Origin of the sequence: Nocardia sp. NPDC050630 (genome assembly GCF_044457245.1) — a bacterium.
Taxonomy (GTDB): Bacteria; Actinomycetota; Actinomycetes; order Mycobacteriales; family Mycobacteriaceae; genus Nocardia.
Genome location: NZ_JBITGN010000014.1, coordinates 1 through 55925 on the forward strand (window position 1 = coordinate 1; position 55925 = coordinate 55925).

Annotated in this window: 57 protein-coding genes, 1 tRNA gene and 1 pseudogene (1 of these 59 running past the window's edge); 39 read left to right on the plus strand and 20 right to left on the minus strand. The window is 64.8% G+C overall.

Features of this window, described 5'->3' with window-relative positions; all coding sequences use genetic code 11:
• Positions 1-296: 296 nt before the first annotated feature.
• Positions 297-806, minus strand: coding sequence for a nuclear transport factor 2 family protein (locus ACIBG0_RS29090; protein WP_397036644.1), 510 nt, complete (start codon positions 804-806; stop codon positions 297-299).
• 99 nt (positions 807-905) lie between these two features.
• Here ACIBG0_RS29090 and ACIBG0_RS29095 point away from each other — a divergent pair, with 99 nt between their 5' ends.
• The 5 genes from ACIBG0_RS29095 (at position 906) to hisI (ending at position 4691) form a co-directional block, all read left to right on the plus strand.
• On the plus strand, positions 906-1358 hold the full coding sequence (locus tag ACIBG0_RS29095; RefSeq protein ID WP_397036647.1) for a MarR family winged helix-turn-helix transcriptional regulator: 453 nt from the start codon (positions 906-908) through the stop codon (positions 1356-1358).
• 62 nt (positions 1359-1420) lie between these two features.
• On the plus strand, positions 1421-2152 hold the full coding sequence (gene priA, locus ACIBG0_RS29100; RefSeq protein WP_397036649.1) for a bifunctional 1-(5-phosphoribosyl)-5-((5-phosphoribosylamino)methylideneamino)imidazole-4-carboxamide isomerase/phosphoribosylanthranilate isomerase PriA: 732 nt from the start codon (positions 1421-1423) through the stop codon (positions 2150-2152).
• A gap of 7 nt (positions 2153-2159) precedes the next feature.
• The gene (locus ACIBG0_RS29105; RefSeq protein WP_397036651.1) at positions 2160-2975 is read left to right on the plus strand and encodes an inositol monophosphatase family protein; all 816 of its coding nucleotides are present in this window, start codon (positions 2160-2162) and stop codon (positions 2973-2975) included.
• Between the two features lie 77 nt (positions 2976-3052).
• On the plus strand, positions 3053-3826 hold the full coding sequence (gene hisF, locus ACIBG0_RS29110; protein ID WP_397036652.1) for an imidazole glycerol phosphate synthase subunit HisF: 774 nt from the start codon (positions 3053-3055) through the stop codon (positions 3824-3826).
• A gap of 520 nt (positions 3827-4346) precedes the next feature.
• On the plus strand, positions 4347-4691 hold the full coding sequence (hisI, locus tag ACIBG0_RS29115; RefSeq protein ID WP_062993581.1) for a phosphoribosyl-AMP cyclohydrolase: 345 nt from the start codon (positions 4347-4349) through the stop codon (positions 4689-4691).
• Between the two features lie 19 nt (positions 4692-4710).
• Here hisI and ACIBG0_RS29120 read toward each other — a convergent pair whose 3' ends face one another.
• From ACIBG0_RS29120 to ACIBG0_RS29135, 4 genes are all read right to left on the minus strand, one after another.
• Entirely contained in the window at positions 4711-5220 is a 510-nt protein-coding gene (locus tag ACIBG0_RS29120) for a MarR family winged helix-turn-helix transcriptional regulator (protein WP_397036654.1), read from the minus strand.
• A 179-nt stretch (positions 5221-5399) separates the two neighbouring features.
• Complete coding sequence (locus tag ACIBG0_RS29125) at positions 5400-5963, minus strand: permease (RefSeq protein ID WP_397036656.1); 564 nt, start codon at positions 5961-5963, stop codon at positions 5400-5402.
• 86 nt (positions 5964-6049) lie between these two features.
• A complete protein-coding gene (locus ACIBG0_RS29130) occupies positions 6050-6514 on the minus strand; it encodes a peroxiredoxin (RefSeq protein ID WP_397036658.1) in 465 nt (154 codons plus the stop codon).
• A gap of 91 nt (positions 6515-6605) precedes the next feature.
• Positions 6606-6914 carry a hypothetical protein gene (locus tag ACIBG0_RS29135; RefSeq protein WP_397036660.1) on the minus strand — a complete coding sequence of 103 codons (309 nt, stop codon included), beginning with the start codon at positions 6912-6914 and terminating at the stop codon, positions 6606-6608.
• 161 nt (positions 6915-7075) lie between these two features.
• Here ACIBG0_RS29135 and ACIBG0_RS29140 point away from each other — a divergent pair, with 161 nt between their 5' ends.
• The 11 genes from ACIBG0_RS29140 to ACIBG0_RS29190 all read left to right on the plus strand — a co-directional run bounded on the left by ACIBG0_RS29140 (position 7076) and on the right by ACIBG0_RS29190 (position 18580).
• A complete protein-coding gene (locus tag ACIBG0_RS29140; protein WP_397036662.1) occupies positions 7076-8626 on the plus strand; it encodes an anthranilate synthase component I in 1551 nt (516 codons plus the stop codon).
• Positions 8623-9366 carry a TIGR02234 family membrane protein gene (locus ACIBG0_RS29145; protein WP_397036664.1) on the plus strand — a complete coding sequence of 248 codons (744 nt, stop codon included), beginning with the start codon at positions 8623-8625 and terminating at the stop codon, positions 9364-9366. The genes ACIBG0_RS29140 and ACIBG0_RS29145 overlap by 4 nt, the downstream gene beginning before the upstream one ends.
• A 129-nt stretch (positions 9367-9495) precedes the next feature.
• The gene (trpC, locus tag ACIBG0_RS29150) at positions 9496-10314 is read left to right on the plus strand and encodes an indole-3-glycerol phosphate synthase TrpC (RefSeq protein ID WP_397036666.1); all 819 of its coding nucleotides are present in this window, start codon (positions 9496-9498) and stop codon (positions 10312-10314) included.
• An 85-nt stretch (positions 10315-10399) separates the two neighbouring features.
• Complete coding sequence (gene trpB, locus ACIBG0_RS29155; protein ID WP_397036668.1) at positions 10400-11665, plus strand: tryptophan synthase subunit beta; 1266 nt, start codon at positions 10400-10402, stop codon at positions 11663-11665.
• Positions 11666-11735: 70 nt separating this feature from the next.
• A complete protein-coding gene (gene trpA, locus ACIBG0_RS29160) occupies positions 11736-12536 on the plus strand; it encodes a tryptophan synthase subunit alpha (RefSeq protein ID WP_397036670.1) in 801 nt (266 codons plus the stop codon).
• Positions 12537-12604: 68 nt separating this feature from the next.
• Positions 12605-13843 (plus strand): prolipoprotein diacylglyceryl transferase, encoded by a 1239-nt coding sequence (gene lgt, locus ACIBG0_RS29165; protein ID WP_397036672.1) that lies wholly within the window; start codon positions 12605-12607, stop codon positions 13841-13843.
• A 151-nt stretch (positions 13844-13994) separates the two neighbouring features.
• The gene (locus tag ACIBG0_RS29170) at positions 13995-14507 is read left to right on the plus strand and encodes a TM2 domain-containing protein (protein ID WP_397036674.1); all 513 of its coding nucleotides are present in this window, start codon (positions 13995-13997) and stop codon (positions 14505-14507) included.
• 207 nt (positions 14508-14714) lie between these two features.
• Positions 14715-15470, plus strand: coding sequence for an amino acid ABC transporter substrate-binding protein (locus ACIBG0_RS29175; RefSeq protein ID WP_397036676.1), 756 nt, complete (start codon positions 14715-14717; stop codon positions 15468-15470).
• Positions 15471-15476: 6 nt separating this feature from the next.
• Positions 15477-16145, plus strand: coding sequence for an amino acid ABC transporter permease (locus ACIBG0_RS29180; protein WP_397036678.1), 669 nt, complete (start codon positions 15477-15479; stop codon positions 16143-16145).
• Positions 16146-16250: 105 nt separating this feature from the next.
• Positions 16251-17669: a pyruvate kinase gene (gene pyk, locus ACIBG0_RS29185; protein WP_397036680.1), complete on the plus strand. Its 1419-nt coding sequence runs from the start codon at positions 16251-16253 to the stop codon at positions 17667-17669.
• Between the two features lie 2 nt (positions 17670-17671).
• A complete protein-coding gene (locus ACIBG0_RS29190; protein ID WP_397036682.1) occupies positions 17672-18580 on the plus strand; it encodes an acyl-CoA thioesterase in 909 nt (302 codons plus the stop codon).
• A 139-nt stretch (positions 18581-18719) separates the two neighbouring features.
• On the opposite strand, the gene ACIBG0_RS29195 is transcribed toward ACIBG0_RS29190, so the two are convergent.
• The 4 genes from ACIBG0_RS29195 to ACIBG0_RS29210 all read right to left on the minus strand — a co-directional run bounded on the left by ACIBG0_RS29195 (position 18720) and on the right by ACIBG0_RS29210 (position 20930).
• Positions 18720-19145 carry a hypothetical protein gene (locus tag ACIBG0_RS29195; RefSeq protein ID WP_397036684.1) on the minus strand — a complete coding sequence of 142 codons (426 nt, stop codon included), beginning with the start codon at positions 19143-19145 and terminating at the stop codon, positions 18720-18722.
• A gap of 98 nt (positions 19146-19243) precedes the next feature.
• A complete protein-coding gene (locus tag ACIBG0_RS29200; protein ID WP_397036685.1) occupies positions 19244-19864 on the minus strand; it encodes a low molecular weight phosphatase family protein in 621 nt (206 codons plus the stop codon).
• 244 nt (positions 19865-20108) lie between these two features.
• Complete coding sequence (locus ACIBG0_RS29205) at positions 20109-20621, minus strand: monooxygenase family protein (RefSeq protein WP_397036686.1); 513 nt, start codon at positions 20619-20621, stop codon at positions 20109-20111.
• A gap of 225 nt (positions 20622-20846) precedes the next feature.
• Positions 20847-20930, minus strand: a tRNA-Leu gene (locus ACIBG0_RS29210).
• Positions 20931-21154: 224 nt separating this feature from the next.
• On the opposite strand from ACIBG0_RS29210, the gene ACIBG0_RS29215 reads away from it, so the two are divergent.
• The 8 genes and pseudogenes from ACIBG0_RS29215 to ACIBG0_RS29250 all read left to right on the plus strand — a co-directional run bounded on the left by ACIBG0_RS29215 (position 21155) and on the right by ACIBG0_RS29250 (position 30448).
• Positions 21155-21772, plus strand: coding sequence for an ANTAR domain-containing response regulator (locus tag ACIBG0_RS29215; protein WP_040688928.1), 618 nt, complete (start codon positions 21155-21157; stop codon positions 21770-21772).
• Between the two features lie 232 nt (positions 21773-22004).
• On the plus strand, positions 22005-23216 hold the full coding sequence (locus tag ACIBG0_RS29220; protein ID WP_397036687.1) for a branched-chain amino acid ABC transporter substrate-binding protein: 1212 nt from the start codon (positions 22005-22007) through the stop codon (positions 23214-23216).
• Between the two features lie 98 nt (positions 23217-23314).
• Positions 23315-24349: a branched-chain amino acid ABC transporter permease gene (locus ACIBG0_RS29225; RefSeq protein WP_397036689.1), complete on the plus strand. Its 1035-nt coding sequence runs from the start codon at positions 23315-23317 to the stop codon at positions 24347-24349.
• Positions 24346-25782: a branched-chain amino acid ABC transporter permease gene (locus ACIBG0_RS29230; RefSeq protein WP_397036690.1), complete on the plus strand. Its 1437-nt coding sequence runs from the start codon at positions 24346-24348 to the stop codon at positions 25780-25782. The genes ACIBG0_RS29225 and ACIBG0_RS29230 overlap by 4 nt, the downstream gene beginning before the upstream one ends.
• Positions 25779-26735: pseudogene (locus ACIBG0_RS29235) on the plus strand (ABC transporter ATP-binding protein); the annotation flags it as partial. The gene ACIBG0_RS29230 and the pseudogene ACIBG0_RS29235, both read left to right, overlap by 4 nt.
• A gap of 141 nt (positions 26736-26876) precedes the next feature.
• Positions 26877-27572, plus strand: coding sequence for an ABC transporter ATP-binding protein (locus tag ACIBG0_RS29240; protein ID WP_397036935.1), 696 nt, complete (start codon positions 26877-26879; stop codon positions 27570-27572).
• 105 nt (positions 27573-27677) lie between these two features.
• Positions 27678-29354: a DUF885 domain-containing protein gene (locus ACIBG0_RS29245; protein ID WP_397036692.1), complete on the plus strand. Its 1677-nt coding sequence runs from the start codon at positions 27678-27680 to the stop codon at positions 29352-29354.
• Positions 29355-29437: 83 nt separating this feature from the next.
• Positions 29438-30448, plus strand: a complete 1011-nt coding sequence (locus ACIBG0_RS29250; RefSeq protein ID WP_397036694.1) for a neutral zinc metallopeptidase — start codon at positions 29438-29440, stop codon at positions 30446-30448.
• Between the two features lie 13 nt (positions 30449-30461).
• Here ACIBG0_RS29250 and ACIBG0_RS29255 read toward each other — a convergent pair whose 3' ends face one another.
• Positions 30462-30878, minus strand: coding sequence for a nuclear transport factor 2 family protein (locus ACIBG0_RS29255; protein ID WP_397036696.1), 417 nt, complete (start codon positions 30876-30878; stop codon positions 30462-30464).
• 121 nt (positions 30879-30999) lie between these two features.
• On the opposite strand from ACIBG0_RS29255, the gene polA reads away from it, so the two are divergent.
• Positions 31000-33744, plus strand: coding sequence for a DNA polymerase I (polA, locus tag ACIBG0_RS29260; protein ID WP_397036697.1), 2745 nt, complete (start codon positions 31000-31002; stop codon positions 33742-33744).
• Between the two features lie 241 nt (positions 33745-33985).
• Here the strand turns inward: polA and ACIBG0_RS29265 are convergent, their stop codons facing one another.
• Positions 33986-34099, minus strand: coding sequence for a hypothetical protein (locus ACIBG0_RS29265; protein WP_397036699.1), 114 nt, complete (start codon positions 34097-34099; stop codon positions 33986-33988).
• Complete coding sequence (locus ACIBG0_RS29270; RefSeq protein ID WP_397036701.1) at positions 34092-34316, minus strand: hypothetical protein; 225 nt, start codon at positions 34314-34316, stop codon at positions 34092-34094. The genes ACIBG0_RS29265 and ACIBG0_RS29270 overlap by 8 nt, the downstream gene beginning before the upstream one ends.
• A 370-nt stretch (positions 34317-34686) precedes the next feature.
• Here ACIBG0_RS29270 and ACIBG0_RS29275 point away from each other — a divergent pair, with 370 nt between their 5' ends.
• On the plus strand, positions 34687-35121 hold the full coding sequence (locus ACIBG0_RS29275; protein WP_397036702.1) for a 2-keto-3-deoxygluconate kinase: 435 nt from the start codon (positions 34687-34689) through the stop codon (positions 35119-35121).
• A gap of 63 nt (positions 35122-35184) precedes the next feature.
• Here ACIBG0_RS29275 and trxA read toward each other — a convergent pair whose 3' ends face one another.
• Both trxA and ACIBG0_RS29285 read right to left on the minus strand, forming a co-directional pair.
• On the minus strand, positions 35185-35553 hold the full coding sequence (gene trxA / locus ACIBG0_RS29280; RefSeq protein WP_397036704.1) for a thioredoxin: 369 nt from the start codon (positions 35551-35553) through the stop codon (positions 35185-35187).
• Positions 35554-35622: 69 nt separating this feature from the next.
• Entirely contained in the window at positions 35623-36144 is a 522-nt protein-coding gene (locus ACIBG0_RS29285; protein ID WP_397036705.1) for a 2'-5' RNA ligase family protein, read from the minus strand.
• A 104-nt stretch (positions 36145-36248) separates the two neighbouring features.
• On the opposite strand from ACIBG0_RS29285, the gene ACIBG0_RS29290 reads away from it, so the two are divergent.
• The 4 genes from ACIBG0_RS29290 to ACIBG0_RS29305 all read left to right on the plus strand — a co-directional run bounded on the left by ACIBG0_RS29290 (position 36249) and on the right by ACIBG0_RS29305 (position 40187).
• The gene (locus ACIBG0_RS29290; RefSeq protein WP_397036937.1) at positions 36249-37307 is read left to right on the plus strand and encodes an isocitrate/isopropylmalate dehydrogenase family protein; all 1059 of its coding nucleotides are present in this window, start codon (positions 36249-36251) and stop codon (positions 37305-37307) included.
• A gap of 259 nt (positions 37308-37566) precedes the next feature.
• Complete coding sequence (locus tag ACIBG0_RS29295) at positions 37567-38430, plus strand: ABC transporter substrate-binding protein (protein WP_397036939.1); 864 nt, start codon at positions 37567-37569, stop codon at positions 38428-38430.
• Between the two features lie 3 nt (positions 38431-38433).
• The gene (locus tag ACIBG0_RS29300; protein ID WP_397036706.1) at positions 38434-39396 is read left to right on the plus strand and encodes an amino acid ABC transporter permease; all 963 of its coding nucleotides are present in this window, start codon (positions 38434-38436) and stop codon (positions 39394-39396) included.
• Between the two features lie 38 nt (positions 39397-39434).
• Positions 39435-40187 (plus strand): amino acid ABC transporter ATP-binding protein, encoded by a 753-nt coding sequence (locus ACIBG0_RS29305; protein WP_397036941.1) that lies wholly within the window; start codon positions 39435-39437, stop codon positions 40185-40187.
• 2 nt (positions 40188-40189) lie between these two features.
• Here ACIBG0_RS29305 and ACIBG0_RS29310 read toward each other — a convergent pair whose 3' ends face one another.
• Positions 40190-41083: a LysR family transcriptional regulator gene (locus ACIBG0_RS29310; protein WP_397036708.1), complete on the minus strand. Its 894-nt coding sequence runs from the start codon at positions 41081-41083 to the stop codon at positions 40190-40192.
• A gap of 71 nt (positions 41084-41154) precedes the next feature.
• On the opposite strand from ACIBG0_RS29310, the gene ACIBG0_RS29315 reads away from it, so the two are divergent.
• From ACIBG0_RS29315 to ACIBG0_RS29325, 3 genes are all read left to right on the plus strand, one after another.
• The gene (locus ACIBG0_RS29315) at positions 41155-42519 is read left to right on the plus strand and encodes an FAD-binding oxidoreductase (RefSeq protein ID WP_397036710.1); all 1365 of its coding nucleotides are present in this window, start codon (positions 41155-41157) and stop codon (positions 42517-42519) included.
• 83 nt (positions 42520-42602) lie between these two features.
• Positions 42603-43487: an SPFH domain-containing protein gene (locus ACIBG0_RS29320; RefSeq protein WP_397036712.1), complete on the plus strand. Its 885-nt coding sequence runs from the start codon at positions 42603-42605 to the stop codon at positions 43485-43487.
• A 7-nt stretch (positions 43488-43494) separates the two neighbouring features.
• On the plus strand, positions 43495-43665 hold the full coding sequence (locus ACIBG0_RS29325; protein WP_397036714.1) for a toxin-antitoxin system HicB family antitoxin: 171 nt from the start codon (positions 43495-43497) through the stop codon (positions 43663-43665).
• A 76-nt stretch (positions 43666-43741) separates the two neighbouring features.
• Here ACIBG0_RS29325 and ACIBG0_RS29330 read toward each other — a convergent pair whose 3' ends face one another.
• Entirely contained in the window at positions 43742-44638 is an 897-nt protein-coding gene (locus ACIBG0_RS29330) for an SDR family NAD(P)-dependent oxidoreductase (RefSeq protein ID WP_397036716.1), read from the minus strand.
• A 43-nt stretch (positions 44639-44681) separates the two neighbouring features.
• Here ACIBG0_RS29330 and ACIBG0_RS29335 point away from each other — a divergent pair, with 43 nt between their 5' ends.
• Entirely contained in the window at positions 44682-45269 is a 588-nt protein-coding gene (locus ACIBG0_RS29335; protein ID WP_397036717.1) for a TetR/AcrR family transcriptional regulator, read from the plus strand.
• Positions 45270-45479: 210 nt separating this feature from the next.
• On the opposite strand, the gene ACIBG0_RS29340 is transcribed toward ACIBG0_RS29335, so the two are convergent.
• Positions 45480-46334 (minus strand): class I SAM-dependent methyltransferase, encoded by an 855-nt coding sequence (locus tag ACIBG0_RS29340; RefSeq protein ID WP_397036718.1) that lies wholly within the window; start codon positions 46332-46334, stop codon positions 45480-45482.
• Positions 46335-46624: 290 nt separating this feature from the next.
• On the opposite strand from ACIBG0_RS29340, the gene rpsA reads away from it, so the two are divergent.
• The 3 genes from rpsA to ACIBG0_RS29355 all read left to right on the plus strand — a co-directional run bounded on the left by rpsA (position 46625) and on the right by ACIBG0_RS29355 (position 51331).
• Positions 46625-48094, plus strand: a complete 1470-nt coding sequence (rpsA, locus tag ACIBG0_RS29345; RefSeq protein ID WP_397036720.1) for a 30S ribosomal protein S1 — start codon at positions 46625-46627, stop codon at positions 48092-48094.
• A 97-nt stretch (positions 48095-48191) separates the two neighbouring features.
• A complete protein-coding gene (locus ACIBG0_RS29350; RefSeq protein WP_397036722.1) occupies positions 48192-49625 on the plus strand; it encodes an SPFH domain-containing protein in 1434 nt (477 codons plus the stop codon).
• A 161-nt stretch (positions 49626-49786) separates the two neighbouring features.
• On the plus strand, positions 49787-51331 hold the full coding sequence (locus tag ACIBG0_RS29355) for a phospholipase C (protein ID WP_397036724.1): 1545 nt from the start codon (positions 49787-49789) through the stop codon (positions 51329-51331).
• An 87-nt stretch (positions 51332-51418) separates the two neighbouring features.
• On the opposite strand, the gene ACIBG0_RS29360 is transcribed toward ACIBG0_RS29355, so the two are convergent.
• A complete protein-coding gene (locus tag ACIBG0_RS29360; RefSeq protein ID WP_397036961.1) occupies positions 51419-51631 on the minus strand; it encodes a hypothetical protein in 213 nt (70 codons plus the stop codon).
• 295 nt (positions 51632-51926) lie between these two features.
• Here ACIBG0_RS29360 and coaE point away from each other — a divergent pair, with 295 nt between their 5' ends.
• A complete protein-coding gene (coaE, locus tag ACIBG0_RS29365) occupies positions 51927-53138 on the plus strand; it encodes a dephospho-CoA kinase (protein WP_397036725.1) in 1212 nt (403 codons plus the stop codon).
• 1 nt (position 53139) lies between these two features.
• Here coaE and ACIBG0_RS29370 read toward each other — a convergent pair whose 3' ends face one another.
• Together ACIBG0_RS29370 and ACIBG0_RS29375 are read right to left on the minus strand one after the other, a co-directional pair.
• Complete coding sequence (locus ACIBG0_RS29370) at positions 53140-53664, minus strand: DUF402 domain-containing protein (RefSeq protein WP_397036727.1); 525 nt, start codon at positions 53662-53664, stop codon at positions 53140-53142.
• Positions 53665-53739: 75 nt separating this feature from the next.
• Complete coding sequence (locus ACIBG0_RS29375) at positions 53740-54384, minus strand: DUF402 domain-containing protein (RefSeq protein ID WP_397036728.1); 645 nt, start codon at positions 54382-54384, stop codon at positions 53740-53742.
• Positions 54385-54736: 352 nt separating this feature from the next.
• Between ACIBG0_RS29375 and uvrB the strand changes: the two genes are divergently transcribed.
• A protein-coding gene (uvrB, locus tag ACIBG0_RS29380) for an excinuclease ABC subunit UvrB (RefSeq protein WP_397036730.1) crosses the window boundary here: on the plus strand, positions 54737-55925 show its 5' portion. Its footprint extends 995 nt past the window's final position; 1189 of the gene's 2184 nt are visible here — the first part of the coding sequence; its start codon is at positions 54737-54739; its stop codon lies off the right edge, out of view.

The window sequence follows — 55925 nt, forward strand, 5'->3', positions numbered from 1 at the left end:
CTGCACTCGACAGGGTGTGGGAGAGTAGGACACCGCCGGAACATCCTTGCGGAAGGCCCCCAACAGTGTTGGGGGCCTTTCTGCGTTCCACCACCCCCCGGCCACGCGGGATCGGTGAATTCCACTCAACCCACAACAGAGCGACCGAATCCCCAATAAGCGACCGAATTCCAAATAGGCGAATGGATTCGGATTGCGGCGACGCGTGCGACCTCGGTATTCGCGGTCGCCGCCACGCTGAATTGTTATCGCATACGGGTTCTTGTCATGGTCGACATACAAATCGCGCAACCGGCTCAGGGCCTGGTTCCCGTGGACCACAGCGGCGTCGTCTCCACCCGTGACAATCGCCAACCCTCCTCTGTGCGAACCGCATCGAAGCGGTAGATCTCGCCGAGGGTGTACTGCGGCTCCGACACGGCCGTCGTCGCGGGGGCGAAAGTGGCAATAAGATTCGCCCGCACCTCGGCCGTATCGCGGTGCAGATCGATCATCACATTGGTGATGAAGTGCTGAATACGCCTGTCACCGGAGTGATTTCGGCTCGCCTGCGCGATCAGGGCGTCACGACCTTCGGCCCGACCGCCGGGTGTCTGCGCGGTCGCCTCAGCCGTGTAGATCGTGCGGAAGTCCTCGAAGCGCCCTTCGTCCAGGGCACGGCCCAATTTATTGAGCAGCCCGGTGATCTCGTTGCGGTCCACCAGTGCGCGGAGCTGGTGCGTGTCGTCCTTGGTGGCGGTGGTGCAGGCGGCGAGGAGCGCCAGCGGTAGTGCGGTGAATGGCAGAAATCGGCGGATCTTGCTCATTGATCGAACCTTTCGGACTAAACATTGGTCACTCCAACGTTGGAGTACCCAACGTTATCAGTTTGTGGGTGCAACCAACAAGTTTGCTACATTGCTCTCATGGAGATCGCGCACGAGGGCACCTCGGGCAGGCTGCGCGCCCTGCCCACTCGACTGGTCAACCAGGTGGCCATTCTCGCCAACCGAGCGACCGAGCGCGCCTTCGAAGCAACCGGATCGCGCCGCTACCACTACGCCCTGCTGACCACGCTCGGCGAATTCGGCCCCGCAAGTCAGGCCGAACTAGGCCGTCGCACCCACATTGATCGCAGCGATATCGTGGCCGCACTGAACGATCTGGCCGAACGCGGCTTGATCGAACGTGCCCCGGATCCGAGCGACCGCCGCCGCAATATCGTCACCATCACCAAGGCGGGCAGCCGCCACCTGGACGAACTGGACCAGCGAATCGAAGGCGCCCAGGACGAACTACTCGCTGCCCTCTCCGCCGCCGAGCGTCGCGAACTGGTGCGGCTGCTCACCCGGGTGCTAGATGATCATGTGCAAGGGTGATGGCGCCCCTATTTCCGCAGGCCGGGGATAGGGCGCGGGGAGCGAGCAACTAAACTGCATCCGTGAGTCTTGTGCTGCTACCTGCTGTCGATGTCGCCAATGGAGAGGCCGTGCGCCTGGTTCAGGGGGAGGCGGGCAGCGAAACCAATTACGGCTCCCCGCGCGATGCGGCACTGGCCTGGCAGGAAGCCGGTGCGGAGTGGGTGCATCTGGTCGATCTGGACGCGGCGTTCGGCCGTGGCTCGAATCGTGAACTGCTGGCAAAGGTCGTCGGTGAGCTCGATGTCAAGGTGGAACTCTCCGGCGGCATCCGTGACGACGAATCCCTGGAGGCCGCGCTGGGTACCGGCTGTGCCCGGGTGAATCTCGGCACGGCCGCACTGGAGGATCCGCAGTGGTGTGCTCGCGCCATCGCCAAGTACGGCGAGCGCATCGCCATCGGCCTCGATGTGCGGGTCATCGACGGCGAACACCGGCTGCGCGGTCGCGGCTGGGTCAGCGACGGCGGCGATCTGTGGGAGGTGCTCGAGCGGCTGGAGCGCGACGGTTGCTCGCGCTACGTGGTCACCGATGTGACCAAGGACGGCACCCTCACCGGCCCCAACCTGGATCTGCTGCGCGATGTCTGCGCCGCTACCGACGCGCCGGTCATCGCCTCCGGCGGCGTGTCCACCATCGAAGATTTGGTCGCCATCGCCGAGCTGGTGCCCGAGGGGGTCGAGGGTTCGATCGTCGGTAAGGCGCTGTACGCGGGCCGCTTCACGCTGCCCGAAGCGTTGGCCGCGGTTCGCTGACGATTCGATGACCGCCAACCGCCTCGACACCGAACTACCGGCCCTGCTCGACGTCGCCGGCGAAATCCTCGATGCGGCGAGCCCGCGTTTCGTCGAGGGGGTCGGCGCGCCGAGCGCGGTGGCCAAGGGCCGCAACGACTTCGCTACCGAACTCGATCTGGAGTTGGAGCGCACTATCTCCGCACAGCTCGAGCAGCGCACCGGAATCGAGGTGCACGGTGAGGAATTCGGTGGTCCGCAGCTCACGTCGGGGACCGCGTGGGTGCTCGATCCGATCGACGGCACCTTCAATTACTCATCGGGACATCCCCTTTCGGGCATGCTGCTCGCGCTGGTGCACGACGGCGAGCCGCTGCTCGGACTGACCTGGTTGCCGTTACTCGGCCAGCGTTATTCGGCGGCTGTCGACGGTCCAGTGCTGCTCAACGGCCAACCGTTACCGCGCCTGCCGCACGGGAAACTCGGTGAAGCGATGATCGGCTTCGGCGCCTTCAATGTGGACTCCGCCGGACGCATTCCCGGCCGGTTCCGTTTCGACCTGCTCGGTCCGCTGAGCAGGCTGTCCTCACGGGTGCGCATGCACGGCTCCACCGGCATCGACCTCGCGTTCACCGCATCGGGTGTGCTCGGCGGCGCGATCGTCTTCGGGCACCATCCGTGGGACAACGCCGCGGGTGTCGCGCTGGTGCGCGCGGCGGGCGGGATTGTCACCGATCTGGCGGGAGACCCGTGGACCATCACCTCGGGTTCGGTGCTGGCCGCCGCGCCGGGGGTGCACGAAGAGCTACTCGAAATGATTTGCACGGTTGCCGACGATGCGTGAGCCTGCGCACGAAGGACACAGGGGATGGCAGCCGGCGGGGTGGGTGAATACAGCATGATTCGACGAAGGGTGAGCCGATGACGTTGGCGGTACGCGTTATTCCGTGTCTGGATGTCGACGCGGGCCGGGTGGTCAAGGGCGTCAACTTCGAAAACCTGCGCGATGCGGGCGATCCGGTCGAGCTCGCCGCCGCCTACGACCTGCAGGGCGCCGACGAGCTGACCTTCCTCGACGTCACCGCCTCCACCGGCGACCGCGGCACCATGATCGACGTGGTGACCCGCACGGCCGAGCAGATCTTCATCCCGCTCACCGTCGGTGGCGGCGTGCGCACAGTCGCAGATGTCGATCGGCTGCTGCGTGCTGGCGCGGACAAGGTGTCGGTGAATACCGCCGCCATCGCGCGCCCCGAGGTCTTGCGGGAAATGTCGGAACGCTTCGGTTCGCAGTGCATCGTGCTGTCGGTGGACGCCCGCACCGTTCCCGACGGCCAGCCCGACACTTCGTCCGGCTGGGAGGTCACCACACACGGCGGTAAGCGCGGCACCGGTATCGACGCCATCGAATGGGCCATGCGCGGAGCCGAACTCGGCGTCGGCGAGATCCTGCTCAACTCGATGGATGCCGACGGCACCAAGGCAGGCTTCGATTTGCCCATGATCAAGGCCGTCCGCGAGGCGGTCTCGATACCGGTGATCGCCAGCGGCGGTGCCGGTGCCGTCGAACACTTCGCACCCGCCGTCCAGGCCGGCGCGGACGCGGTCCTGGCCGCCAGCGTCTTCCACTTCGGCGATCTCACCATCCCCCAGGTAAAAGCCGCCATGCGCGCCGAGCAAATCATCGTCCGCTAGCGCCTCCTCCAGATTGAGATCAAATCATTTCCGGCTGAGCATGATTGCACGGCAGGCGTCGAATTAGCGCCACCGATGTCGTTGTCGCACAAACAGATCTGGCTTCCGGGGCCGACCGTCGGCGCACCTGGCAGGTCCTCGGTGAGCTGAATCGCACTCGCGCAGCTTGACATTCTTCGGATTCGTCTGCCGCCACGCCGCGGCGGTGATTGCTATCTGCCCGAGAGTTACCCAGGCTTAGCGACCATGTCCGCCACGTGTCCCGCATGCTCCTGGCCATCGCCGATACTGGTGTCGACACATGGTTCGGTTCGCTATCTGCGTTGCGTTTGTGGCAAATGGCTGGTTGCCCACCGGGGTGGGGTGAACTTGGTCACCGGCAGAGCCGCGTGCACCAAAAAGCCTGTGGCCGAACATCTCGAACTGATTCCGCTGCCGGAGGAGTAGGAACTATCGCGTCGGGTTGCGTTTCGGCACTACACGATGTGTTCCGGTGGGTAGCTGCCTGTATAACGGTGATATGACTCTCGACCCCGCCATCGCGGCCCGGCTCAAGCGCAATGACGCCGGACTCGTCGCCGCGGTCGCGCAGGAGCGCGGCACCGGCGATGTGCTGATGGTTGCCTGGATGGACGACGAGGCACTGGCTCGCACGCTGGAAACCCGCAAGGCGACCTACTATTCGCGTTCGCGCCAGCAGTACTGGGTCAAGGGCGAAACCTCCGGCCACACCCAGTACGTGCACGAGGTCCGGCTCGATTGTGACGGCGATACGATCCTGCTCGTCGTCGACCAGGAGGGCGCGGCCTGCCACACCGGCACACACACGTGCTTCGACTCGGACCTGCTACTCGCCGACAGCTGAGCCCTACCTCGCGCGGCCGTTATGGATTCGGCTGCTCGCCGCTCTCCTCGACCTGCGTCGACCGGCCATTGGACTGACTCAGTGTGTCGCCGAGCTGCCTGACGAGCAGTTCGCTGAGGTCGGCGAGTTGCGCGGTCTGTTCGGCATCGAGACCATCGAAAACCAACTGCCGCACCGCATCCAGATATCCGGGTGCCGCCTCGACAACCTTCGAGTAGCCGTCGTCGGTGAGTACCGCCTGCACGCCGCGGCGGCCGGTGGTTGCTGACCGTTGCGCCCAGCCCATGCGCTCCAACTTCGACACCACATGGGACAGTCGCGATAGCGATGCATTTGCCTTGTGGGCAAGCTCACTCATCTGCAGTCGGTGGCCGGGCTCCTCGGATAACAGCGTGAGCACCCAGTATTCGAAATGGGTAACCCCGGATTCGCGCTGCAGCTGAGTATCCAAAGCGCCTGGTAGACGCGTCATCAGCGCGACGATGGCGCGCCAAGCTCGTTGTTCGTCCGGGTCGAGCCACTTCGTCACTGGGATGCCTTCTTTCGAGCCAAGTGACGTCTTATTGTTAGCGAACCTAGCGATTAACGAAAAGCGCTGTTCACGGTCACTCGCGTGATTGAGTTTGCCACGACTTCGCTCGACCGTCATGGACTTGGTTCGCGACGTGAGGTCACTCACAGAGCCGCAGGGCGGGTCGATGACGTCTGCTAGGTAACCGTTGGTGTTTGCCGAGTGGCAGCGGGTGCCGCCTGCCTGCCCGGATGCCTGCGCTGCCACCGCCGCCAGCCGAACAGGCCTGTCACGGCGAGCAAGGCCACGACCGCAACGATGGCGCCGACCAGCGAAGCGCCACGGAATGCGGGCGCGTCGACGTCGAGAATCCGCTGACCGGCGTGTGCGGCGCTGCTCTCGCCCAGCACGATCGACAATGTCATCAGATTCGGAATCGCGATGATCAGCGCGAGCACCGCGGCGGCACCCGCGACGAACTTTCCGGCTCGTCGCCTCCAGATCAGCGCGGCGAACAGCAACAGGAACAACGGAATCGCGGTGCCGAGCAAGCCATACATCAGACCCCACCCGATGCCCTTGCTGAAACTGCTATCCACCATCCCGGCGATGCGCTGCGCCCACCAGCGCGGAATGAACGCCGCCAGAATGAGGTAGGTGATGATCAACGCGGCGATAACCGCCACTGTGCCGATGATCCGCATGCGCCACGGAGCCAGCGTGGATTTCTGACCGTCCGGCCGAACCTCGCTCGAAGTCATGCATCCAGCGTATGCCGGGCAACGAGAGATCGATGGCCATGGAACTGGCGTTTTTCGCGGTCATTACCGCATGTTCGGGAGCAGGGCTACTGCAGAGCGCGCTCGCGTAGGAACTTCAGCGCCTCGTCGGCGTGCGCATCGGCCCGGAACTCGCCGGTGATCACCGTTGCGACCTTGCGATCCCGGTCGATCACGAAGGTCTGGCGCTTGACCGGGGCGAGCTTGCCGAGCAGTCCGCGCTTCACCCCGAATGTCGAGGCGACCTTGCCGTCGACATCCGACAGCAGCGGGTAACCGAGGTTCTGCTTGGATGCGAATCCGGCCTGGGTGTCGACGCTATCGGTGCTGATGCCGACACACGATGCGCCCAGCGCCGCGAATTCGGCGGACAGATCACGGAAATGGCACGCCTCCGCCGTGCAGATCGGGGTATTCGCGGCGGGGTAGAAGAACAGCACCAGCGGGCCGTTCGCGAGCAGCGCATCGAGCGAACGCGGGGTGCCGGATTGATCGGGAAGCTCGAACTCGGGAGCGAGCTGACCTGTCTGCATAGTGGGGACAGTACCGGGCGCGAGGTCGGTTTGCCGCCCCCGCGCTCGGTCCCGTCAGACCGGATACCGGAATGACGGGTTCGTATCGCGACTAAGCGCCGATGAGTGCGGCGATTTCTGGATTTTTGATTTCCATGACGTCGAGAATTCCGTGTGCGCGCAGCAGCGGCCTGAGTTCCCTGATCCGGTCGCTGTGAGTGGCGTACTCATCCGGAAAGTGATGTTTGTCCAGGGCTTCCAACGCCTTCACATAGGTGACGAAGGAAGCTAGGGCGTTCACATGGTTGGAACTCGGTGATCCGCCCATCGAATGCAGGCCGACCATCCGCGGGGGTTGACCGGGAAGGCCCGAGCCGGCAGCGTGCCGCCCCTCTGGCGCACCTGGTTGCGAGGGGTACATCAGTTGTCTCCTCTCGAAATGGGTACCGCGTGTGAGATCGAACGGGGCGAAGTGTAGTGACGGCTGTCACCAGCCCCTGCGGCACATCGGAACCGGACAGTCGGTTCAGGAGGATGGGATGCGCCGACAAGGCTGTCGGTGCCACCTGGGATGATGGACACATGCCTGGCGCGTCCATTCCCACCACCACGACCCGCGAACAGTTCCACGAACTGGCCGCGGAGCATCGGGTGGTCCCGGTGACCCGAAAGGTGCTGGCGGACTCCGAAACTCCGCTGTCGGCCTACCGCAAGCTGGCCGCGGATCGGGCCGGTACCTTCCTGTTCGAGTCGGCGGAGAACGGGCGGTCCTGGTCTCGCTGGTCGTTCATCGGTGCGGGCAGCCCCTCCGCGCTGACCGTCGTGGACGGCGAAGCGGCCTGGCTCGGGCACACGCCAGCGGACGCGCCATGCGGCGGCGATCCGCTGGTGGCGCTGCGTGAAACCCTGCAACTGCTGCAGACCGAGCGGCTGCCCGGTCTGCCCCCGCTGACCGGCGGCATGGTCGGCTACCTCGGTTACGACGCCGTGCGCCGCATCGAGCGACTGCCCACCTTCGCCGTCGATGATCTGCGGCTGCCCGAGATGGTGCTGATGCTCGCTACCGATCTCGCGGCCTTCGACCATCACGAGGGCGCCATTACGCTCATCGCCAATGCGGTCAACTGGAACGGCACCGCTGAACGGGTCGATGAGGCCTATGACGATGCGGTGGCCCGGCTGGATCGGATGACCGCCGCGCTGGCCGCGCCCTCGGAGTCCACGGTTTCGGTCTTCGATCAGCCCGAGCCGGAGTACCTCCGCCGCCGCACCACCGAAGAGTTCGGTGCGGGCGTACGTCGCCTGGTCAAGGAGATCGAGGCGGGCGAGGCGTTCCAGGTGGTGCTCTCGCAGCGCTTCGAAATGGATTACGACGGTGCGCCTTTGGATCTGTACCGGATGCTGCGCGCGGCCAACCCGAGCCCATACATGTACCTGATCCACATCCCGGACGGTGACGGCGCCACGGCGTTCTCCATCGTCGGCTCCAGCCCGGAATCGCTGGTGACCGTAAAAGACGGCGTGGCGACGACACATCCGATCGCGGGCACCCGGTGGCGCGGCGCCACCGAGGAGGACGATCTGCTGCTCGAGAAGGGGCTGCTGGCCGACGAGAAGGAGAACGCCGAGCATCTGATGCTCGTCGACCTCGGCCGCAACGATCTGGGCCGGGTCTGCCAGCCGGGCACGGTGCGGGTCACCGAGTATCGGCATATCGAGCGCTACAGCCACGTCATGCATCTGGTCTCGACAGTCTCGGGCCGTCTCGCGCCCGGCAAGATCGCATTGGACGCGGTCAATGCCTGCTTCCCAGCGGGCACGTTGTCCGGTGCGCCGAAGGTGCGCGCGATGGAGCTCATCGAGGAGCTCGAGCCCACCCGTCGTGGCGTCTACGGTGGTGTCGTCGGCTATCTCGACTTCGCGGGCGATGCGGACACCGCGATCGCCATCCGCACCGCACTGCTGAAGGACGGGACCGCCTACGTGCAGGCCGGTGCGGGCATCGTCGCGGATTCGGATCCGGACTACGAGGACGTCGAATCCCGCAACAAGGCCATGGCGGTGCTACGGGCGGTGGCGGCCGCGAAAACTGTTCGGGCCTATAGCGCACCTGCGGACGGCAGCGCGGAATGACCGATTCCGAACCCGCCGATACCGATCCGACCGCCCCACAGACCTCGAAGCGCCGATATCCGGTCGGCGCGATCGTCCTGCTCGCCATCGCCGCGGCGGCGCTGTGGGGCTCCTCCCGGATGACATGGGTAACTGTCTCGTCCACCGATGGCCTCACCGAACCACGCACCGACAAACTCAACGGCGGTGTCTGGTTCGGTGCGCTCACGCCGCTGGCCCTGGTACTGCTGGCCGCCATTGCCGCGGTGCTGGCAACACGCGGCTGGCTGCGGCGCATGTTCGGCGTCCTGATCGGTCTGGTCGCCGCAGTGACGGCGGTTCCGGCCTTCGCGCTACTGACCAGATCCGCCGCGACCGCCGCCCGTGCCGCCACCCTGGCGGAGCTGCCCGGCCGCGCGACCGTCACCGAGGTGGTCACTTCCCAGTTCCCGGCCGTACTTTCGCTGCTGGGAGCGCTGGCGGCCTTCGCGGCCGGCGTCCTGCTGGCCCGTATGCCCGAGGACGCGGGCCGCCTGTCGGGCAAGTACGACAATCCGGTCTTTCGCAGGGCAGCCGCCACCGAGGAGGTGACGCGTCAGCGCGCCGCCGACGCGGCCGACGATAACGGTCAGCTTTCCGAGCGGGTGCTCTGGGATGCGTTGGACGCGGGTACCGACCCGACCGAACCGGGTGGATCCGCTTCGGCCACCGACGATTCCGCCAATCATGATCAGCGGAAACAAGGGCATCGAGGTGTCTGAGCAGGTGACTACAAACCCCGGCGCAGTTGCGCCACAAGCAGCCATTTATTCTTTGTCAGCATCGGTGAGACAGCGCCTGGGGGGATTCTCAGGCAGCAAGTCCGTCTCCCCAGAAAGGATTCGAGCCAGATGACGGTACTCGACTCGATTCTCGACGGGGTCCGCGCGGATGTGGCCGCACGGGAAGCCCTGCTGGACTTCCAGGCGATCAAGGCGGCCGCGGCCGCGGCACCCGCGCCGCTGGACGCCCGCGCCGCGCTCCTCGAAGACGGCATCGGCGTCATCGCCGAGGTCAAGCGGGCCAGCCCATCCAAGGGGGAGCTCGCGGATATCCCGGACCCGGCGAGTCTGGCAAAGGCCTACGAGGACGGCGGAGCGCGCGTCATCAGCGTGCTCACCGAAGGCCGCCGCTTCCACGGGTCGCTCGATGACCTGGACGCGGTTCGCGCGACCGTGAACATCCCGATTCTGCGCAAGGATTTCGTGGTCGGGCCGTACCAGATCCACGAGGCCCGCGCGCACGGCGCCGACGTCATCCTGCTCATCGTGGCCGCCCTGGAACAGGACGTACTCAGCTCGCTGATCGACCGCACCGAGTCGCTTGGCATGACCGCCCTGGTCGAGGTGCACACCGAGGAAGAGGCCGACCGCGCCCTCGAGGCTGGCGCCTCCGTGATCGGCGTGAACGCACGCAACCTCAAGACCCTCGACGTCGACCGCGACGTCTTCGCGCGTATCGCGCCCGGTCTGCCCACCGAGGTCATCCGCATCGCCGAATCCGGTATCCGCGGCACCGCCGATCTGCTGGCCTATGCGGGTGCGGGTGCCGATGCCGTGCTCGTCGGCGAGGGGCTGGTTACCAGTGGCGATCCGCGCGCGGCGGTCTCCGAGCTGGTGACCGCGGGCACCCACCCGTCGTGCCCGAAGCCAGCGCGGCGGGGCCGGTGACGACGGTGAGCGAGCGAAACGAGGCAACCATCGACACCGCGGCCTGTGCGGGCACGACCGAGCCGAGCGCCAGCGAGGCGGAGTCGTGACGGCACTGCCGAAGGCCTCCGACGGTATTCACGAGCGCAGCGAGCACGAGCCGGATCTGGGCGGCCACTTCGGCGTTTACGGCGGCAGGCATGTGCCGGAGGCGCTGATGGCGGTGATCGAGGAGGTCACCGCCGAATACGAGAAATGTCGCCTCGATCCCGCCTTCCTCGACGAACTGGACCGGCTGCAGCGCGACTACACCGGCCGCCCGTCGCCGATCTTCGAATGCCAGCGCCTCGCCGAGCATGCCGGTGGCGCGCGCATCATCCTCAAGCGCGAGGATCTGAACCACACCGGTTCGCACAAGATCAATAATGTGCTCGGCCAGGCATTGCTCGCCAAGCGCATGGGCAAGTCCCGAGTGATCGCCGAGACCGGCGCGGGTCAGCACGGCGTCGCCACCGCGACCGCGTGCGCACTGCTCGGCCTCGAATGCGTCGTCTACATGGGTGCGGTCGACACCGCTCGCCAAGCGCTGAATGTGGCCCGGATGCGGCTGCTCGGCGCCGAGGTGATCTCGGTGCGTACCGGTTCGCAGACCCTGAAGGATGCGATCAACGAGGCGCTGCGCGACTGGGTCACCAATGCCGAGGCCACCTACTACTGCTTCGGCACCGCCGCGGGCCCGCATCCGTTCCCGATGATGGTGCGCGATCTCCAGCGCATCGTCGGCATGGAGGCTCGCGCCCAGGTACGGGCGCTCACCGGTCGGCTGCCCGATGCGGTCACCGCCTGCGTCGGCGGCGGCTCCAACGCCATCGGCATCTTCCATCCCTTCCTCGACGATCCAGGCGTGCGGCTGATCGGTTACGAGGCGGCCGGTGACGGTGTCGAGACCGGAAGGCACGCCGCGACTTTCACCGGTGGCACACCGGGCGCGTTCCAGGGCGCTTATTCGTATCTGCTGCAGGACGAGGACGGCCAGACCATCGAATCGCATTCGATCTCGGCCGGTTTGGACTATCCAGGTGTCGGTCCCGAGCACGCCTACCTCAAGGACATCGGTCGCGCCGAATATCACCCGATCACCGATACCGAGGCGATGGACGCGCTGCTGCTGCTCAGCCGCGCCGAGGGCATCATCCCGGCGATCGAATCCGCCCATGCGGTGGCCGGTGCGCTGAAGCTCGGCAAGGAACTGGGCAAGGGCGCGATCATCCTGGTGAACCTGTCCGGGCGCGGCGACAAGGATATGGACACGGCGGCGCGATGGTTCGGGCTGTTCGATGACCACGCCGCCGATAAGGAGAGCCAGCAGTGAGCGAGCGAACCAAAGACACAGCCGAGCATCGCTCGGTCATGACGGAGCCGAGCGCCAGCGAGGCGCAGTCGTGAGTCAGCAGTCCCGCCTTGCGAACACCTTCGCAGCCTGTCGCGCGGAGAGCCGCGCCGCGCTGATCGGCTACCTGCCGGCGGGCTACCCGGATCTGGCCGGTTCGATCGAGGTGTGCCGCACCATGGTCGAATCCGGTTGCGACATAATCGAAGTCGGTGTCGCTTACTCCGATCCGGTGATGGACGGACCGACCATTCAGGCTGCCGCCGATCAGGCGCTGCGCGGCGGTGTCCGGGTGCGCGATGTGTTCTCGGTGGTCGAGGCGATCACCGCGGCGGGTGGTAAGGCCGTCGTGATGAGTTACTGGAATCCGGTGCTGCAGTACGGCGTCGACCGTTTCGCGCGCGATCTGGCCGCCGCTGGCGGATCCGGCATCATCACCCCCAACCTCATCCCGGAAGAGGCCGACAGCTGGTTCGTCGCCTCGGCCGCACACGATCTGGACCGCATCTTCCTGGTCGCGCCGTCGTCCACCGAGGAACGTCTGGTCAAGACGCTGGAGGCCAGCCGCGGCTTCGTCTACGCGGCCTCGACTATGGGTGTCACCGGCGCCCGTGACGTGGTCTCCTCCGCGGCTCCGGCGCTGTGCGCGCGCATCCGCGCCCACTCCGATATTCCGATCGGGGTCGGCCTCGGTGTGCGCAACGGTGCGCAGGCGGCTGAAATCGCGTCCTACGCAGACGGAGTCATCGTCGGCTCGGCACTGGTGACTGCCGCGGCAGAGGGACTCGATGCGGTGCGCACTCTCACGGCCGAATTGGCCGAGGGTGTTCGGTCCGCGACCGTCGTCTCCTAGCCGCCCGCGAGCGGGGCACGCCGACCGCGAATCTCGCGATGTAGCGGTGCTCCGCTACGGTTGGGGCCGTGACCTTACGAGTCCTCGCAGACAGCGTCCTGAGCAACGGTGCCGTCACCGCTGATGTGCTGGCCTACATTCCCAGCCCGTCCCAGGGCGTATGGCATCTCGGTCCATTCCCGCTACGGGCCTACGCCCTGTGCATCATCATCGGCATCGTCGTCGCCATCTGGTGGGGTGAGCGGCGCTGGCAGGAGCGCGGCGGGCAGAAGGGCGCGATTCTCGATGTCGCGATGTTCGCGGTGCCCTTCGGTCTGGTCGGTGGGCGGCTCTATCACGTTGCCACCGACTGGCAGAAGTACTTCGGCGCCGACGGCCACCCCATCGATGCGCTGAAGATCTACCAGGGCGGGCTCGGCATCTGGGGCGCGGTCTTTCTCGGCGGCGTCGGCGCCTGGATCGGCTGCCGGGTCTACCGAATTCCATTGCCCGCGTTGGGCGATGCGATCGCGCCGCCGATTCTGCTGGCCCAAGCCATCGGACGGCTCGGGAATTATTTCAACCAGGAGCTCTACGGCCGCAAAACCGAGCTGCCGTGGGGTCTCGAGATCTACCTGCGCTTCGACGATCAGGGCAAGCTCGACATGATGAACGGCGTCTCCACCGGCGTCGTCGACAAGGTCGTGCAGCCGACGTTTCTGTACGAGATGGTCTGGAACCTGCTGATCGTGGTGCTGCTGGTGCAGATCGATAAGCGCTACCGCATCGGGCACGGCCGCCTGTTCGCGCTCTATGTCGCCGGGTACTGCCTGGGCCGCTTCTTCGTCGAACTGCTGCGCGACGACGAGGCCACCAAGATCGCGGGCATCCGCATCAACTCGTTCACCTCGGCACTGGTATTCCTCGCCGCCGTCGCCTATTTCGTATTCGCGACCAAGGGCAGGGAGACCGCCGATCAACTGCAGCCGTCGACGGTCGCGCGACCGTGGCCGTGGCAGCTGGGGGCGCTGCGTGCGGCGGGCGCCGAATCCGAGGCCGCGTCGAAGGCAGCCGCGCTCGCGGAAGCAACGCCGTCGAAGCACAGCGCCGGGAAGAAGGAAGCTGCGTCCGCCGGAGTCGACGGTGCCGAACCCGATAACAAGGACGACGGGTCGGAGAAGATCGAGGACGAGGCCGCCGAGCATCCGAATCTGACAAAAACCGAGAACTCCGGCAACGAACCGGATACCGCCGGCGATAACCCAACGGAGTCCGAAACCTCGGACGCCGAGCCGGGCAAGGTCGAAACTTCGAAAAAAGACGGCTGATCCCATGGCGACGTGGGCAACTCGTCGGTGTACCGAGTAGACACGCGAAGGCGTGTCCGCGACGATACCCTCGGGCGTCCAATCGCCCGGCAAAATACGCGGGGAGACGGGTGAGTACCCGTCGAAATGCACGAATGATGGAGGACATTTAGTGACCGACCCCTACCAGAACCAGCCAGGCTTCGGCGGCCCCCAGTACGGTCCGCCTGGGACGGGGCCGGACCTGAACAAGCAGCCCGATGCTCCGGGGCAGCAGTATCCGTCGGATCCGTACAACCAGCAGCAGCCGCAGTACGGTCAGCCCCAGTATGGCCAGCCACAGTACGGCCAGCCCGATCCCTATGGTCAGCAGCCGGGCGGCTACCCGCCCGCGCCGTATCCGGGCGGCGGCTACAACCCGAACGATCCGGAAGCGCCCTACGGTCGCGACCCGTTCGGCGTGCCGTTCTCGGATAAGCAGAAGCTGACCGCGGGTCTGCTGCAGATTTTCCTCGGCGGCTTCGGTGTCGGTCGTTTCTACACCGGGCACACCGGCATCGCCATCGCACAGATCGCGGTAACCTGGCTGACCTGCGGTTTCGGCGGTATCTGGCCGCTGATCGACGGCATCATGATGCTGACCGGCAAGGTGCCCGACAGCCTTGGGCGGCCATTGCGCGACTGAGCGCCGAGAACTATCGACCGACAGGCCCGGTCGCATCGGATGACGATGCGACCGGGCCGTCGCCATTTCCGGCGGGCTGTGCGAGGATTCGGCGCACCATGATCGCAATACTTTCGGTTGGCATTTTCCTGGCGTAGCCTGAGCCGGGTTTTTGTGCCGTGTGTGGACATTGTTTTCGTAGTCCAGACACCGAAGAGAGGGACTTCAGTGCGCCGCAAGCTGTTCGCCGCCGCCATGCTCGCCATCGTCACCGCTACCGGGCTCACCGCCTGCGGCAGCAGCAGCGATCCGAACGTGCTGAAGGTCGGCACCGAAGGCACCTACTCGCCGTACAGCTACCAGGGTTCGGATGGCAAGCTCACCGGCTACGACGTCGAGGTGATCCAGGCGGTCGGGGAAAAGATCGGCAAGAAGATCGAGTTCGTGCAGACGCCGTGGGATGCCATCTTCGCGGGTCTGGAATCCAAGCGCTTCGATCTGGTCGCCAACCAGGTGACGATCAATGACGAGCGCAAGGCCAAGTACTCGCTGTCGCAGCCGTACACCACCTCCGAGGGCGTGATCGTCACCCGCGCGGATAACAACAGCATCACCTCGCTCGCCGATCTCAACGGCAAGACCACCGCGCAGTCCGCGACCAGCAACTGGGCCAAGGTCGCCCAGGGCGCGGGCGCGAAGGTCGAAGCGGTGGAAGGCTTCGTGCAGGCCATTCAGCTGCTGAAGACCGGCCGCGTCGATGCCACGGTCAACGACAGTCTCGCGGTTCTCGAGTACACCAAGAAGAACGGCGATGCCAGTGTGCGGGTTGCGGCCAAGACCGGCGAGGTCAGCCACCAGGCATTCGCCGCACGCAAGGACGACGCCGTGATCGGCCAGATCAACACCGCCCTCGAAGCATTGAGCGCCGACGGCACGCTGGCCAAGATCTCGGAAAAGTACTTCGGCACCGACGTCAGCAAATAACCGCCCGTGGATCCCGCGACCAGGGAACTGATCTGGCACAACCTGTGGCCGATGCTGCAGGCCACGATCGATAAGACCATCCCGTTGACCGCCATCAGTTTCGGCATCGGTCTGGTCATCGCGTTGTTCGTGGCGTTGGCGCGGATGTCGCCGCTGTGGTTGCTTTCGGCGCCCGCACGGTTCTACATCTCGATCATTCGCGGCACACCCCTGTTGGTGCAGCTGTTCATCGTGTTCTATGCGCTGCCGCAGTTCGATATCGTCATTGATCCGTTTCCGGCGGCGGTGATCGCATTCAGCCTCAATGTCGGCGGCTACGCCGCCGAGGTCGTGCGCGCCGCCATCCTGAGCGTCGCGGAAGGACAATGGGAGGCGGCCAAGGCCCTTGGCATGTCCTATGCCCAGGAGTTGCGGCTGATCATCCTGCCGCAGGCCGCGCGCATTGCCGTGCCGCCGCTGTCCAATACGCTCATCTCCCTGGTGAAGGACACTTCGCTGGCTTCGACCATCCTCGTGACCGAACTACTGCGCACCGCGCAGCTGGCGGCCGCCCCGACCTTCGACTTTTTCGCCCTGTACGGCGTCGCCGCGCTGTATTACTGGGTGATCTGTCTGGTCCTGGGCTTCGGCCAGACCCGCCTGGAAACGCGGTTGTCCCGCCATGTCGCACGCTGACGAGCCCCATTTGTACTTTCCACTGAGCCTTCGTACATATTTTTCACCTAGCTTTCACCGTGGCCACAGCAGGCCGGCGGTACTACACGGGACTAGGCTCTACTCGTGATGCGACGGACGAAGATTGTGTGCACTCTCGGCCCAGCGACCGCTACCGAGGAACGTATTCGGGAACTCGTCGAGAGCGGTATGGATGTGGCGCGGCTGAATTTCAGCCATGGCGAGCACTCCGACCATGCCGAGAACTACAAGAAGGTGCGGCAGGCCGCGGACCATATCGGCCGGGCGGTCGGCATTCTCGCCGACCTGCAAGGACCGAAGATCCGGCTGGGCCGCTTCATAGACGGCAAGACCGTATGGGCCAGCGGTGAAGAGGTCCGCATAACCGTCGACGAGATCGATGGCACCCACGATCGCGTCTCTACCACCTACAAGGAGCTGGCCAAGGACGCCAAACCGGGCGACCGCCTGCTCATCGACGACGGCAAGGTCGGCGTCACCGTCATTGGGGTCGAGGGCAATGATGTCGTCTGCCGGGTGACCGAGGGCGGACCGGTCAGCAATAACAAGGGCGTCTCACTGCCGGGTATGGATGTGTCCGTGCCCGCGCTGTCGGATAAGGACATCGAGGACCTCGAATTCGCGCTCAAACTCGGCGTCGACTTCATCGCGCTGTCCTTCGTGCGTTCACCCTCGGATGTCGAGCTGGTGCACGATGTGATGGACCGGGTCGGCCGCCGCGTGCCGGTGATCGGCAAGTTGGAGAAGCCCGAGGCCATCGATAATCTCGAGGCCATCGTGCTGGCCTTCGACGCGGTCATGGTCGCCCGCGGTGACCTCGGCGTCGAACTGCCGCTCGAGCAGGTGCCGATCGTGCAGAAGCGGGCCATCCAGATGGCCCGCGAGAATGCCAAGCCGGTCATCGTCGCGACCCAGATGCTGGAGTCGATGATCGAGAACTCCCGCCCGACCCGCGCCGAGGCCTCCGATGTGGCCAACGCGGTGCTCGACGGCGCAGATGCGGTGATGCTGTCGGGTGAGACCTCGGTCGGCGCGTACCCCATCGAGACGGTTCGCACCATGGCGCGGATCGTGCACGCGGTGGAGACCGAATCCACCCGCGTGCCACCGCTGACCCACGTGCCGCGCACCAAGCGCGGTGTCATCTCCTATGCCGCCCGCGATATCGGCGAGCGGCTCAATGCCAAGGCGCTGGTCGCCTTCACCCAGTCCGGCGATACGGTTCGTCGCCTGGCTCGTCTGCACACTCCGCTGCCGTTGCTGGCGTTCACCCCCCTTCCCGAAGTGCGCAGCCAGCTGTCGCTCACCTGGGGCACCGAAACCTTCATCGTCCCGACCGTGGACAGCACTGATGCGATGATCCACCAGGTGGATGTAGCACTTCTGTCCATGGAGCGATACCAAAAAGGTGATCTGGTGGTAATCGTGGCCGGCTCCCCGCCCGGTACTGTCGGCTCCACCAATCTGATCCACGTGCACCGTATCGGTGAGGAGGACCATTAGTCGTGACTGCTTCGCTAGGTGGCACTGTCGGCCTCGGGGCCGCAGCGGAGGGGACCGATCTCGAGGTGCTGCTCGGACTGCTCGATCTGGAACAGGTCGACGAGGATGTCTTCGTCGGCCAGCATCCGGAGAAGGTCTGGAGCCGCACGTTCGGCGGTCAGCTGGTTTCGCAGGCGATCATGGCGGCGGGACGGACGGTCGATGGTGACCGTCCGCTACACGCCGTCAACGCACATTTCGTGCGTGGTGGCGATGTGAAGAAGCCGATCGAGTATCAGGTCGACCGCCACCGCGACGGGCGCTCACTGGCCAACCGCACGGTCACCGCGACCCAGGACGGGCAGGAGCTGTTCGTCATGCTCGCCGCGTTCCAGGATTGGGGCAAGGGGCTCGAACACGCGCATGCCCAGCCGGAGGTGCCGGATCCGGAGACGCTGCCGCGCGTCGAGGAGAGCTTCGCCGGCTTGGAAGACAAGCTGGAGATGTTCGTCAAGGCGCCGCATCCGATCGATATGCGCTACACCAACGACCCGGCCTGGATCCTGAAGGGCACGGGGGAGCGGCTCAACCACAATCGCGTGTGGATGCGCGCGGACGGCCGACTGCCCGATGATCCGCTGATTCACGTTGCGACGCTCGGCTATTCGTCCGACACCACGGTGCTCGATTCGATCATTACCACACACGGTCTGTCCTGGGGTCTGGATCGTATCGTGGCCGCGACGATCAACCATTCGATCTGGTTCCACCGCCCGTTCCGCTTCGACGATTGGGCGCTCTACGCAACCGAGTCCCCGGTGGCGGCGGGGTCGCGTGGCCTTGCCACAGGCCGGTTCTTCTCCCGCAGTGGCGAATTGCTTGCCACCACCGTCCAGGAAGGCATTATCCGCCACTTCCCGGCGCGCCGTTGAGTTCGGGTGCTCATGTGTTTGCGGACAGTGACAACTGATTTCGTAAGCACATGGGTGCCTCGTCGGGAACACCCAAAAGCCTTGCGGCACACGACGTAGGACCTGTACACGACCTCCGTGTCGCCTGACCGGTATGGCCTCAATATCCGGGGAGGCGGAACCGTTCGCGCTCGGTTTCGAAGTCGAAGCTGTCGCGGCGCTGCACACGGATGGTCCGCGGAATCTCCAGATCCATTGCGCAGCTTGCGGTTTCCAACATCAGGCGCTTCTCCAGCGCGCTCAGGCTCGGTGCGGTCAGATCACGCGGCGCACCGACCAGGCTCAGTGCGATCTCATAGGTGCGTCTTGCCCCCTGCTCTTGGTCGGGATGCTCTACGCGCCATTGGGTTTCTAGTAGTAGGTGCTCTGGGGCGTCGGACTCGACTGGCAATGTGAAGCGCCACGCGAAGACATCGCGGTCCTGGAGGTGGTCGTCCACCACCTCGCGTACCGAATCTACGACGCGATCGAGGGTTTCCGGTGTCACATAAACATGGAGCGAAACATCCGAAATTCGTTTCGGCATGTCTGATTCCTGTCGTGTGTCGAACCATCAACGGCGGAAGTTATTCCGCGCGCGAGTGTAATCGCTTTACCCGCTAATTGGACACCGGGCCCTGCGTGTCAGCGGATCCGCTGGGCGGCAAGGAAGGCGGCCAGTGGCGCGGGACGCGCCCCGGGGGCCACTACGAGGCCGGGGCGTTCGTCGTCGACGTGCCGCTGCTGCTCGCGCGGCGCCAAGGCCAGCAGCAGCGGCACCAATGCCTCGGCGATGCGGTCGCCTACTTCGCAGAACGCCGCTTCCGACAGTCCGACCGGGTCGGCGATATTCTCCCGGCCGACGAGGGCGAGGTCGTGGCGGGCGTGGTGCAGATCGGCAATCGTCTCGGCGCCGGTGACCTTGGCGATGCGATGTGCTTCGAGCAGGGTAAAGGTGCGCGATCCGGCGCCGAACGCCATCTGCGCCGCCTGATCCCGGATCTGCTCGGTCATGGCCAGCACCAGATTCGCGCGGTCGATCATCTCGGGCGCGAGTTTGCGGGCCCGGAAATGGTCGGCGTCGGCACCGAGTCCCTCGATGGTCCGCGCGGCCAGCGGCTCGATCGGAAAGCCAACCAGCGCACGGGTTCCCGCACTCTCAGCGGTGAGACCGGGCAGGTTGTATTCGACCGCTACGGCGCGGGTGAGCCGCTCGGCGATTGCCGAACGACAGACATTGCCGTTGCAGACGAACAGGACGTGCATGGGGATACGGTAGGCCGCGCACGGACCGACCAGAAGGCCGTCGACATCGAATCACAGCCCACGGAATACATATTCATCTGCTGGTCAAGTGCCGTACACAAAGTACGCCCCGGTATCCAGAGAGACGCTCGATAAGCGTTGCCAGCAGGCGGCCGATGGGTAATCGAGGTCTGGGCGTCCTGCCGAAGGTACCCGGCGCGAGCGGTTTCAACCATCACAGTATTGCCACGGTTGGGGATCGGATTTACTCGGACTCTCCACCGTAGTAAGCGGATTCGGCGACCACGGGTGCCTCCTTGGCGGCCTCGCCGTGCACCCGACCCCTGGTGGTGAACATCCGACCCCGCGAGGCTACGACGGGTGCGAACCGCGGCAGTCCGGAGGCCGCTCCCATATCGTCGTACATCGCATCGATACCGCCGCGCATGAAGTAGGCCTCGTGCCAGAATCCGGTCCCGCCGGAGTCGCGCAAGAACTTCTGCCACCAATCCCGGTGCGGCGCAGAGCGTGTCCACCGTTCCAGCGAATCCAGATCCCGCCAATACTGTCGCGCTCCCCAATGCGGCGGAAACAGCGACCAGATCACATCCTCGTGTGATAACAGCCCGTCCGGCCGATCCTTGTGTGACCGATACAGTTTCGGGCCCAGACCGAGCAAACGCAGGATTCCGCGGGGCTTGCGCACCCGCATCCCGATATAAATGACGACCAGATCCGGATACCCGGACAGATCGACAGTGGTCCTGTTAACCCGCATCAAGGCACCTCCGTATCGGGCTGCCTACCTGCAACCCTACGCTGGAACTACGACACAGCCCGAGCCCCAGTTCGATCATTCGACCCGGTTGCGCCGATAGCGCGAAGCCGCGACATCCGCCGATAGCGCGACCACGGCAGGGTGGTCCCGGGGGCGCACCCCCGCGTGATGACGAAATGAGACGGGCTCATGCTCTCCATGAGCATGAGCCCGCCACGAACACAGTGCCGATTGTGGGACTCGAACCCACACGTCCTTTCGGACAACGGTTTTTGAGACCGTCGCGTCTGCCAGTTCCGCCAAATCGGCGCACCGGTGGAAAAGCATAGCGTGTCACTGTCGAAAATCACGAATGGGCTGGGTAGGAAGTGATCATCACCCGGTTTGCGCAGGGTATATGGGTTGTATGCGCAACTGAAAGGTACTCTTTACATCACTCGACGGCGACAGTGTGGGCGCGATGGACCGTTGCCCGGACCACGGCCACTCATTCGCGTGTCGGGACACGGCATCGGAACCAGAGGGGTCTACCTATGAGCAACACAGCAGGGGGCGCCGGCACGAAGCGGGACGCCGGGGCGAAGCGGGTCGTCGTCGCGGAAGACGAGGCGCTCATCCGCATGGATCTGGTGGAGATGCTGACCGAAGAGGGCTATCAGGTTGTCGGTGAGGCGGGCGACGGCCAGCAGGCGGTGGATCTGGCGGTGGAGCATCGGCCGGATCTGGTCATCATGGATGTGAAGATGCCGCGCCGCGATGGCATCGATGCCGCGGCCGAGATCGCGTCGAAACGTGTTGCGCCGGTTGTGATTTTGACCGCGTTTAGTCAGCGCGATCTGGTCGAGCGGGCGCGCGATGCCGGTGCGATGGCTTATCTGGTCAAGCCGTTCACGAAGTCGGATCTGGTCCCTGCCATCGAATTGGCGGCCAGCCGCTTCCACGAAATCACCGCGCTGGAGAGCGAGGTCGCCAATCTGGCCGACCGGCTCGAGACGCGCAAGCTGGTGGAGCGCGCCAAGGGCGTGCTCATGCAGACCCAGGGATTGTCGGAACCGCAGGCATTCAAGTGGATTCAGCGTACGGCGATGGACCGCCGCACTACCATGAAGGCGGTAGCCGAGGTCGTGCTGGAAAATCTGGCGCCCAAGTAGGCCCTTCCTTTCGCCCCGGCCGTTCAAGGCCGGAAATTTTACTTCCCGGAAACCCGATCGCGATGAAAAATTCGAAACGAAGTCGATCGGATGATCCGAATGTGATGCGCAGCTAACGTAGCAACGCTATGTTCTGACCGGGCTGACGTGGTCGGCCTCCTCGGAGGAGAGCCCGGGGGAGCACAGGACGTAGAGGTGAAACGTGCTTAGTTCGACATGGCGCAGTCGTTCGATGCGGGGTGCATTGGCCATCGGTGCCGCCGCCGCGCTCGTGCTGACGGGGTGTAGCGATAAATCGACCGACGGTGGTTCGGGCACCTCCGGCACCAGTGGCGCGGGCGGACTGAAGATCCAGCCGGTGATGCAGATCGACGCCAACGGCAAGCAGGTGCCGAAGTCGGACAGCGCCGCGGCCGCCGACCCGGCGGGCGACGGCAAGGCCACCTGCCCCGCGGGCACCGCGATCGCCATGGCGGGCGCGCTCACCGGACCGGACGCCGCCCTTGGCATCAATATCGTCGACGGCGTCAAGCTTGCGCTGGACAAGCACAACAAGGCCAACCCGGGCTGCAAGATCGAGCTCAAGCAGTTCGATACGGAGGGCGATCCGCAGAAGGCCACCCAGGTCATCCCGCAGATCGTCAACGACAAGTCGATCATCGGTCTGGTCGGTCCGGCGTTCTCCGGTGAGACCAAGGCGACCGGCAAGATCCTCAGCGATGCCGGCCTGGTCTCGACGACCGCCTCGGCCACCAATGAGACGCTGACCCAGAACGGCTGGACCAGCTTCTTCCGCGGCCTGGCCAATGATGGCGTGCAGGGTCCGTCGGTCGGCAAGTACCTGGTCAACACCGCTGGCTACAAGAAAGTCTGCGTCATCCAGGACAACACCGACTACGGCACCGGCCTTGCCAAGACGATCATCGAGGGCCTCGGCTCCGCCAACGACGCGGGCTGCAATGCCAGCATCAAAAAGGGCGACAAGGACTTCTCCGCCACGGTCACCAAGATCGCGAGTGCCGCGCCGGATGCTGTCTTCTACTCCGGTTACTACTCCGAGGGTGCCCCGCTCGCCCAGCAGTTGAAGTCCGGTGGCGTCAAGGCGGTCTTCGTCTCCGCCGACGGCACCAACGATCCGCAGTTCGTCGCTCAGGCCGGTAGCTCGTCCAAGGGCGCGGTACTGTCCTGCCCGTGTGGTCCGGCGCCGGAGAAGTTCGCGGCCGACTACAAGGCACTCAATGGCGCGGAGCCGGGCGTGTACTCGGTCGAGGGCTACGATCTGACCACGATCTTGGCCAAGGGCATCGATGGCGGCAAGCTCACCCGCCCGGATCTGCTGGAATACGTGCGGTCCTATGACGGCAACGGTCTTGCGCGTCAGTACAAGTGGAACCCGACCGGTGAACTGGCCAACGCACTGATCTGGATCTACGAGGTCAAGTAGCCCTAGACAACCAGCACGGCGGCACGTACAGGGGTTCGTGCGAATCCCCGTACGTGCCGCCGTGTCGGGTGGGCGAATTCAATGAGGGCAAAAGACGAATGACATCAACGGCATTGGCCGGTGCAGCACAACTCGCCGGCTCGATCGACTTCAACTACCACGGAGTGATCGATAACTTCTGGCGACTGACCGTCGACGGGGTGACCTACGGCTCAATCTATGCCTTGGTCGCCGTGGGCTATACCCTGGTCTACGGCGTATTGCGGCTGATCAATTTCGCCCATTCGGAAATATTCATGCTCGGCATGTTCGGTCAATTGGTCGGGCTCATGCTGTTCGGATTCGTGGCGAATCCCGATGTCTACACCCAGGGCATCATCCTGACCGTTATCTATCTCGCATTGGCGATGATCATCGGCATGCTGGTATCCGGCGGCGCCGCGGTCGGATTGGAGCGCGTGGCCTATCGGCCATTGCGTAAACGCGGGGCCAAACCGCTGAGCTTCCTCATCACGGCGATCGGTATGTCGTTCGTGCTCCAGGAATTCGTGCACTTCATCCTGCCGAAGATCAATCCCAAACTCGGCGGCACCAATGCGCAGCAGCCGGTCAAACTGGTCGAGCCGAGCGTGCAGTTCAGCTTTTTCGGCGCCGAGGTCGACAACATCAAACTGCTGATCGTGCTCGCGGCGATCGCGCTGGCGATCGTGACCGAGGTGCTGATCAATCGGACCAAATTCGGGCGCGGCATCCGCGCCGTCGCCCAGGATCCCGACACCGCGACGCTGATGGGCGTTTCGCGGGAGCGGGTCATCATGTTGACCTTCTTCATCGGCGGTGTGCTCGCCGGTGCGGCCGCGCTGCTGTACGCGATCAAAATTCCGCAGGGCATCATTTACTCCGGCGGATTCATTCTCGGCATCAAGGCATTCAGCGCCGCGGTGCTCGGTGGCATCGGCAATCTGCGCGGCGCATTGCTCGGCGGCATCCTGCTCGGTGTGGTGGAACAGTACGGCCAATCGCTGCTCGGTTCGGAGTGGCGCGATGTCGTCGCGTTCGTCGTGCTGGTGCTGGTGCTGATGGTGCGCCCGACCGGCATCCTCGGTGAAAGTCTCGGGAGGGCCCGCGCATGACCGACTCGACCAAAACCCCTGACTCCGTACCCGAGACACCCACGGCGGCCGCGCCGCGACACGGTGTCGGAGATTCGATTCGGACCTGGTGGGACGGCCTGAGTCGTCCCGCGCAATGGGGTGTCGGCGTGCCGATACTCGTTCTGCTCGCACTGCTTCCGCTGTTCCCACCGCCGCTGCTGGATACCCCCGGCTACAACTTCGGTCTGGTCATGGCGCAGGTCGCGATGTATGCGCTGATCGCTATCGGTCTGAATGTCGTTGTCGGACAGGCAGGTCTGCTCGATCTCGGCTACGTCGGCTTCTACGCCATCGGCGCGTATACGGTCGGCCTGCTCACCAGCCCGAATAGTCCGTGGAATCAGACCGACGGTGGCTGGCTGAATCCGACCTGGGCCTGGATGGCCTGCCTGCCGATCGCGGTCGCGGTCACGGCCATTTCCGGCATCATCCTCGGTACCCCGACCCTGCGGCTGCGCGGTGACTATCTGGCGATCGTCACTCTCGGATTCGGTGAGATCGTGCGACTGCTCGCCGACAATCTCTCCGATATCACCAATGGCAGCCTGGGTCTTTCGGGTGTCGCATTCCCGCACGTCGGTGCGTCCGACAGCAAGCCGGAGGGTGTCTTCTCCGGCGGTAACAGCGGCAATGCCGACAGTGCCAATCTGCTCGACCGGGCCAGTTACGGCACCTGGTGGTATTGGTTCGCGATGGTGCTGGTGATCATCGTGCTGCTCATTGTCGGCAATCTGGAACGCAGCCGGGTCGGGCGCGCCTGGGTGGCCATCCGCGAGGATGAGGACGCCGCCGAGATCATGGGCGTGCCGACCTTCAAATTCAAGCTGTGGGCCTTCCTGATCGGCGCTGCCGTCGGCGGCATGTCCGGTGCGATCTATGCCGGTCAAGTGCAGTTCATCAACCCGACCGGGTTCAACATCATCAATTCGATGCTGTTCCTGTGCGCGGTCGTCATCGGTGGTCAGGGCAATAAGCTCGGAGTCATCTTCGGCGCGTTCATCATCGCCTATCTGCCCGCGCGGCTGCAGTCGGTGAAATTGGTGAGCAATGAGTCCACCGGATACATCCTGTTGGCCATCGACGTGCTGGTCTTCGTCGGGCTGGTCCTCGTATGGAAATACAAGGGCGACAGTTTGGGCGTGTGGCTGCGGCGTGCCTGCATTATCGGCATGGTTGTCACCGGTGTCATGGGGGCACTGCTGCTCGGCAGCGTGTTGCTGTTCCGCGTCGGCGGTGCGCAGTCCCTCGGTGACCTCAAATACATGTACTTCGGAATTACCTTGGTGGTCATGATGATTCTGCGGCCACAGGGTCTGTTCCCGGTGCGGCAGAAACTGTTGACCTTCGGTAGGCAGGTGTATCAGGCCGTGCGTAAACCGGGTGAGCGTGAACTGATCGGAGCGCAACGATGACCGGGCCGGGCGCGGGTGACGCGTTGTTCGACAACGAGGATATGGCGGCAGGCTATGCGGCGCCGCCCGAGGTCGAGAGCGCGGGCGAAGTCGACGTCACCGCCGTGATGCCGGTGCTCGCCGATGCCGAGGTCGTCGCGGATGTGGTTGCGCCGCATCGCGAAATCGAGACCGCTGTTGGTGAGCCGCTGCTGCGCACCGATGAGCTGACGGTGAAGTTCGGTGGTCTGACCGCTCTGGACAAGGTCAGCTTCGAGATCCGCCGCGGCGAAATTCTCGGGCTGATCGGGCCGAATGGCGCGGGCAAGACGACCTGCTTCAACGCCATTACCGGTGTCTACAAACCGGCCTCGGGTCTGGTGTATTTCGACGGTAAGCCGCTGACGAAGACCAAGCGCAACGAGATCACCCGACTCGGAATCGCCCGCACCTTCCAAAATGTGCGGCTCTTCGGCGAGATGACCGCGCTGGAGAACGTGGTGGTCGGCACCGACGCCAGGCATAAGACCTCGGTGCCCGGTGCTATTTTCCGCACGCCGCGGCACCGCAGCGAAGAAAAGGACGCGATCGAGCGCGGCATGGCCCTGCTCGAGTTCGTCGGTATCGCACCGCGGGCGGTGGAGAAGGCGCGCAATCTCTCCTATGGCGATCAGCGCCGATTGGAGATCGCCCGCGCGCTGGCCACCGAGCCGAAACTGCTCTGCTTGGACGAACCAGCCGCAGGGTTCAACCCGAGCGAGAAATCGGCGCTGATGGATCTGATCCGCAAGATCCGCGACGACGGGTTCACCGTGCTGCTGATCGAGCACGATATGCGCCTGGTGATGGGTGTCACGGACCGGATCGTGGTGCTGGAGTTCGGTCGCAAGATCGCCGACGGGTTGCCCGCGGAGATCCGCGACAACCCGGATGTGATCGCGGCGTATCTGGGTGTGCCCGATGCCGAAGCCGCGGCGGCCGAAAAGCCCACCGCCGTAACCGAAGTGGTTGAACCGGAAAAGCCCGCCGACGAGCCCGCCCCGGCCGGTGACGAGCACAACAAGGCGCAGCCGCGCGACTTCAGCGAAGCGCCGCCGCTGCTCGAGGTCGACGATATGGTCGTCAATTACGGCAGAATTCAAGCGCTGCACGGGGTATCGCTGCGAGTCGCGGAGGGTGAGCTGGTGACCCTGCTCGGCGCAAACGGCGCCGGTAAGACCACCACCATGCGTGCGCTGTCCGGCTTGCTACCGCTGACCGGCGGCAAGATCAGATTCGAAGGCCGCGATATCACCCAGATGAAGGCGCACGAGCGGGTCACGCACGGGTTGATCCAGGCACCCGAGGGCCGAGGCGTCTTCCCCGGTATGACGGTCCAGGAAAACCTCGATATGGGTTGCTATGGAAGGGCTTTCAAGCAGAAGGCGGAGTACGGCCAGACGCTGGAGTGGGTTTTCGAGCTGTTCCCTCGGCTCTCCGAGCGACGCAAACAGGTCGGCGGCACGCTCTCCGGCGGTGAGCAGCAGATGCTGGCCATCGGCCGCTCACTGATGGCCCGCCCGCGCCTGCTGCTGCTCGACGAACCGTCGATGGGGTTGGCGCCCATGGTGATTCAGCAAATCTTCCGGATCATCAGCGAGATCAACCAGCAGGGCACCACCGTACTGTTGGTCGAGCAGAATGCCCAGCAGGCGCTGACCCGCAGCGACCGCGCCTACATCCTGGAGACCGGTGAGGTCACCAAGAGCGGTATCGGCGGGGATCTGCTCACTGATCCTGCCGTGAAGTCGGCCTACCTGGGGGTGGGCTAGAAGTCGGACCGTCCGTGGCCGCCTCGAGGCATTATGGCGGGATGTGCGCGCTGGCCAGTGTTGGTCGCTGGCGCGCCCAACGACCACTACCGGAGGAATGGCGCTGTGGACGGGCATGACGAACTGACGAATCTGGCCGACCGCTACTGGGACAGCGTGCTGGCGGCGTCGCCGAGCACAGCCACTCTGCTCGGCGACCACCGCTTCGACGACCGCGTCGAGGATCTTTCGCCCGAAGCCGAGCAGCGGCTGCTGGCGACCTTGCGTGAGTTGCGCGATCAGGTCGACGGCCTCGACGCCGAAGAACTGGACGGAACCGATCGGGTCACGCGCAGTCTGCTGCGCACCGAATTGGATTCGGCCATCGACAATCTGGCGTGGCGGCCGACCGAACTGGCGTCGGAGCAGATGGACGGCGTGCACGCCAGAATGCTCATGATGGCGCCCCAGATCAAGGCGCTGGAGCCCGAACACGCGCGCGCCCTTGTGCGGCGCCATCGCCAGTTCGACACGCTGCTCGACCAAGCGGTCCAGCAGTTCCGCAACGGTTTGGCGGCGGGCCGCGCACCCGCGCGCATCACCATCGAACGCTCGCTCAACCAACTCGACGGCTATCTGGCCTCCGATATCGCCACCGATCCGTTCGCCACATTCGCCGGGCCGATGGACTGGGATGGTGCGGCCGCCTGGCGTGCCGAACTCACCGAGGTCGCGCGTGCGGTGATCCGCCCTGCCTTCCAACGCTATCGAGACGTCCTGGCCGACGAACTGCTGCCCGCCGCCCGTCCCGACGACAAATGCGGGCTGTGCTGGCTCGGTGCCGACGGCGAGGACGTCTACCGGCGGCAGTTGCGCCGCCACACCACCCTGCCCGATCTCGGTGCGGACGAGATTCACCAACTCGGCCTTTCCGAATTGGAGCTGCTGCGCGAGGAGTACGCCGCGATCGGTACCCGGCTGTTCGGCACCGCCGATACGGCTGAAATCTTCGCCCATCTGCGCCGGGATCCCGAACTGCGTTATGTCAGTGGTGAGGAGATCATGGCCGATGCGCAACGCGCGCTCGGCGCGGCGGTCGCGGAGATGGGCAACTGGTTCGGCCGCCTGCCCAAGGAATCCTGCGAGATCGCCCCGGTGCCGGATTTCCTGGCCGCGGATGCGCCCGCCGCGTACTACTTTCAGCCCGCCGCGGACGGCTCCCGGCCGGGTACTTACTTCGTCAACCAGCACGAACCCACCGGCCGCAGCCGCTACGAGACAGCGGCGGTGGCCTATCACGAGGCGATTCCGGGGCATCATCTGCAGCTCACCATCGCCAACGAGCTCGACCAGCTGCCGCGGTTCCAACGGCAGTCGTTCGCGAATACCGCCTTCGTCGAGGGTTGGGCGCTCTATACCGAACGACTCGCCGACGAAATGGGTTTGTACGAAGACGATTTGGCACGCATCGGTATGTTGGCGGCCGATTCCTGGCGCTCGTGCCGACTCGTCGTCGATACCGGAATCCACGCCAAGGGCTGGAGCCGCCAGCAGGCCATCGACTTCATGGTGGCCAACGCACCGGTCGGGCTGGCAGAAATCGCGGTCGAGATCGACCGCTATATCGCGATTCCCGGTCAGGCCGTGGCGTATAAGGTCGGTCAGCTCGAAATTCGTCGGCAACGTCGGCACGCCGCCGAACGACTCGGTGCCGATTTCGACGTCAAGGCGTTCCACGATGTGGTGCTCGGCTCCGGCTCGGTCAGCCTTCCCGTGCTGCGCGAACTCGTGTCCACACTGTGACCCCCTGAGCGGTTCCCCGAGTTGCGTGCCGCTCTGGGCGGGAGTCCAATGAATGTGCGGTGATCGAGCTCTCTAGGTAGGTCATGAACGGCACGTTCGGCTCTCGGCTCGGTCCGTTGCGCGGCAATCGCATCGTGTTGATCTCGGTAGTGCTCGGTGTGGTCGGCGCGCTCACCGCGACGGGTCTGCTCATGACCGGACATTCCGCTGGCGCCGGTGAAACACATACTGCGCGTGTCGTTTCCGACAATTCGATGACGCCGGGATTCACCGGTGCTCTGCCCGAGGCGGCGGATCCGATCGGCGACGGGGCACCCCCGGTCGCCTTCGCGCCGCTGGCCGGGCTATCGCAGGCCGGGATGCCGGCGGCGTCGAGCCGCCCGGTGCAGGCACTGGCCGACCATCCGCTCTTCGCCCAGCACGTCGGACTCGGCAGGGTCGATTGCAAACTGCCCGTCTGGCGCGATGATCCGGAGGCGGCGCGGGCCTTCTATCGGGCCGCGATCGCCTGCCTGGACGCGTCGTGGGAACCGACGCTGCGCGGCGCCGGATTGCCGTTCCATCCACCGCGGCTACTCGCGCCCACCGAATCCCGTGAGGTGGCAAGCCAATGCGTGCAGCGGCTGCGCAACGGCCCGACAACGTTCTACTGCGCCCTCGATGAAACACTGGTCCTGCCGTACGACGCCATGCGGCCGCTGTCCAGTGGGTCGCGCCGCGGCGCCCAATTGGCTGTTCTCAGTACCGAATACGGCCATCATGTGCAGAACCTGATCGGCGTCATGCAGGCCTACAACGAGAAGCGCTCGACCGTCGGAAAGGACACCACCGCCGGTCGCGAACAAAGCCGTCGCATGGAACTGCAAGCCCGCTGCTTCTCCGGCATGTTTATCGGCACCAACTTCGGCCGCGCCGATATCGATGAACAAACCTGGACCGAAGCATCCCACACCGTCCAGAGCGGCCACGCCACCCGTGATCCACGGATGCAGGGCACCGAAGAGAACGTCTGGGGCTGGTGGAAATGGGGCTCCGACAAGGGCGATACCTGGGAGTGCAACACCTGGTACAGCTCCCCGGCCCACGTGGAATGAGTGCGTGCTGCTGTCAGCCGTGCGCTTCGGTCAGCACCTCGACCACGGCAGCGGTGTCCAGATAGAACGGCCGGATCTCGGCGATCAGCCCGTCACGGAAGGTCATCAGTTGCATCACCGAGGTCTCCAGTGTCCGGCCGGTGGCGCGGGCCAGCATGCGGCCGCGGTTGTAGATGACGACCGTGTCGCCCTCCACCACGAATCGCTGCTCGAGGAATTCCAGCGAGGCCCAGGTCCGGCTCATCGCCGCCATGAATTTCTCGATGCCGTCCGGACCGTGCCATGCACCGCCGTAGGGCAGGTGCTCGGCCTGGTACATGACGACATCGGGGGCCAGGCATATCGCCATCGCATCGAAGTTGGCGCCCTCGGTGATGTAAGCGGCTTCGGCGGCGAAGAAGTTCTGCAGTGCTGCGCGAGTTGTGGTCACCGGAAAATCATGGCCGCCGAAGCGAACCGCTTCTGGCGGAAATCGGACGGCTCACTGGCGTCGCATCACAAGGGGGTGCCGCGGCTGTGGATTGTCGGTGGGCCTCCCTAGACTCTCAGGCGTGACCCCAGCGACTACTGATCAGCGTTCCCGCGTCGTACCCGTGGCAGCCAGTGATGCCGGTGGTGGGCGGCCGACGTTGTTGCTGTTGGACGGACATTCGATTGCCTACCGCGCATTCTTCGCGCTGCCCGCGGAGAACTTCAAGACGGTCACCGGTCAGACTACGAATGCGGTGTACGGGTTCACCGCGATGCTGATCAATCTGTTGCGGGACGAGAAGCCGACGCATATCGCGGCGGCCTTCGACGTCAATCGCAAGACCTTCCGCACCGAGGCATATCCGGAGTACAAGGCGGGGCGCAATGCCACGCCCGATGAGTTCCGCGGCCAAGTCGAACTCACCAAGGATGTGCTCGGCGCCATGGGCATCCCGGTGATGGCGATCGAGGGTTTCGAAGCCGACGATCTGATTGCGACCATCGCGACCCAGGCCGTCACCGAGGGCTTCCGTGTCCTGATCGTCTCCGGTGACCGTGATGCCATTCAGCTGGTCAGCGATGAGGTCACGTTGCTCTACCCACGCAAGGGCGTCTCGGATCTCACCCGGTTCACCCCGGATGAGGTGATGGCCAAATATCAGCTCACCCCGGCGCAGTATCCGGACTACGCGGCCCTGCGCGGCGACCCGAGTGACAATCTGCCCGGCATTCCGGGCGTCGGGGAGAAGACCGCCGCCAAGTGGATTCGCGAATACGGCGATCTGAGCACCCTCGTCGACAAGGTGGACGAGGTGAAGGGCAAGGTCGGTGACGCGCTGCGCGCCAACCTCAGCAGTGTCGTGCTCAACCGCCAGCTCACCGAGATGGTCCGCGACGTCCCGCTGCCCTACACGCCCGATCAGTTGGCCCAGCAGCCGTGGGATCGCAATAAGATCCACCAACTCTTCGATGACCTGGAGTTCCGCGTACTGCGCGACCGGCTCTTCGAAACTCTCGCCCCGCCGGAGCCCGAGGCCGAATCCGGCTTCGAGATCAGCGGCGGCGCGCTCGAGGTCGGCGCGGTCGCCGCATGGCTCGCCGAACATGCGAAAGTCGGTGTCCGCCATGGCATTTCGGTGGTCGGCACCAGCGCGCCGGGCAATGGTGACACACGCGCACTCGCCATCGCCGCCGCGGACGGCGAAAGCGGCTACATCGATGTCTCCGTGCTGACCCCGGAAGACGAAGTCGCACTCGGCGCTTGGCTGGCCGATTCGGCCGTACCGAAGGCGCTGCACGAGGCCAAGGCGGCAATGCACGCGCTGCGTGGCCGCGGCTGGAGCCTCGGCGGTCTGACCAGCGATACCGCCCTGGCTGCCTACCTGGTCCGCCCGGGCCAACGCAGCTTCAACCTCGACGATCTGTCGCTGCGCTATCTGCATCGCGAACTGCGCGCTGAAACCGCCGAAACCCCGCAACTGTCGCTGCTCGACGATGCCGACACCGTGGACGCCGAGCTGGCGCAGACCGAAATGCTGCGCGCCAGGGCGGTTCTGGACCTGGCCGAGGCACTCGACGGCGAACTGCGCCAGATCGAATCCAGCGCACTGCTCGACGATATGGAACTGCCGTTGCTCGGCGTGCTCGCCGAATTGGAGAATGCGGGCATCGCGGTCGATACCGACCAGCTCGAGGCACTGCAGCGCCAATTCGCCGATAAGGTCACCGATGCGGCCAATGCCGCCTATGGCGTGATCGGCAAACAGATCAACCTCGGCTCACCCAAGCAGCTGCAGGTGGTGCTCTTCGATGAACTCGATATGCCGAAGACCAAGCGCACCAAGACCGGCTACACCACAGACGCCGATGCGCTGGAATCGCTGTTCGAGAAGACCGAGCATCCATTCCTGCGGCATTTGCTCGAACACCGCGACGCCACCCGGCTCAAGGTCACGGTGGATGGGCTGCTCAAATCCGTCGCCGACGACGGCCGTATCCATACCACTTTCAACCAGACCATCGCCGCCACCGGCCGCCTGTCCTCGACCGAGCCGAATCTGCAGAACATTCCGATCCGCACCGACACCGGCCGCCGGATCCGCGATACCTTCGTCGTCGGTCCCGGCTACCAATCGCTGATGACCGCGGATTACAGCCAGATCGAAATGCGCATCATGGCTCACCTTTCCGGCGACGAGGGGCTGATCGAGGCCTTCAACTCCGGCGAGGATCTGCACACCTTCGTCGCCTCGAAGGCCTTCGATATCTCGCTGTCGGAGGTGACACCAGAAATGCGGCGCCGGATCAAAGCGATGTCCTACGGTCTCGCATACGGCCTGAGTTCCTACGGTCTTTCGACGCAGCTGAAGATCAGCACGCAGGAGGCCAAGGAGCAGATGGAGGTCTACTTCGACCGCTTCGGCGGCATTCGTGACTACCTCTACGAGGTGGTCGAACAGGCACGCAAGGTCGGCTACACCGAAACTCTCTTCGGCCGCCGTCGCTACCTGCCCGATCTGGACTCCAGCAACCGTCAGCGCCGCGAGGCGGCCGAACGCATGGCCCTCAACGCGCCCATCCAGGGCACCGCCGCGGACATCATCAAGGTCGCGATGATCAACGTGCACAAGGCGATCAAGGCGGCGGGCCTGCGCTCGCGCATGCTGCTGCAGATCCACGACGAACTGGTCTTCGAGGTTGCCGAGGGGGAGCGGGACACCCTGGACGCACTCGCCCGCGAACAGATGTCCTCGGCGATCACGCTGTCGGTTCCGTTGGACGTCTCCGTCGGCACCGGCCGCAGCTGGGATTCCGCCGCGCACTGAGCGGTGCTTGCGGCACACCGGATTTTCGATGTGCCGCAATGCATTTCAGCGTCCGTCGGCCAGCGGTTCGCCTGTATCGCAGGCCTGCTGATAGATCCTGGACCTGGGACGGAAGTAGCGGAGCCGCAACCGGTTACACCGATTGCGGGGTCGCGCCGACAACCAGCGCACATCCTGCTCCGGCAGAGATCGATAGTGAAATTGTCCCCGGGTCAATTTTGGCGACTGTGCGGGTACTACGTCAGACCGCAGGATCGTTCATCTGCGAATGACGCCGCACCAGCTTCGCCGACCCGGCGCGCAGGTCGATCTCATCGTGCGGCGGGGACCCATCCGACTTATCTTCCTTATGCATCAGTGCCGTCTGCCGCTGCTCGAATTCGATGCTTCGAACCTTGAAAGGCCGCGGCCACCTGTTCGAATCCGGTCGCCGCGACGGGCGTGTGCTTGCGGTGTCTGAACCAAGGCAGTATCCGGCTACCGGTGAGCCGATTCCACAGCACCTCGACGAATGCGAGTCCGATGAGCAGGACGGCCAATCCGGGAATGGTCATGGCGACAAGGGCACCCATGTGACCGAAAGTACCGTCGCGGGAACGGCTTGCCATCCGTCCTTGGTGCGACGCCCCTGAGCTGCGAGGATGATACTCGCGAGTAGGCGCGACGGCGCGAGGAATATGGTTGCCATTGCGTCGGGATCGTCCTATTCTGATCCGCGTGCCGAATCCCGCCGACCGCCACAGCGCCGCGCTCCATGTCGCAGACCGCGACAGCGCAGTGCTAATTCCGCTTACCGCGATGGTGGCAACCCGGCGACTTCTCGTAGTAGCCCGCCGTAGCGGGGTCTGATTCGGACCGGCCCCCTCGCTGCGGGCTACTGACTACTTACTGCTGGTCCCCTCTGTCAATTGAGAAGACAATCATCGGGAAGACCTCCGCACAATGACCATCCTGACTCTTGATCCCAACATGTTCATCGCCGCCGCCCCCAAGGCGCTGCGCGCCGAATGCGCCGATCTGACACCAGCGCAGTTTCACCACCGCTATTGCGAGCACACCGGCCCGATTCGGGTCGGTGACTGGTCGCCAGCGGGCAAGCGGAGCGCGGAGTTCACGGCCACCCTGGAATTCGCCGGCCACCTGCGCACGGTGATCGCCACCGGCAGCCCGGTCGCCGCGATGACCTCGGCCCTCTACGACGAGGGCTATCCGGTCGAAATTCTGCAATTCCACCAGCGCCGCACCGCTGCGGGCACCGCGACGTTCGTGCAGTGCGAATGCAATGGCAGGCGCGGCTGGGGCGCGGCCTTGGCCGACGACGGCGCCGAGTCGACGGTCCGCGCCATGATCGCGGGCGTCAACAAGCTGGGCGTCTGAGCGAGGCGAAAACGCAACGGGCCGTTCACATTCCACAGAATGTGAACGGCCCGCGGGTGCAGTTTACTGATCTGCCTGCTGCTCGGCGAGCTGCTTGCGCACCTCTTCCATATCCAGTGCCTTCACCTGGGTGACCAGATCCTCCAGCGCGGCGGGCGGCAGGGCGCCGGGCTGCGCGAAGACCAGTACGCCCTCGCGGAACGCCATGATGGTCGGAATCGAGCGGATGTTGGCGGCGGCGGCCAAGCCCTGTTCGGCCTCGGTGTCGACCTTGCCGTGCACGACATCGGGATGTTTGTCCGAGGAGGCCTCGAAGGTGGGCGCGAAGCTCTTGCACGGACCGCACCAGTCGGCCCAGAAATCGACGAGTACCACGTCGTTTCCGGTGACGATCTCATCGAAATTCTGTTGGTTCAGCGTCTGGGTGGCCATGACGTCCTCTCATGTCGTATGTTCGCCAGCTATAACGTCCGGCGCCGTATATATCTTCCGGCGGTGCCTCTATCCGCCTCGGGCGACCGGCCACTCGCGCCGTTGATCGCCGTCCCAACGCCGGATACCCACCACCGACGCCGGAAAATCATGGTCCCTGGCGACGGCGTGGATCGCCTCGCCCAGCTGGTGCGGCGGTACCCGTCTGGCCAGTGTGATATGCGGCGTCCACTCGTCGGGTCGCACATTCGACGGTATGCCGGGACACGGCGACACGACCGAGAAGATTCGACGTTGCCATGCGAGCAACTGTTCCGAGGGCACCACGGACCGGACCAGGATCGGATGGCGCGCACCGAAGACCAGCACGCCGCCCAGTCGTATCGGAATCGGTCGGAAACTCAGTCGGTCCAGCGCATGATCGATGCGCGGCCAGATCTGCCTGGCCACCGCGATGGTGATATGCGGCCGATTGGTTTCGGCATGCTTACCGGCCGAACTCGGGATGCCCGCGTCCGCGAGCAGTTGCCACTGCCGTCGGATCTCCGCATCGGCCAGATCGTCCAATAGCAATTCGACGGACTGCACCATAGTGCACGAGAGGTTAGCTGTCCGCGCGGCTCGATGGGTGGCGAACGCGCGGCCCGGTTGTCGGTGCGCGAACTGCGTCGCGGGAGGATTGCCCGGTGAAGCGTATGCGTCTAGGCCTCATCGAAGGCGACGGCATCGGCCCCGAGGTGGTGCGTGCCACCCGCGCGGTGGTCGACGAAGCACTCGCCGCGGTAGGCGCGGCCTCGGTCGACTGGGTACGGTTGCCGATGGGGCGGCGCGCCATCGAGGAATTCGGCGATCCGCTGCCGGAGCAGACGCTCGCGGCCCTCGACGAACTCGACGCCTGGATCCTCGGGCCGCACGACAATGCGGCCTACCCGCCGGAACTTCGAATCGCACCCGGCGGCGTCATCCGCAAACGCTTCGGCCTCTACGCGAATATCCGCCCCGCCCGTGCCCTCGCCGGAATCAAGGCGAACGCCCCCGATATCGACCTGGTGATCGTCAGGGAGAACAGCGAGGGTTTCTATGCCGACCGCAATATGTTCGCCGGGTCGGGTGAGTTCCGGCCCACCCCGGATGTGGCGATGGCGGTCGGACTGATCACCAGGCAGGCTTGCGAGCGGATCGCGCACGAGGCCTTCCGGCTCGCGGCCGCGCGTCGCAAGCGGGTCACCATCGTGCACAAGGCCAATGTGCTGCCCATGACCATGGGCCTATTCCGCGACGTCTGCTATGACGTCGCCAACGCCTACCCGGGCGTCGAGGTCGATGACGAACACGTCGACGCGGCGGCCGCTCATCTGGTCCGTGCGGCCCGCGACTACGACGTGCTGGTCACCGAGAACCTCTTCGGCGACATCCTCTCCGATCTCGCCGGTGAACTGAGCGGCTCACTCGGCATCGCCGCATCGCTCAACTGCTCGGCGACCAAGGCGATGGCCCAAGCGGTACACGGCGCCGCGCCGACACTGGCCGGACACAATCGCGCAAATCCGGCGGCGCTTCAGCTCTCGGCGGCAATGTTGTTGCACTGGCTGGGAATTCGCGACAACAACCACACGCTGTTGAGCGCGGGCGAACGCATCGAACGGGCCGTCGCTGCCACCTTCGCCGCGGGCATCGCCACCGCCGACCTGGGTGGTCTCGCCTCGACCAGTGAATTCACCGAGCAGGTCGGTGCCAGGGTGCACCGGCGCTGACCCGGGTCAGCGAGGCCACCCCGGAACCCGACCCATTCGAACATCGGACCGTCCGGTAGGGTCCACCGCCGGTGCCTGAGTGTTTGCTGTGCTCGGAGTGTTCCGCACAGAACGGATAAACTTCCGTTACTGTCCAGCACGAAACGCCACGATCGCTTAGATTGCCAAACGGGTGGTGACACCCGGGTTTCTCGGATCCGAAATGTGGAGGGCTGCTGTGTCTGTTCGATCGGTTCTTGGCAGGCGCGCCCTGCAAGCGATGTGCGTACTCGCCGGCGGCGTGCTGGCAGTGTCGGGCTGTAGTAACACCGAGGACAACTCGCCCGCGGTGGCGAAGGTACAGGGTATCGATAAGTTCGACACGGCCGCCGCGCTGCTCCCGGACAAGATCAAACAGTCGGGCAAGCTCGTCGTCGGTGTCAATATCCCGTATCAGCCCAATGAGTACAAGGACCCGAGCGGCAAGATCGTCGGCTTCGATGTCGACCTGATGGACGCGGTCGCGGCGACCCTCGGTGTCAAGGCCGAATACGTCGAATCCTCCTTCGAGAAGATCATTCCCGCGATCCAAGCGGGCACCTACGACGTCGGCATGTCCTCCATCACCGACTCGAAGGAACGCGAACAGAGCGTCGACTTCACCACCTACTTCAACGCGGGCAGCCAGTGGGCGCAGCAGACGGGTAAGCCGATCGACCCCGACAACGCCTGCGGTAGGCGGGTCGCGGTACAGGCCACCACGGTTCAGGACACCGACGAAATTCCGGCGCGCAGCAAGAAGTGCGAGGCGGAGGGCAAGCCAGCCATCGATAAGAAGCCGTTCGATGAGCAGAGCGCGGCGACCAATGCGCTGGTGCTCGGCCAGGTCGACGCGATGTCGGCCGATTCGCCGGTGACCGCCTATGCGATCAAGAAGAGCGACGGCAAGATCGAGGCGGCGGGCAAGGTCTTCGATTCCGCGCCCTACGGTTGGGCCATTCCCAAGGGTTCGGCGCTCGGCAAGGCGCTGCAGGCCGCCGTCCAGCATCTGATGGATAACGGCAAGTACCTGGAGATCACCAAGAACTGGGGTGTTCAGGAAGGCGCGATCACCAAGTCGGTCATCAACGGCGCCGAGAGCTGATCGATGTCGTCATCCGAAAACACGTCGGCGCCCGGCGACAACACCGGGTCCGGCGGGCCGATCGACGCGGCAGAACCGGAGCCGATCAAGGCCGTTCCACTACGCAGGCCGGGCCGCTGGATCGCCGCGGCGATCATCCTCGTCCTGCTCGGGCTCTTCATCTACGGCGCGGCCACCAACCCCGCGTACGGATGGGGGACCTATCGAAAGTACTTGTTCGACAGCCGGATCGCCTCCGGCGCGATGGTCACCCTCGAGCTGACCGTGCTCGCGATGGCGATCGCCATCGTGCTCGGCGCGTTGCTCGCGGTGATGCGCCTGTCGCCGAATCCGGTGTTGCGCGCTGTGGCATGGGTATATCTCTGGATTTTCCGTGGCACACCGGTTTTCGTGCAGTTGGTGTTCTGGGGTTTGTTCCCGTCGCTGTACAAGTCGATCCAGCTCGGTGTGCCGTTCGGGCCCGAGTTCATCCGGGTCGACGTGCAGGGGTTGCAGGCCGCGTTCGCTTTCGCGGTGATCGGCCTCGCGTTGAACGAGGCCGCGTATATGGCCGAAATCGTCCGTGCCGGAATCAATTCCGTCGGCGAGGGGCAGCGCGAGGCCTCGACGGCGCTGGGCATGTCGTGGTCGCAGACCATGCGCAGGACCGTGCTGCCACAGGCCATGCGGGTGATCATCCCGCCGACCGGCAATGAGCTCATCGGCATGCTGAAGACCACCGCACTGGTCACGGCGATCCCATTGAGTACCGATTTGTACGGGCGGGCGCGCGACATCTATGGCGTGAACTTCCAGCCGATTCCATTGCTATTGGTCACCGCTACTTGGTATCTCGCGGTCACCAGCGTGCTGATGGTCGGGCAGTACTACCTGGAGCGCTACTACTCGCGGGGCGTCACGCGGCAGTTGACTACCAAGCAACTGCAGGAACTGGCCGACGCTCAGACTATTGTGAAGGCGAAATGAGCGAGCGAACAAAGGTGGAGCCGACCGACGCACAGCCGATGATTCGCGCGGATCGGGTCTGCAAGAACTTCGGTGCGCTGCAAGTGCTCAAGGGTATTTCGCTCGAGGTCGGACGCGGCGATGTGCTGTGTCTGATCGGGCCGTCGGGTTCGGGTAAATCGACGTTTCTGCGCTGTATCAACCACCTCGAGCAGGTGAATGCGGGTCGGCTCTATGTCGACGGCGATCTCATCGGCTATCGGGAAAAGGGCGGCAAACTCTACGAATTGCATCCGCGTGACGCAGCTAAGCAGCGTCGCGATATCGGCATGGTGTTCCAGCATTTCAACCTGTTCCCGCACCGGACAGCGCTGGAGAACATCGTCGAGGCGCCGATCCAGGTGAAGGGCATCCGTAAGGCGGACGCTACGGCGCGTGCGCACGAGTTGCTGGACCGAGTTGGCATGGGGGACAAGGCGAATGCCTATCCGGCCCAGCTCTCCGGCGGTCAGCAGCAGCGCGTCGCCATTGCCCGCGCGCTGGCCATGGATCCCAAGCTGATGCTCTTCGACGAGCCGACCTCGGCGCTGGATCCGGAATTGGTCGGCGAGGTGCTCGGGGTCATGCGCGAACTCGCCGCCGACGGTATGACGATGGTGGTCGTCACCCACGAAATGGGTTTTGCCCGTGAGGTTGCCGACCAACTCGTGTTCATGGACGGCGGTGTGGTCGTGGAGTCGGGTAATCCGCGCGAGATGCTCGCCGACCCGAAACACGAACGCACCAAGGCATTCCTGTCGCGACTGCTCTGAATTCAGCGCCCGCCGAGGCCGATTCGCAGTTGTCCGAGTAGCACTTTCGCCGCCGGACTGCCCGGACGATCGCGCCGCCACGCCAGCGCGAGTTGTCCGCGCAGCTCCGGTTCGGTAATCGGCAGCACCCGCACGCCGAATGCCGCGGCCTCCGCTGGCGTCAGCGCGGGCACCACCGCGATGCCGAGGCCGCGGGCCGCGAGCCGAAGCAGTAGCGGGGGAGCGGCGGCCTCGAACGCGATATCGGGTTCGAATCCCGCTGCGGCACAGGCGCGATCGAAGACACCGCGGATGCCGGTGCCGCGCGGTAGACAGATCAGCGGTTGGTCGCGCAACTGCTCGAGCCTGATCGAGGCACACTTCTTGCCGCCCCGCGCGACCGCGGCGACGACCGGTGTATCGAGCACAACGTCGATGCCGATCTCGGCACCGATCTCCGCGCCGGTCAACCCGACCAGGGCAATATCCAGCTCACCGCTGCGCACCGCCGCGAGCATCCGCTCGGAGGTGTCTTCGGTCAGGCTGATGCCGACCTGCGGGTGGTCGTCGTGAAAATCCGCGAGCACCGAGGAGATATCGAATTCCTCGTCGCCCGCGCCGGAGATGCAGCCGACGCGGACGTGTCCGCGCAGCAGTCCGGTGAATTCGTCCACCGTCGCGGTGATCCGTTCGGTCGCCGCCAGCGCGGCCCTGGCATGCGGTAGCACCGCCGCGCCCACCTCGGTCAAGGTCACCGAGCGGCCGCCGCGATCCAGAAGCTCTTGTCCCAATTCGCGTTCGAGCTGGCGGATCTGCGCGCTGAGTCCGGGTTGGGCCAAGTGCAACCGGGCCGCGGCGCGGGTGAAATTGGCCTCCTCGACCACGGTCACGAAGTAGCGGAGTTGGCGTAGTTCCATAACTGCTGATTATAAGAACAAGCAGAACTATCTGTTGTACTTCTCGCGTGGAGAGCGGCATCGTCTAAGGCATGGGAAACACCGCAGAGATCATCGACACTTTCACCGGCCCGATCTTCCGCCCGGGCGACACCGGATACGACGAAGAAATCGCCGGTTTCCAGGCCGCGTACCACCACCGCCCCGCACTGGTTGTCGGCGCGGTGCACGCCGAAGATGTGCGCAGTGCGGTGGAATACGCCGCGCGGCATGGACTTCCGGTTGCGGTTCAGGCCACCGGTCACGGACTTTCGGTCGCCGCCGACGGAGGTGTGCTGATCAGTACCCGCCGGATGACCGATATCCGAATCGATCCGCAGACGCGCACCGCTCGCGTCGGTGCCGGAGTGCGGGCGGGCGCGCTGGTCGAGGCCGCCGCTGCGTACGGACTGGCGCCGCTGAACGGCTCCTCGTCCTCGGTCGGGTTCGTCGGCTACACCCTCGGCGGCGGGTTGGGCCTACTGGCAAGGCAATTCGGCTACGCGGCCGAGCATGTGCGCGTCATCGAGATCGTCACGGCGGACGGACGGGTCCGCACCTTGACCTCCGGCGACGAACTCTTCGGCGCGGTGCTCGGCAGCGGCGGCAATTTCGGCGTGGTGACCGCGCTGGAACTGGATTTGGTTCCGGTCGCCACCGTCTACGGCGGTCAATTGGTCTTCGATACCCCACTGGTCGAGCAGGCACTGGAAGCCTGGAAGGACTGGACCGCAACGTTGCCCGATGAGCTGACCTCGACGGTCACCGTCATGACTTTCCCACCCATTCCGCAGATTCCGGAACCGCTGCGCGGACGCTATGTCGCATCTATCCGGATCGCCTACAACGGATCCGCCGCGGAGGGCGAGCGGCTGGTCGCGCCATTGCGCGCGGTCGGGGAGCGTTTGAAGGATGACCTGCGGGTCATGCCATACACCGAATCGCACACCATCCACAGCGATCCCGACCACCCGCATGCCTACGCCGCCACCAATGCACTGCTCGGCGAGTTCACCGGAGAAACCCTGTCGGCCTTGCTCGCGGCCACCGGACCCGAATCGCCGATCCAGGCGGTGGTCGATATCCGGCACCTCGGCGGTGCGCTGGGCAGACGTGGTCCCGCGGGGATCAGCGTGGACAACCGGGATGCCGATTACATCGTTCGGGTCATCACCATGCCCGGACCCGATGCGGGTGACGCCGCGCCCGAGGATCATGCGGTAGTCCGCGCGGCGCTCGCGCCGTGGACCGTTGGCCACAGTCTGAACTTCCTCTACGGCGCGGGTGCCGCCGCCGATGAGGCGCAAACCCGAGGTGGCTACGCATCGGACACCTACGCGCGACTGGCCGCATTGAAGGAGAAGTACGACCCGCGCAATATGTTCCGCTTCAACCGCAACATCACACCCGGTAAATGACCGCCGTGACCGCCCCGAGCACCTGTTGCCCGGGGCGCTCTGGTGCTATCTTCGTGATATCACTTTGATACTCGGAGGATGTCATGAAGCTTCGGTCGGCGTTCCACGTCAACGGCTTTCTCGTGTTGGTGTCGTGGTTTGTCCTCACCTTGCTGATCGGTGGCGGCGCCGTCGTCGGATATGCCGTGGCCGCACACAACGACAATGTGCCCGCCCTGGTCGGCGCGATCATCGCGACCGTGCTCGTGATAGTGCTCTTGCTGCTGGCCACTGGACTGACCGTGGTGAATCCCAACGAGGCCAAGGTCGTTCAGTTCTTCGGCCGCTACATCGGCTCAGTGAGCGAACCCGGCTTCTACTCCGTGGTGCCGCTCACCGACCGCCGCGGCATTTCGCTGAAGGTGCGCAACTTCGAGACCCAGAAGCTCAAGGTCAACGATGCCGACGGCAATCCGGTTGAGATCGCCGCCGTAGTGGTCTACCGAGTGGTCGACAGCTTCAAGGCCGCATTCGCGGTCGACGACTACGAGGAGTACGTCGCGACCCAATCCGAGGCGGCCGTGCGACACCTGGCCACCACCCACCCTTATGACGCGCACGACCAGAACACCACCAGCCTGCGCGACGGTGTCGAGGTGGCCGAAGAACTGACCGTCGAACTGCGCGACCGCACCGAACTGGCGGGCATCGAGGTCATCGAGGCCAGGATCACCCACCTCGCCTACGCGCCGGAGATCGCCCAGGCCATGCTCGTGCGGCAGCAGGCGGCCCAGGTGGTCGCAGCGCGCACCCGCATCGTCGAGGGCGCGGTCGGCATGGTCGGGCTCGCACTGGACCGGCTCGCCGAACAGGGCGTCGTCGAACTCGACGAGGAACGCAAGGCCGCCATGGTCTCCAACCTGCTGGTCGTCCTCTGCGGTGACCGCGCCACCCAACCCGTCGTCAATACCGGCTCGCTCTACTCCTGAGTCGCCCATGGCCGAGCGCAAGAAGATCCTGCTACGCCTGGACCCGGCGATCCACGAGGCCGTTGCTCAATGGGCCGCCGACGACCTGCGCAGTATCAATGCCCAGATCGAGTACGCGCTGCGCCTCGCGTTGAAACAGGCGGGGCGCGGCCCGAAAGCGAAACCGGCCCGGGACTAGCCGGAATACCCTCTGCCGCGACGATGCCGAACGCCCACGGGTGCTCGGCATCGTCGGTATCCGGTCCGACGATGTGTCAGTGCGCGAGTTCGTCGAGGAGTTCGAGACTTTCGGTGTAGAGCGCGTGTTGCGCGTCCCGGTCATAGGACGCCTTCGATGACGGTTTCGCGGTACGGCCTACGAAGTGCTGGCCGGTCACCTTATCGAGCGATGGATCATTGACCAGCCACGCGAGATCCGCGCCCGACCGGCGCGGTGTGTTCACACCGGGTAATAACACCAGACCCCGAGCTACCGTGCGCCACAACAGTTTTGCCGCCGCCCCGGCATCTCGGGCAAGTCCGGTGCCCGGCATCAATCCCGGATCGAAGGCGTTCACCGTGATGCCGCGTGGTTCGAACTGGCGCGCCAATTCGTAGGTGGTCTGCAGATTCGCCAACTTCGACGTGCTGTAGCGGCGACGGCCGTCGCGCTGTGCGGGTTCGGTCGACTCAGGTGGATAGGCGAGTTGGCGGACATCGGTATCGAGCGGATCGGGCATGCCGGTGAACTGATCCGGATTGTGTGTGCCCGAGGTGACGAAGACGATGCGCGCGGACGCGATCAGGTCGTCGAGCAGCGCGTGGACCAGCGCGAGGTGTCCGAGATGGTTGACGCCGAAGGTGGCCTCGACACCGTCTGCGGTGTAGCTGCGGCGGGTGAACTGCAGTCCGGCATTGCACACCAGTGCGTGCAACGGGGGCAGGCCACGCCTGCGGGATTCGTCGGCGAAGTGGTCCACGGAGGCCAGTGCGCCGAGGTCCAGCGTTGCTGCCTGCGCGCCGATGGCGGCGGCTTCGGCTTGGGCCCGATCGGCGTCGCGTCCGGTCACGATGACTGTCCACCGGGGATCGGCGGCGAGTGCCCTAGCGCATTCGCGGCCGAGTCCACTGGTCCCGCCGGTAATAACGGCAGTTCTGTCACTTGTTGCCATATGGCAGAGTCTGCCATATGGCGCGCTGTGCGACAATACTCGGATGTCGTTGCGGGATCGGAAGAAGGAGCGGACCAGGCGGGCGATCGCCGATGCCGCGCTGCGGTTATTCGTCGAGCGCGGGTATGACGCCGTGACCGTCGCGGATATCGCCGCCGAGGCCGAGGTCGGGACGCGCACGCTGCACCGCTACTACGCCAGCAAGGACGAATTGCTGTTCGCCGAGGACGACGAGCATCGCGCGGAACTGGCCCGGCTGCTGGCCGAGCGCCCGGCCGACGAATCCCCGGAAGAAACCATGGCCGCGGTCATCGGCCCGCTCGTCGACCGCTTCGCCGATCGCCTCCGCGACGCGCGCGCCCGCGATGCGCTGATCGCGGCCAACCCCGCCCTGCAGGCCCGCGAGCTGGCCAAGCGCGACGCGGTGGAATCCCTTGTCGCCGAACACCTCGCGCGCCGATTGGGCGTAGCGGCGGGCACCGATGTGCGGCCGCTGCTGTGGGCGAAGGTCGGGATGGCCTGTTTCTTCGCGGGTTACGAGATCTGGCTGCGTATCGGCGGCGATCTGGGCTCGCACATCGGCGATGCGCGAGCCGCTCTACTCGATGAATTCCGTTCCGCTGGTATCTGACTTCGCAAACCGGCGGTTATGGTCGCCGCCAGGCTGGAGCGCGCCGGCAGTTCATCGGCGGCGAACGGTGGATGTTGCCGATCGGGCACTGCGTGCGTGGCATGGTCATTGCCGCCTCGCGCACCGTGCCGAAGGCGAATTGCCGGGCGGCTATACCTTCCCTGCCGCCGTCTCGATCTCGACTTCGCGGCGCTCCCTGCGTTCTGAGAACTACGTGTTGGTCGGTTTGTGGGTGACGAAGATGGCGGTGCCGGGGAACAACTCACCCCGCAGCGGACTCCACTGACCCCATTCCCGCTCCAGCCATTCCGGCCAGTCCGGTTCGACGATGTCGTCGAGCAGCAGCCCGGCGGCGACGATCTCGCGCACTCGATCGCCGATGGTCCGGTGGTGTTCGACGTAGGTCGGCGTGCCCGCGCTGTCGACCTCCACATACGGTGTGCGGTCGAAATAGGGGATAGCGGCGGTCAGACCGGCGGGTCCGGGGTCGTCCGGAAATATCCAGCGCATCGGATGGTTCACCGAGAACACCCAGCGACCGCCGGGCCGCAACACCCGCGCAACCTCGCGCATCACCAGTTCGGAGTCCGCGACGAACGGCACCGCGCCGAACGACGAACACGCCAGATCGAAGGATTCATCGGCGAACGGCAGTGCCTCGGCCCCCGCCTGCACCAACGGCACCCGCGGCCCGCCGCGCGCCATTGCCGCGAGTCCGCGCGCGAGCATCCCCATCGACAGATCGAGTCCTACCGGCTGCGCCCCCTGCCCGGCCAACCAGCGCGAACACGGTGCGGATCCGCATCCGATCTCGAGGATCCGCTTACCCGAGACCTCGCCGAGAAAATGCATATCGCCCTCGTGCAAGCCCTCAGGGCACCAGATGAACTCGCCCTCGGGAGAGTCCACGCCGAGAAAGTCGGCATGGGTTTCGTGATACTGGTCGGCATCGGCGTCCCACCAGCGCCGACTGGCCTGCTGACTGGCGGCCGAACCGATTCTGGTCCGCGCGGTCGCGGTGGTTCCGAGCAGTGCATTTGCCTGCGTATGGCGATCTTCCGACACGCCGTCAGACTATCCCGGCGTGGCGTCGGGACCGGTTTGCCCGGCTGGACCAAGGTCGCGTACGCTGAACGCGCGAGTGTCGTGGGTACTGCCGTACCGGTGTCATTGCAGTAACAATCTGCGGGGGCAACTGTACAGAAGTAACGGCAACACCCGTGCTGAGTTTCACAAGCGATCGCGTGCGGTACGTTCATTATGTCCGTCACGTCGCGTCATCGCGGTGAGATCGCAGCGTACCGAAAGTTCCAATGTCCGCAACCGACCACAATCCGTCCGGAGCAAACCGACATATGCCCACCACCGTCACCTCGCCGCAGGTAGCCGTCAACGATATCGGCTCCGCCGAGGACTTCCTCGCCGCCATCGACGCCACGATCAAGTACTTCAACGATGGCGACATCGTGGAAGGAACCATCGTCAAGGTCGATCGCGACGAGGTCCTGCTCGACATCGGTTACAAGACCGAAGGCGTCATCCCCTCTCGCGAACTCTCCATCAAGCACGATGTCGACCCGAATGAGGTCGTTTCCGTGGGCGATGAGGTCGAGGCTCTTGTTCTCACCAAGGAGGACAAGGAAGGCCGCCTGATCCTGTCGAAGAAGCGGGCGCAGTACGAGCGGGCGTGGGGCACCATCGAGGAGCTCAAGGAGAAGGACGAGGCCGTCAAGGGCACCGTCATCGAGGTCGTCAAGGGCGGTCTGATCCTCGACATCGGTCTGCGCGGCTTCCTCCCGGCCTCCCTGGTCGAGATGCGCCGGGTCCGCGACCTGCAGCCGTACGTCGGCAAGGAGATCGAGGCCAAGATCATCGAGCTGGACAAGAACCGCAACAATGTGGTCCTGTCCCGCCGCGCCTGGCTCGAGCAGACCCAGTCCGAGGTCCGCAGCGAGTTCCTGCACCAGCTGCAGAAGGGCCAGGTCCGCAAGGGTGTGGTCTCCTCGATCGTCAACTTCGGCGCGTTCGTCGATCTCGGCGGTGTCGACGGTCTGGTGCACGTCTCCGAGCTGTCCTGGAAACACATCGACCACCCGTCCGAGGTTGTCGAGGTCGGCAACGAGGTCACCGTCGAGGTCCTCGACGTCGATCTGGACCGCGAGCGGGTTTCGCTGTCGCTCAAGGCGACCCAGGAAGACCCGTGGCGTCAGTTCGCCCGCACCCACGCGATCGGCCAGATCGTACCGGGCAAGGTCACCAAGCTGGTTCCGTTCGGTGCGTTCGTGCGCGTCGAAGAGGGCATCGAGGGCCTGGTGCACATCTCCGAGCTGGCCGAGCGCCACGTGGAGGTCCCGGACCAGGTCGTCGCGGTCGGCGACGATGCGATGGTCAAGGTCATCGACATCGACCTGGAGCGTCGCCGGATCTCGCTGTCGCTGAAGCAGGCGAACGAGGACTACCACGCCGAGTTCGACCCGTCGAAGTACGGCATGGCCGACAGCTACGACGACCAGGGCAACTACATCTTCCCCGAGGGCTTCGATCCCGACACCAACGAGTGGCTCGAGGGCTTCGACAAGCAGCGCGAAGAGTGGGAAGGTCGCTACGCCGAGGCGGAGCGTCGCCACAAGATGCACACCGCGCAGATGGAGAAGATGGCGGCCGACGCCGCGGCCGAGGCCGCGAACGGTGGCGGCGCGTCGGGCAACTACTCCTCCGAGAGCGGTACGCAGGCGTCCTCCGGTCAGGCCGAGTCCGCTGGCGGTTCGCTCGCCAGCGACGCTCAGCTCGCGGCCCTGCGTGAGAAGCTCTCCGGCAACGCCTGATTCCCGGTAACACCCGGATTCAACAGCGCAGTAGCGAAGGCCCCGGTCCAATCGGACCGGGGCCTTCGGCTTGCGGCAACCGGTAGTGTGCCCGGACATGGGGAGCAATCCGGGCAAAAACGATTATCTCGACCAAGTGGTGGCGCAGCAGGCGGCGCTGGAAGGTGACCTGCGCAGCCGCAAACCCGCCGCCCCGGCGCCGATGGCGGCGGCCGCGGCGCCGGCGGCACCGGCCGGTCCGGCGCGGCGCGGCGCCATCGCCAAGCGCGCCGAACGGGTCGTACCGACACCGCAGGGCAGCGGTACGGGGCCGGTGGAGGTCCGGGTCACCGGATTCTGGCGCTGGCAAACGGTTTTGGTGCCGCCCAATGCCTTTGTCGTGCACACCCGGCGTGGTCGCGGCGAACCACTGCATATCGGGCTCGGGGTGTCGTTCCGCTTCAATCCCGCGACGGATTCGTATCTCGTTGTGCCGGGGGCGATGCAGATGATTCTCATCAACGCCTACTGCATCTGCGGTGAACTGCAGGGCGTGCTGGTGCAGGGCTATGTGCAGTGGATCATCGAGGACTTCGCCACCGCCTACCGCAAGTTGGACTTCTCCGATGCCGAAGATCCCATGCGGCTGGTCAATATTCAGCTGCGTGAGCAGGCCGAGGCGGCCATCAAGGACAAGGTCTCCACGATGGGCGTGCGCGATGTGCTCAGCGATAAACAGCCGATCATCGAGGAATTGACCGCGCGGCTGCGGGCGGTCGCCGAGGGCAGCGCCGATCGAAATACCAAGGCGGACAGCGATCGTGGCCTCGGTCTGCGCATTGTCACGGTGCAGATCAAGGAGGCGGTGGTTAGTTCCGCGACGCTGTGGGAGAACCTGCAGAAGCCCTATCGCAGCGAACAGAACCAGATCGCCCGCCTCGCCGAAATCGCTGCGCAGGAAGTACTTTCGGCACGTGAGACCGAGGCGATTCGGGTCGCCGAGGAACGCAGGCTCGAGAACGAGCGGGAATTGGCCGAACTTCGGGCGCGCAACGAGGCCGTGCGCTTCGACCGTGAGACGGCCGAACAGCTGCGGCGCACGACCCGCGAGCACGACGATCAGCGCGCGGTGGCCGATCTGGCCAAGGAGACCGCACTGCATGCGCTGCGGTTGGAGCGCGAGCAGCATGCCGAACAGGCCGAAAACCTGCGCAGGAAGCTGGAATTGCGGGAGCTCGAGCTCGACGGTGAGATCGCGGTCGCGGCCCGGCGCGCGCGGGCGGCGCATGATGACGCGCTGCTCGATCTGGAACGGGATCGGATTCGGATCGACAATACGAATCACCGTTCGGCCGCGGCCACGCAGGCGCAGCTGGTCGATTCGCTGCCGCAGATCGTCGCGCAATTGCCGACGCCCGGTGAGTTGACGACGTACCAAATTGGTGGGGATCTGTCCGGGCTGTCCGCGCTCATCGGGCAGCTGACGCGGGTGCTCGAAATATGGTCTGCGGCACGGCCGGTGAGCGAGAGCCGAGCCGAGTTCGACGAGTAGGTCCGCGCTGGACTCAGTGAAACGCCGATAGCGACGAGTCGGACAATTGACCAATTTCACCGGAACGCCTGCACCACTTACCGATAGGGTGCAGGCGAGTCGGTAGCGCGCTGGCAAGATCGAGCCCGACGAATCAGCTTGGATGAGAGGGAACACCACGCATGTGCGCAGCGAGTCCGTTCAGCGGTCTCAACCGTAGGCAGTTCCTGGCGAAGGCCGCCGCGGCCGGAGCGGTGGGCGCGCTGGCGTCCTGGGCCGATCCGATCATCGAACGCGCCTACGCGGCCGATCCGGCCGGGACCGGAGGTCTCGGCGATATCGAGCATTTCGTGCTGCTCATGCAGGAGAACCGTTCCTTCGATCATTATTTCGGCACCATGTCCGGCGTGCGCGGCTTCGGTGAGGCGTCGAAGGCCTGGCAGCAGTACGGCTGGACACCCGGTATCGGTCCGACCCCGGACGGCTTCGTGAACCCGTTCCGTCTCGATACCACCCGTGGCGCGACCCTCGACGGTGAATGCATCAACGATCCGGATCACAGCTGGGGCGGCATGCATCGGGCCTGGAACGGCGGCGCCAACGATCAGTGGATGCCGATGTCCATAGCCAGTGTCGGCCCGGCGAATGCGCCAGCGGCCATGGGTTACTACCTGCGCGAGGACATTCCGATCCACCACGAACTCGCCGATGCGTTCACCATCTGCGACAACTACCACTGTTCGGTCCTCGGCCCGACGGATCCGAACCGGCTGTACTGGATCAGTGCCACCATCGACCCGGACGGTGTGGCGGGTGGTCCGCTGCTGGAGACGCCCACGCTGATACCTCAGCACGTCTTCAATTGGCGCACCTACCCGGAGAATCTCTCCGAGGCTGGCGTCAGCTGGAAGATCTACAATAACCGTGATGTGGGCCCGCTGTCCTCGGTGATCCTGGACGGCATGCTCGGCTGTTTCACCCAATCCGCGGATCCGAATTCCGAATTGGCCCGACGTGGTCTTGCGCCGGTGTACCCCAATGACTTTCAAGCCGATGTCGCCAACGACACGTTGCCCGCGGTGTCCTGGGTGATCCCGTCGTTGATCAACTGCGAACATCCCGCGCTGCCCGCGGCCTTCGGCGCGTACGGCATCGTGCAACTGCTCGATATCCTCACCTCCAATCCGAAGGTGTGGGAGAAGACCGCGCTGATCATCAGCTATGACGAGAACGGCGGCTTCTTCGACCACGTCACCCCACCCACCGCGCCAGCGGGCACACCGGGTGAATTCGTCACAGTGCCGTTGGACGGGGTGAAGGCATCGAAAGGTATCGCAGGTCCGATCGGTTTGGGATATCGCGTCCCCGGCCTGGTGATTTCGCCGTACAGCCGCGGCGGGCTGGTCGCCTCGGAGACCTTCGATCACACCTCCCAGCTGCGGCTGCTGGAGACCCGCTTCGGCGTCGAGGTGCCGAATCTGACCCGGTGGCGACGCAGCGTCACCGGCGACATGACCTCGGCCTTCGACTTCGGCTCGACCCCAGATGCGGCCAAGCCGGTGCTGAGCGATCCGAAGCCGAAGATGGATGCCGCGATCGCCCAATGCGGCCCGAATATCGCACTGGGCACCGAGGTCTCGGGTTTTCCGTATCCGGTGCCGCCGAACCAGATGCCGACCCAGCAACCTGGTTCGCGACGCCGTCCGAGTGGCGTCGTGCGGGGCTAGGCCGCGTAAGGCGGAGCGGCAGCACGAAGTGACCCAGCCCTGATAGGGCTGGGTCACCGGAGGTTTATGACCAGATGGGCGGCAGAGTCAGCTGGCGGTCGCAGGCACCCAGTACGCGGTCGCGGCGGCGGAGCGTTTTCGCATGGCCGCGAAGCTGTGCCGAGCGGGGCTGATCAAAGCGGTGAACCACGAGCGGCGGTGCTCGGCGAGCGCTGCCGCGACGGCGGGGTGCTTGATGCAGTGCATGCTCCCCGCCTTACCCAGGCGGTGGCGACCCACCTGGTTGATTTTGGTGCCCAATGATGTTCCTTTGCTTGCTGGTACTGGCCTGGATCGCCACGGCGAAGATTAGTCGAACGAAAGTGTTCGGCACAGTATTTTGCACGAGTAATTGCCTCGGCGTGTCGGAAAGTGTGGTTCAGGGACGGGAATCGACCGGAAATGTTGCGAGATGGTCTCGGCCTAGTCACGGATCGGGCAAATGGCGTTTCAGATGGTGGAATGCGCGGCGTGAGTGGGTATTCCGGCCGATTGGGTGGATTGCGCGCGCAGGGGGTTGCGTTCGACGCGACATCGCGGATGCGAGACTGGTCGAATGTTACGGATCGGCCTCACCGGAGGCATGGGAGCGGGCAAGTCGACGGTGGCGCGGATTCTCGCCGATCTCGGCGCGGTGATCGTCGATTCCGATGTGATCGCCAGGGAGGTCGTCGAACCGGGCACCGAGGGCCTCGCGGCGTTGGTGGCGGCCTTCGGCCCCGACATACTCGCCGTCGATGGCAGCCTCGATCGGCCGGCGCTGGCGGCCAAGGCATTCGGATCCGACGAAGCGCGTGCCACGTTGAATTCGATTGTCCATCCATTGGTCGGTAAACGAACGACCGAATTGATTTCCGCCGCGCCGTCGGACGCGATTCTCGTTCAAGATATTCCACTTCTGGTGGAAAACGGTCTGGCGCCGTTGATGAATCTTGTATTGATCGTCGATGTGCCCGCGGAAACTCGGATACGGCGACTGGTGGAATTCCGGGGTGTTTCCGAATCGGATGCCCGGGCGCGTATTTCGGCGCAGGCCACCGATGAACAGCGCCACGCCGTCGCCGATGTGCTGTTGGACAATAGCGGTGAGCCGGGGGCCATTGATCCGGTTGTTCGGCAGTTGTGGGCGCAACGGCTGGTGCCGTTCGAGCAGAACCTGCGCACCGCGACACCGGCACGGCGCAGGGAGTTGCGCCTTGTTCCGGCGAATCCGGAGTGGGCGACGCAGGCGCAGCGGCTGATCGCCCGACTGTGGGTGGCGTGCGGGGCAGCGGCCTCGCGGATCGACCACATCGGCTCCACCGCGGTGCCGGGACTGCCCGCAAAGGATGTCATCGATCTGCAGATCACCGTGGCGGATCTGGCGGCCGCCGATGGGTTGCGAGATGCGTTGGGGGCAGCCGGTTTTCCGGTGCGGCCCGATATCGCAGCCGACAATCCGAAGCCGACGGCCGCAGATCCGACTGGCAGCGATAGGGCATTGTGGGCCAAGCGGTTTCACCAGAGTGCCGATCCGGGGCGGTTGGCGAATGTGCATATCCGGGTTGCGGGTTCCCCGGGGCAGGAATTCGCGTTGCTGTTCCGGGACTGGCTGATCGCCGACGCAGCGGTGCGTGTGGAGTATTTGGAGGTGAAGCGCGAGGGCGAGGCCAAGGCGGCCGGGCTGACCGGCGAGGCGGCGACGCTGGCATATCTGGAGGTGAAGGAACCGTGGTTCGACGCTGCCTACGTGCGGGCGGCGGCCTGGCGCGACAGCGTGGAACGCTGAGCTACAGCCAGGTCAGCGTGATGTCGAGGGTCTCGAGCCAGCGGTCGAGAGAGTAGCCGTTGGCGGCGATGCCATCGATCGCGATGGACGCGTGTTCGATGGCGGCCTGGGCTTCGGGCAGGGTGATGAAACCCGCGGTGTGTGCGGCGAGTAACTCATCCACGTCGAGCAGTTCGATCTCACGTCCCGAGCGCACCACGAGATCGAGGTAGTGGTCCACCGACTTCCACTTCTTCGGGGCGACCTGGATGTATTGGCCCAGATCGAGGTAGTAGTCCTGATCGCGTTGATGCGCGGGGTGATAGTGGAAGATCGTCACCCGAATGGCGAGTGTTGGCAGCAGCCACGACTCGATGTAGTGGAACTGCGGGTGATCCGAGGTGCGCGCCATGTACAGGCCCCACGGCTCGGTCCGGTAGCGCTCGACCGGCCGGACGAAGCCCTTCGGGTCCGTGTTCGTCAGGTCCGCGACGTTGAAGTATTCGACCTTGGGCCTGTGCACGTCCACTGATGGTGCCTGTGTCATGCAAATAGAATCTACCGCCGTTGCCGCGCCGTCGAGTGGTACGTCAACGGTTGGGCAGACTCCGCGTGACTCGCGCTACATCCAGGTCAGTGTGATCTCCTTGGTGGCAAGCCAGGGCTCGACCTCGTGACCGTGCGCCGCCAGGCCCTCCATGGCCTTGGTCGCCCGGTCCAGCGCGTGATGCGCATGCGTCGTATCGATCAGACCGGCCGAATGGGCGGCCAGCAGATCGTCCACGCCCCGCAGTTCGGCCGCGCGGGAGTGGCGCACCGCGATCTCGAGGTACTGGTCCATGGACTTCCAGCGCTTGGGCTCGATGCGCGTGTACTCGCCGATATGCAGGCAATAGTCCAGGTCGCGGTGATGTCCGGGCTGGTAATGCACGATCGTCACGCGCAACCAGAGTTCGGGCAGCAGCCAGGTCTCCATGTATTGGATCCGTTGACCGCCGACGGTGCGTGCCACGTACAGGCCCCACGGCTCGACGTGCACGCGATCGATCGGGCGCACGAAACCCTTGGGGTCGGTCATGGTCAGCTCGGCGATATTGAAATGTTCAATCTTCGGTCTTAGCTGAGTGGTGGTCATCGGCGATCCCGGTGCGGCGTCGGTAGTGGTTGGCTGGATCAGGGGCGCGAGCCCCCGGAAGTCACGCGCAACGTAACCGGCGATACCGGTCACAGCGGGCGCGGCGGCAAGCAATGGAATCAGAGCGCTCATGCCTGCACCTCGCTGACGCTCGGCTCCGACATGACCGCTCTCGCGGCTGTGTTTATTGACCGCTCGCTTCGCTCGCTCATGGCCTCATCCTCATGTCCGACAACCAACCCAGGCTACACCTGCCGGGGTCGGTTCGCCGATGGAGAGAAGTTGCCGAATCTTGTTGTGGCACAGACATTAACGTCTGTTTACCTGTCCTATAGGACAGGTAGCAGATTGCGCATCGGCCGGGGTGCCCGGTGGTGCGCCAGATCGCGAAAGGGTACGCCGATCATAATCCGGCGACGAGGCGGGCGGCGGCGGATCAGGCGGACCACAGAATCTGTCGGTGCCTGCGCCTAGGCTGGTGACCATGGCATTCGCAACCGAAATCCCGGCGGAAGGCTACGAGGACCGGGGCACCCCGCTGGCACATTCGGAGTTCCGGCCGGTCGGGGACATCGAGCGGGCCGATGGGCAGTTCCAGGTCGTCAGCGAACATCAGCCGGCCGGCGATCAGCCCGCCGCCATCGCCGAACTGGAGCGCCGCATCAAGGCGGGTGAGCGTGATGTGGTGCTGCTCGGCGCGACCGGCACCGGTAAATCGGCCACCACCGCATGGCTGATCGAGCGGCTGCAGCGGCCCACGCTGGTGATGGCGCCGAACAAGACTCTCGCCGCGCAGCTGGCCAATGAGCTGCGAGAGATGTTGCCCAACAATGCCGTCGAGTACTTCGTCTCGTACTACGACTACTACCAACCCGAGGCTTATATCGCGCAGACCGATACCTATATCGAGAAGGACAGCTCGATCAACGACGACGTCGAGCGGCTGCGGCATTCGGCCACCTCGAGTCTCCTCTCACGGCGCGATGTCGTGGTGGTCGCGTCGGTGTCGTGCATCTACGGTCTCGGTACGCCGCAGTCGTATCTGGATCGGTCGGTGCAGCTGGATGTCGGCACCGAAATCGATCGCGACGCATTCCTGCGGCTGCTGGTCGACGTGCAGTACACCCGCAACGACATGTCCTTCACCCGCGGTTCGTTCCGGGTGCGCGGTGACACGGTCGAGATCATCCCGTCCTACGAGGAACTCGCGGTGCGCATCGAATTCTTCGGCGACGAGATCGAGGCGCTGTACTACCTGCATCCGCTCACCGGCGATGTGGTGCGGCAGGTCGATACTGTCCGGATCTTCCCGGCCACGCACTATGTCGCCGGGCCGGAGCGGATGGAACGCGCCGTGGGCGATATCGAAGCCGAATTGGAACAGCGGCTGGCCGAGTTCGACCGCCAGGGCAAACTGCTGGAGGCGCAGCGACTGCGCATGCGAACCCAGTACGACCTGGAGATGATCCGCCAGGTCGGATTCTGCTCGGGCATCGAGAACTACTCGCGCCATATCGACGGGCGTCCGGCGGGGTCGGCACCCGCGACGCTGCTGGACTATTTCCCGGACGACTTCCTACTCGTCATCGACGAGTCGCATGTCACCGTTCCGCAGATCGGCGGCATGTACGAGGGCGATATGTCGCGTAAGCGCAATCTGGTCGAGTACGGAT

What these genes read in the sequence shown, in the direction of transcription:
- ACIBG0_RS29090 (WP_397036644.1), bottom strand. Translation starts at nt 806, where the DNA reads ATGAGCAAGATCCGCCGATTTCTGCCATTCACCGCACTACCGCTGGCG.
- ACIBG0_RS29095 (WP_397036647.1), top strand. Translation starts at nt 906, where the DNA reads ATGGAGATCGCGCACGAGGGCACCTCGGGCAGGCTGCGCGCCCTGCCC.
- ACIBG0_RS29105 (WP_397036651.1), top strand. Translation starts at nt 2,160, where the DNA reads ATGACCGCCAACCGCCTCGACACCGAACTACCGGCCCTGCTCGACGTC.
- hisF (WP_397036652.1), top strand. Translation starts at nt 3,053, where the DNA reads ATGACGTTGGCGGTACGCGTTATTCCGTGTCTGGATGTCGACGCGGGC.
- hisI (WP_062993581.1), top strand. Translation starts at nt 4,347, where the DNA reads ATGACTCTCGACCCCGCCATCGCGGCCCGGCTCAAGCGCAATGACGCC.
- ACIBG0_RS29125 (WP_397036656.1), bottom strand. Translation starts at nt 5,963, where the DNA reads ATGACTTCGAGCGAGGTTCGGCCGGACGGTCAGAAATCCACGCTGGCT.
- ACIBG0_RS29130 (WP_397036658.1), bottom strand. Translation starts at nt 6,514, where the DNA reads ATGCAGACAGGTCAGCTCGCTCCCGAGTTCGAGCTTCCCGATCAATCC.
- ACIBG0_RS29135 (WP_397036660.1), bottom strand. Translation starts at nt 6,914, where the DNA reads ATGTACCCCTCGCAACCAGGTGCGCCAGAGGGGCGGCACGCTGCCGGC.
- ACIBG0_RS29140 (WP_397036662.1), top strand. Translation starts at nt 7,076, where the DNA reads ATGCCTGGCGCGTCCATTCCCACCACCACGACCCGCGAACAGTTCCAC.
- ACIBG0_RS29145 (WP_397036664.1), top strand. Translation starts at nt 8,623, where the DNA reads ATGACCGATTCCGAACCCGCCGATACCGATCCGACCGCCCCACAGACC.
- trpC (WP_397036666.1), top strand. Translation starts at nt 9,496, where the DNA reads ATGACGGTACTCGACTCGATTCTCGACGGGGTCCGCGCGGATGTGGCC.
- ACIBG0_RS29195 (WP_397036684.1), bottom strand. Translation starts at nt 19,145, where the DNA reads ATGCCGAAACGAATTTCGGATGTTTCGCTCCATGTTTATGTGACACCG.
- ACIBG0_RS29200 (WP_397036685.1), bottom strand. Translation starts at nt 19,864, where the DNA reads ATGCACGTCCTGTTCGTCTGCAACGGCAATGTCTGTCGTTCGGCAATC.
- ACIBG0_RS29205 (WP_397036686.1), bottom strand. Translation starts at nt 20,621, where the DNA reads ATGCGGGTTAACAGGACCACTGTCGATCTGTCCGGGTATCCGGATCTG.
- ACIBG0_RS29215 (WP_040688928.1), top strand. Translation starts at nt 21,155, where the DNA reads ATGAGCAACACAGCAGGGGGCGCCGGCACGAAGCGGGACGCCGGGGCG.
- ACIBG0_RS29220 (WP_397036687.1), top strand. Translation starts at nt 22,005, where the DNA reads ATGCGGGGTGCATTGGCCATCGGTGCCGCCGCCGCGCTCGTGCTGACG.
- ACIBG0_RS29225 (WP_397036689.1), top strand. Translation starts at nt 23,315, where the DNA reads ATGACATCAACGGCATTGGCCGGTGCAGCACAACTCGCCGGCTCGATC.
- ACIBG0_RS29230 (WP_397036690.1), top strand. Translation starts at nt 24,346, where the DNA reads ATGACCGACTCGACCAAAACCCCTGACTCCGTACCCGAGACACCCACG.
- ACIBG0_RS29240 (WP_397036935.1), top strand. Translation starts at nt 26,877, where the DNA reads ATGGTCGTCAATTACGGCAGAATTCAAGCGCTGCACGGGGTATCGCTG.
- ACIBG0_RS29250 (WP_397036694.1), top strand. Translation starts at nt 29,438, where the DNA reads ATGAACGGCACGTTCGGCTCTCGGCTCGGTCCGTTGCGCGGCAATCGC.
- ACIBG0_RS29265 (WP_397036699.1), bottom strand. Translation starts at nt 34,099, where the DNA reads ATGCATAAGGAAGATAAGTCGGATGGGTCCCCGCCGCACGATGAGATC.
- ACIBG0_RS29270 (WP_397036701.1), bottom strand. Translation starts at nt 34,316, where the DNA reads ATGGGTGCCCTTGTCGCCATGACCATTCCCGGATTGGCCGTCCTGCTC.
- ACIBG0_RS29275 (WP_397036702.1), top strand. Translation starts at nt 34,687, where the DNA reads ATGACCATCCTGACTCTTGATCCCAACATGTTCATCGCCGCCGCCCCC.
- trxA (WP_397036704.1), bottom strand. Translation starts at nt 35,553, where the DNA reads ATGGCCACCCAGACGCTGAACCAACAGAATTTCGATGAGATCGTCACC.
- ACIBG0_RS29285 (WP_397036705.1), bottom strand. Translation starts at nt 36,144, where the DNA reads ATGGTGCAGTCCGTCGAATTGCTATTGGACGATCTGGCCGATGCGGAG.
- ACIBG0_RS29290 (WP_397036937.1), top strand. Translation starts at nt 36,249, where the DNA reads ATGCGTCTAGGCCTCATCGAAGGCGACGGCATCGGCCCCGAGGTGGTG.
- ACIBG0_RS29295 (WP_397036939.1), top strand. Translation starts at nt 37,567, where the DNA reads ATGTGCGTACTCGCCGGCGGCGTGCTGGCAGTGTCGGGCTGTAGTAAC.
- ACIBG0_RS29300 (WP_397036706.1), top strand. Translation starts at nt 38,434, where the DNA reads ATGTCGTCATCCGAAAACACGTCGGCGCCCGGCGACAACACCGGGTCC.
- ACIBG0_RS29305 (WP_397036941.1), top strand. Translation starts at nt 39,435, where the DNA reads ATGATTCGCGCGGATCGGGTCTGCAAGAACTTCGGTGCGCTGCAAGTG.
- ACIBG0_RS29310 (WP_397036708.1), bottom strand. Translation starts at nt 41,083, where the DNA reads ATGGAACTACGCCAACTCCGCTACTTCGTGACCGTGGTCGAGGAGGCC.
- ACIBG0_RS29315 (WP_397036710.1), top strand. Translation starts at nt 41,155, where the DNA reads ATGGGAAACACCGCAGAGATCATCGACACTTTCACCGGCCCGATCTTC.
- ACIBG0_RS29320 (WP_397036712.1), top strand. Translation starts at nt 42,603, where the DNA reads ATGAAGCTTCGGTCGGCGTTCCACGTCAACGGCTTTCTCGTGTTGGTG.
- ACIBG0_RS29325 (WP_397036714.1), top strand. Translation starts at nt 43,495, where the DNA reads ATGGCCGAGCGCAAGAAGATCCTGCTACGCCTGGACCCGGCGATCCAC.
- ACIBG0_RS29330 (WP_397036716.1), bottom strand. Translation starts at nt 44,638, where the DNA reads ATGGCAACAAGTGACAGAACTGCCGTTATTACCGGCGGGACCAGTGGA.
- ACIBG0_RS29335 (WP_397036717.1), top strand. Translation starts at nt 44,682, where the DNA reads ATGTCGTTGCGGGATCGGAAGAAGGAGCGGACCAGGCGGGCGATCGCC.
- rpsA (WP_397036720.1), top strand. Translation starts at nt 46,625, where the DNA reads ATGCCCACCACCGTCACCTCGCCGCAGGTAGCCGTCAACGATATCGGC.
- ACIBG0_RS29350 (WP_397036722.1), top strand. Translation starts at nt 48,192, where the DNA reads ATGGGGAGCAATCCGGGCAAAAACGATTATCTCGACCAAGTGGTGGCG.
- ACIBG0_RS29355 (WP_397036724.1), top strand. Translation starts at nt 49,787, where the DNA reads ATGTGCGCAGCGAGTCCGTTCAGCGGTCTCAACCGTAGGCAGTTCCTG.
- coaE (WP_397036725.1), top strand. Translation starts at nt 51,927, where the DNA reads ATGTTACGGATCGGCCTCACCGGAGGCATGGGAGCGGGCAAGTCGACG.
- ACIBG0_RS29370 (WP_397036727.1), bottom strand. Translation starts at nt 53,664, where the DNA reads ATGACACAGGCACCATCAGTGGACGTGCACAGGCCCAAGGTCGAATAC.
- ACIBG0_RS29375 (WP_397036728.1), bottom strand. Translation starts at nt 54,384, where the DNA reads ATGAGCGCTCTGATTCCATTGCTTGCCGCCGCGCCCGCTGTGACCGGT.